At 63.3% G+C, this 57177-nt stretch carries 52 protein-coding genes (1 of these 52 cut by a window edge); 23 read left to right on the forward strand and 29 right to left on the reverse strand.

The window, feature by feature from the left end; all coding sequences use genetic code 11:
- The first annotated feature begins 136 nt into the window (after positions 1 to 136).
- Entirely contained in the window at positions 137 to 2284 is a 2148-nt protein-coding gene (gene pnp, locus NKH38_RS16480) for a polyribonucleotide nucleotidyltransferase (protein WP_023730929.1), read from the forward strand.
- An 85-nt stretch (positions 2285 to 2369) separates the two neighbouring features.
- Positions 2370 to 3383 carry a class I SAM-dependent methyltransferase gene (locus NKH38_RS16485; RefSeq protein ID WP_352761992.1) on the forward strand — a complete coding sequence of 338 codons (1014 nt, stop codon included), beginning with the start codon at positions 2370 to 2372 and terminating at the stop codon, positions 3381 to 3383.
- 16 nt (positions 3384 to 3399) lie between these two features.
- Here NKH38_RS16485 and NKH38_RS16490 read toward each other — a convergent pair whose 3' ends face one another.
- From NKH38_RS16490 to fabA, 4 genes are all read right to left on the reverse strand, one after another.
- Complete coding sequence (locus tag NKH38_RS16490; protein ID WP_023730931.1) at positions 3400 to 4953, reverse strand: putative bifunctional diguanylate cyclase/phosphodiesterase; 1554 nt, start codon at positions 4951 to 4953, stop codon at positions 3400 to 3402.
- A 184-nt stretch (positions 4954 to 5137) separates the two neighbouring features.
- Positions 5138 to 5950, reverse strand: coding sequence for an enoyl-ACP reductase FabI (fabI, locus tag NKH38_RS16495; protein ID WP_023669564.1), 813 nt, complete (start codon positions 5948 to 5950; stop codon positions 5138 to 5140).
- 33 nt (positions 5951 to 5983) lie between these two features.
- Positions 5984 to 7204: a beta-ketoacyl-ACP synthase I gene (gene fabB, locus NKH38_RS16500; protein WP_023688735.1), complete on the reverse strand. Its 1221-nt coding sequence runs from the start codon at positions 7202 to 7204 to the stop codon at positions 5984 to 5986.
- Positions 7205 to 7327: 123 nt separating this feature from the next.
- Entirely contained in the window at positions 7328 to 7840 is a 513-nt protein-coding gene (fabA, locus tag NKH38_RS16505; RefSeq protein ID WP_023730932.1) for a 3-hydroxyacyl-[acyl-carrier-protein] dehydratase FabA, read from the reverse strand.
- A 345-nt stretch (positions 7841 to 8185) separates the two neighbouring features.
- Here fabA and irrA point away from each other — a divergent pair, with 345 nt between their 5' ends.
- Positions 8186 to 8617 (forward strand): iron response transcriptional regulator IrrA, encoded by a 432-nt coding sequence (gene irrA / locus NKH38_RS16510; protein ID WP_031193300.1) that lies wholly within the window; start codon positions 8186 to 8188, stop codon positions 8615 to 8617.
- Positions 8618 to 8627: 10 nt separating this feature from the next.
- Complete coding sequence (locus tag NKH38_RS16515) at positions 8628 to 8987, forward strand: DUF4260 domain-containing protein (protein WP_023669568.1); 360 nt, start codon at positions 8628 to 8630, stop codon at positions 8985 to 8987.
- A 13-nt stretch (positions 8988 to 9000) separates the two neighbouring features.
- On the opposite strand, the gene NKH38_RS16520 is transcribed toward NKH38_RS16515, so the two are convergent.
- On the reverse strand, positions 9001 to 9558 hold the full coding sequence (locus tag NKH38_RS16520) for an SH3 domain-containing protein (protein ID WP_023703477.1): 558 nt from the start codon (positions 9556 to 9558) through the stop codon (positions 9001 to 9003).
- A 157-nt stretch (positions 9559 to 9715) separates the two neighbouring features.
- Between NKH38_RS16520 and NKH38_RS16525 the strand changes: the two genes are divergently transcribed.
- On the forward strand, positions 9716 to 10717 hold the full coding sequence (locus NKH38_RS16525; RefSeq protein WP_023669570.1) for a 2-hydroxyacid dehydrogenase: 1002 nt from the start codon (positions 9716 to 9718) through the stop codon (positions 10715 to 10717).
- Positions 10718 to 10729: 12 nt separating this feature from the next.
- Here NKH38_RS16525 and NKH38_RS16530 read toward each other — a convergent pair whose 3' ends face one another.
- From NKH38_RS16530 to dnaA, 7 genes are all read right to left on the reverse strand, one after another.
- Positions 10730 to 11143, reverse strand: a complete 414-nt coding sequence (locus NKH38_RS16530) for an aconitase X swivel domain-containing protein (protein ID WP_023730933.1) — start codon at positions 11141 to 11143, stop codon at positions 10730 to 10732.
- Positions 11140 to 12393, reverse strand: coding sequence for an aconitase X (locus tag NKH38_RS16535; RefSeq protein ID WP_023730934.1), 1254 nt, complete (start codon positions 12391 to 12393; stop codon positions 11140 to 11142). The genes NKH38_RS16530 and NKH38_RS16535 overlap by 4 nt, the downstream gene beginning before the upstream one ends.
- A complete protein-coding gene (locus tag NKH38_RS16540; protein ID WP_352761991.1) occupies positions 12390 to 12878 on the reverse strand; it encodes a GNAT family N-acetyltransferase in 489 nt (162 codons plus the stop codon). Before NKH38_RS16540 ends, NKH38_RS16535 begins: the two co-directional genes overlap by 4 nt.
- A 4-nt stretch (positions 12879 to 12882) precedes the next feature.
- The gene (locus tag NKH38_RS16545) at positions 12883 to 13638 is read right to left on the reverse strand and encodes a molybdopterin-synthase adenylyltransferase MoeB (RefSeq protein WP_352761990.1); all 756 of its coding nucleotides are present in this window, start codon (positions 13636 to 13638) and stop codon (positions 12883 to 12885) included.
- 31 nt (positions 13639 to 13669) lie between these two features.
- Entirely contained in the window at positions 13670 to 14815 is a 1146-nt protein-coding gene (recF, locus tag NKH38_RS16550) for a DNA replication/repair protein RecF (RefSeq protein WP_352761989.1), read from the reverse strand.
- Between the two features lie 58 nt (positions 14816 to 14873).
- Positions 14874 to 15992 (reverse strand): DNA polymerase III subunit beta, encoded by a 1119-nt coding sequence (gene dnaN, locus NKH38_RS16555; RefSeq protein WP_023669575.1) that lies wholly within the window; start codon positions 15990 to 15992, stop codon positions 14874 to 14876.
- A gap of 301 nt (positions 15993 to 16293) precedes the next feature.
- A complete protein-coding gene (dnaA, locus tag NKH38_RS16560) occupies positions 16294 to 17838 on the reverse strand; it encodes a chromosomal replication initiator protein DnaA (protein ID WP_031193297.1) in 1545 nt (514 codons plus the stop codon).
- 568 nt (positions 17839 to 18406) lie between these two features.
- Here dnaA and NKH38_RS16565 point away from each other — a divergent pair.
- Complete coding sequence (locus tag NKH38_RS16565; RefSeq protein WP_352904381.1) at positions 18407 to 18658, forward strand: hypothetical protein; 252 nt, start codon at positions 18407 to 18409, stop codon at positions 18656 to 18658.
- Positions 18659 to 18684: 26 nt separating this feature from the next.
- On the opposite strand, the gene rpsT is transcribed toward NKH38_RS16565, so the two are convergent.
- The 4 genes from rpsT to NKH38_RS16585 form a co-directional block, all read right to left on the reverse strand.
- Positions 18685 to 18951 carry a 30S ribosomal protein S20 gene (rpsT, locus tag NKH38_RS16570; RefSeq protein ID WP_023681995.1) on the reverse strand — a complete coding sequence of 89 codons (267 nt, stop codon included), beginning with the start codon at positions 18949 to 18951 and terminating at the stop codon, positions 18685 to 18687.
- 159 nt (positions 18952 to 19110) lie between these two features.
- Entirely contained in the window at positions 19111 to 19884 is a 774-nt protein-coding gene (locus tag NKH38_RS16575; RefSeq protein WP_023681994.1) for an enoyl-CoA hydratase, read from the reverse strand.
- A 40-nt stretch (positions 19885 to 19924) separates the two neighbouring features.
- On the reverse strand, positions 19925 to 20815 hold the full coding sequence (mutM, locus tag NKH38_RS16580; protein ID WP_352761987.1) for a bifunctional DNA-formamidopyrimidine glycosylase/DNA-(apurinic or apyrimidinic site) lyase: 891 nt from the start codon (positions 20813 to 20815) through the stop codon (positions 19925 to 19927).
- Complete coding sequence (locus NKH38_RS16585) at positions 20808 to 22046, reverse strand: phosphopentomutase (RefSeq protein WP_352761986.1); 1239 nt, start codon at positions 22044 to 22046, stop codon at positions 20808 to 20810. Before NKH38_RS16585 ends, mutM begins: the two co-directional genes overlap by 8 nt.
- A gap of 175 nt (positions 22047 to 22221) precedes the next feature.
- Between NKH38_RS16585 and NKH38_RS16590 the strand changes: the two genes are divergently transcribed.
- Positions 22222 to 23175, forward strand: a complete 954-nt coding sequence (locus NKH38_RS16590) for a PhnD/SsuA/transferrin family substrate-binding protein (RefSeq protein ID WP_352761985.1) — start codon at positions 22222 to 22224, stop codon at positions 23173 to 23175.
- A gap of 26 nt (positions 23176 to 23201) precedes the next feature.
- Here the strand turns inward: NKH38_RS16590 and NKH38_RS16595 are convergent, their stop codons facing one another.
- From NKH38_RS16595 to NKH38_RS16605, 3 genes are all read right to left on the reverse strand, one after another.
- Positions 23202 to 23837 carry a TadE/TadG family type IV pilus assembly protein gene (locus tag NKH38_RS16595; protein WP_352761984.1) on the reverse strand — a complete coding sequence of 212 codons (636 nt, stop codon included), beginning with the start codon at positions 23835 to 23837 and terminating at the stop codon, positions 23202 to 23204.
- Between the two features lie 30 nt (positions 23838 to 23867).
- On the reverse strand, positions 23868 to 24485 hold the full coding sequence (locus tag NKH38_RS16600; RefSeq protein WP_352761983.1) for a TadE/TadG family type IV pilus assembly protein: 618 nt from the start codon (positions 24483 to 24485) through the stop codon (positions 23868 to 23870).
- A 154-nt stretch (positions 24486 to 24639) separates the two neighbouring features.
- Positions 24640 to 25062, reverse strand: coding sequence for a pilus assembly protein N-terminal domain-containing protein (locus NKH38_RS16605; protein ID WP_023681988.1), 423 nt, complete (start codon positions 25060 to 25062; stop codon positions 24640 to 24642).
- Positions 25063 to 25408: 346 nt separating this feature from the next.
- Here NKH38_RS16605 and NKH38_RS16610 point away from each other — a divergent pair, with 346 nt between their 5' ends.
- The 9 genes from NKH38_RS16610 to NKH38_RS16650 all read left to right on the forward strand — a co-directional run bounded on the left by NKH38_RS16610 (position 25409) and on the right by NKH38_RS16650 (position 34758).
- Positions 25409 to 25588, forward strand: coding sequence for a Flp family type IVb pilin (locus NKH38_RS16610; protein ID WP_352761982.1), 180 nt, complete (start codon positions 25409 to 25411; stop codon positions 25586 to 25588).
- Positions 25589 to 25779: 191 nt separating this feature from the next.
- On the forward strand, positions 25780 to 26298 hold the full coding sequence (locus NKH38_RS16615) for an A24 family peptidase (protein ID WP_352761981.1): 519 nt from the start codon (positions 25780 to 25782) through the stop codon (positions 26296 to 26298).
- 204 nt (positions 26299 to 26502) lie between these two features.
- Positions 26503 to 27318, forward strand: coding sequence for a Flp pilus assembly protein CpaB (gene cpaB, locus NKH38_RS16620; protein WP_352761980.1), 816 nt, complete (start codon positions 26503 to 26505; stop codon positions 27316 to 27318).
- Complete coding sequence (locus tag NKH38_RS16625) at positions 27315 to 28847, forward strand: type II and III secretion system protein family protein (RefSeq protein WP_352761979.1); 1533 nt, start codon at positions 27315 to 27317, stop codon at positions 28845 to 28847. The genes cpaB and NKH38_RS16625 overlap by 4 nt, the downstream gene beginning before the upstream one ends.
- 14 nt (positions 28848 to 28861) lie before the next feature.
- The gene (locus NKH38_RS16630; protein ID WP_352761978.1) at positions 28862 to 29599 is read left to right on the forward strand and encodes a CpaD family pilus assembly protein; all 738 of its coding nucleotides are present in this window, start codon (positions 28862 to 28864) and stop codon (positions 29597 to 29599) included.
- Between the two features lie 54 nt (positions 29600 to 29653).
- Positions 29654 to 30937: a CpaE/TadZ family protein gene (locus NKH38_RS16635; protein ID WP_352761977.1), complete on the forward strand. Its 1284-nt coding sequence runs from the start codon at positions 29654 to 29656 to the stop codon at positions 30935 to 30937.
- 86 nt (positions 30938 to 31023) lie between these two features.
- Positions 31024 to 32532 (forward strand): TadA family conjugal transfer-associated ATPase, encoded by a 1509-nt coding sequence (locus NKH38_RS16640; RefSeq protein WP_023688717.1) that lies wholly within the window; start codon positions 31024 to 31026, stop codon positions 32530 to 32532.
- Between the two features lie 155 nt (positions 32533 to 32687).
- Positions 32688 to 33701 (forward strand): type II secretion system F family protein, encoded by a 1014-nt coding sequence (locus tag NKH38_RS16645; RefSeq protein WP_023669592.1) that lies wholly within the window; start codon positions 32688 to 32690, stop codon positions 33699 to 33701.
- A gap of 40 nt (positions 33702 to 33741) precedes the next feature.
- Positions 33742 to 34758, forward strand: a complete 1017-nt coding sequence (locus NKH38_RS16650; RefSeq protein WP_023826811.1) for a type II secretion system F family protein — start codon at positions 33742 to 33744, stop codon at positions 34756 to 34758.
- Positions 34759 to 34871: 113 nt separating this feature from the next.
- Here the strand turns inward: NKH38_RS16650 and NKH38_RS16655 are convergent, their stop codons facing one another.
- Positions 34872 to 35693, reverse strand: a complete 822-nt coding sequence (locus tag NKH38_RS16655; RefSeq protein WP_352762011.1) for a tetratricopeptide repeat protein — start codon at positions 35691 to 35693, stop codon at positions 34872 to 34874.
- A 239-nt stretch (positions 35694 to 35932) separates the two neighbouring features.
- Between NKH38_RS16655 and NKH38_RS16660 the strand changes: the two genes are divergently transcribed.
- The 3 genes from NKH38_RS16660 to NKH38_RS16670 all read left to right on the forward strand — a co-directional run bounded on the left by NKH38_RS16660 (position 35933) and on the right by NKH38_RS16670 (position 38604).
- The gene (locus tag NKH38_RS16660; protein ID WP_352761976.1) at positions 35933 to 37294 is read left to right on the forward strand and encodes a leucyl aminopeptidase family protein; all 1362 of its coding nucleotides are present in this window, start codon (positions 35933 to 35935) and stop codon (positions 37292 to 37294) included.
- 69 nt (positions 37295 to 37363) lie between these two features.
- Positions 37364 to 37714 carry a MarR family winged helix-turn-helix transcriptional regulator gene (locus NKH38_RS16665; protein WP_023669596.1) on the forward strand — a complete coding sequence of 117 codons (351 nt, stop codon included), beginning with the start codon at positions 37364 to 37366 and terminating at the stop codon, positions 37712 to 37714.
- Positions 37715 to 37743: 29 nt separating this feature from the next.
- Positions 37744 to 38604, forward strand: a complete 861-nt coding sequence (locus NKH38_RS16670; protein WP_352761975.1) for a C40 family peptidase — start codon at positions 37744 to 37746, stop codon at positions 38602 to 38604.
- Between the two features lie 141 nt (positions 38605 to 38745).
- Here the strand turns inward: NKH38_RS16670 and NKH38_RS16675 are convergent, their stop codons facing one another.
- Positions 38746 to 38940, reverse strand: a complete 195-nt coding sequence (locus NKH38_RS16675) for a hypothetical protein (RefSeq protein ID WP_245260071.1) — start codon at positions 38938 to 38940, stop codon at positions 38746 to 38748.
- On the opposite strand from NKH38_RS16675, the gene NKH38_RS16680 reads away from it, so the two are divergent.
- Positions 38848 to 41352, forward strand: a complete 2505-nt coding sequence (locus tag NKH38_RS16680; protein ID WP_352762010.1) for a ligase-associated DNA damage response DEXH box helicase — start codon at positions 38848 to 38850, stop codon at positions 41350 to 41352. The two genes, NKH38_RS16675 and NKH38_RS16680, sit on opposite strands and share 93 nt — an antisense overlap.
- Positions 41349 to 42065, forward strand: a complete 717-nt coding sequence (pdeM, locus tag NKH38_RS16685; protein ID WP_023703455.1) for a ligase-associated DNA damage response endonuclease PdeM — start codon at positions 41349 to 41351, stop codon at positions 42063 to 42065. Before NKH38_RS16680 ends, pdeM begins: the two co-directional genes overlap by 4 nt.
- A gap of 4 nt (positions 42066 to 42069) precedes the next feature.
- Here the strand turns inward: pdeM and NKH38_RS16690 are convergent, their stop codons facing one another.
- Positions 42070 to 43041 (reverse strand): quinone oxidoreductase family protein, encoded by a 972-nt coding sequence (locus tag NKH38_RS16690; RefSeq protein WP_352761974.1) that lies wholly within the window; start codon positions 43039 to 43041, stop codon positions 42070 to 42072.
- Between the two features lie 95 nt (positions 43042 to 43136).
- Between NKH38_RS16690 and NKH38_RS16695 the strand changes: the two genes are divergently transcribed.
- Entirely contained in the window at positions 43137 to 44015 is an 879-nt protein-coding gene (locus NKH38_RS16695; protein WP_352761973.1) for a LysR substrate-binding domain-containing protein, read from the forward strand.
- A 12-nt stretch (positions 44016 to 44027) separates the two neighbouring features.
- Here NKH38_RS16695 and NKH38_RS16700 read toward each other — a convergent pair whose 3' ends face one another.
- The 3 genes from NKH38_RS16700 to NKH38_RS16710 are packed head-to-tail and all read right to left on the reverse strand — an operon-like array spanning position 44028 to position 48625.
- Positions 44028 to 44966 carry a dimethyl sulfoxide reductase anchor subunit family protein gene (locus NKH38_RS16700; protein WP_352761972.1) on the reverse strand — a complete coding sequence of 313 codons (939 nt, stop codon included), beginning with the start codon at positions 44964 to 44966 and terminating at the stop codon, positions 44028 to 44030.
- Positions 44967 to 44969: 3 nt separating this feature from the next.
- Positions 44970 to 45698, reverse strand: coding sequence for a 4Fe-4S dicluster domain-containing protein (locus NKH38_RS16705; RefSeq protein WP_352761971.1), 729 nt, complete (start codon positions 45696 to 45698; stop codon positions 44970 to 44972).
- Positions 45695 to 48625 (reverse strand): molybdopterin oxidoreductase family protein, encoded by a 2931-nt coding sequence (locus tag NKH38_RS16710; protein WP_023730954.1) that lies wholly within the window; start codon positions 48623 to 48625, stop codon positions 45695 to 45697. Before NKH38_RS16710 ends, NKH38_RS16705 begins: the two co-directional genes overlap by 4 nt.
- 278 nt (positions 48626 to 48903) lie before the next feature.
- Between NKH38_RS16710 and NKH38_RS16715 the strand changes: the two genes are divergently transcribed.
- Positions 48904 to 49806, forward strand: a complete 903-nt coding sequence (locus NKH38_RS16715; RefSeq protein WP_023730955.1) for a LysR substrate-binding domain-containing protein — start codon at positions 48904 to 48906, stop codon at positions 49804 to 49806.
- Positions 49807 to 49905: 99 nt separating this feature from the next.
- Here NKH38_RS16715 and NKH38_RS16720 read toward each other — a convergent pair whose 3' ends face one another.
- The 4 genes from NKH38_RS16720 to NKH38_RS16735 all read right to left on the reverse strand — a co-directional run.
- A complete protein-coding gene (locus NKH38_RS16720; RefSeq protein WP_352761970.1) occupies positions 49906 to 51162 on the reverse strand; it encodes an Hsp70 family protein in 1257 nt (418 codons plus the stop codon).
- 175 nt (positions 51163 to 51337) lie between these two features.
- The gene (locus NKH38_RS16725; protein ID WP_023692548.1) at positions 51338 to 52129 is read right to left on the reverse strand and encodes a TIGR02186 family protein; all 792 of its coding nucleotides are present in this window, start codon (positions 52127 to 52129) and stop codon (positions 51338 to 51340) included.
- Positions 52129 to 53052: a sulfite exporter TauE/SafE family protein gene (locus NKH38_RS16730; RefSeq protein WP_023730957.1), complete on the reverse strand. Its 924-nt coding sequence runs from the start codon at positions 53050 to 53052 to the stop codon at positions 52129 to 52131. Before NKH38_RS16730 ends, NKH38_RS16725 begins: the two co-directional genes overlap by 1 nt.
- Positions 53053 to 53245: 193 nt before the next feature.
- Positions 53246 to 57177, reverse strand: partial view of an SEL1-like repeat protein gene (locus NKH38_RS16735; RefSeq protein WP_023730958.1) — the 3' portion only. 58 nt of this gene lie beyond the right edge of the window; only the last 3932 of its 3990 coding nucleotides appear in the window; its start codon lies off the right edge, out of view — the gene reads right to left on this strand; the stop codon is at positions 53246 to 53248.

Consider the following 57177-nt stretch of genomic DNA (forward strand, 5'->3'; position numbering starts at 1 on the left):
CTCGTGCGCTAACCAGCGCCGAATCTACCCGAGCTTCCCGTTGTCTTGCCCGTGGCTGCCCGAGAAAGGAAGCCAGGGAAAGGGCATCCGCGCACCGTGAAACGGCGCGGCCCTTTCCGCTTACTAAGGACAAGATATGTTCAACTACCACAAAGTGGAAATCGAATGGGGCGGCCGTCCGCTCATCCTGGAAACCGGCAAGATCGCACGTCAGGCTGACGGCGCGGTGCTTGCGACCTATGGCGAAACCAAGGTTCTCGCCACCGTCGTTTCGATGAAGGAGCCGAAGCCAGGCCTCGATTTCTTCCCGCTGACCGTCAACTACCAGGAAAAGACCTACGCCGCCGGCAAGATCCCCGGCGGCTACTTCAAGCGCGAGGGACGTCCGAGCGAAAAGGAAACGCTGGTTTCCCGCCTGATCGACCGCCCGATCCGCCCGCTCTTCGCCGACGGCTACAAGAACGACACCCAGATCGTCGTCACCGTCGTCCAGCATGACCTCGAGAACGATCCCGATATCCTGTCGATCGTCGCCACCTCGGCCGCTTTGACGCTGTCGGGCGTTCCCTTCATGGGCCCGGTCGGCGGCGCCCGAGTCGGCTACATCAACGGCGAATACGTGCTCAACCCGCATGTCGATGAGATGCAGGAATCCAGGCTCGACCTCATTGTCGCCGGCACCGCCGACGCCGTGCTGATGGTCGAGTCCGAAGCCAAGGAACTCGGCGAAGAGCTGATGCTCGGCGCCGTCATGTTCGGCCACAGGGGCTTCCAGCCGGTGATCGACGCCATTATCAAGCTGGCCGAAGTTGCCGCCAAGGAGCCGCGCGATTTCACGGCGCCGGACTACTCCGCGCTTGAAGCCGAAATGCTGAAGATCGTCGGCGACGAGCTCAGCAATGCCTACAAGAACGTCGACAAGCAGAAGCGTTACGCCGCCGTCGACGCCGTCAAGGCGAAGGTCAAGGCAGCGTTCGCTCCGGCCGAAGGCGAAGACGCCAAGTACACCTCCGAGCAGATCGGTTCGGTGTTCAAGGAACTCCAGGCCAAGGTCGTGCGCTGGAACATCCTCGACACCGGTTCGCGCATCGATGGCCGTGACCTCAAGACTGTCCGCAAGATCGTCTCGGAAGTCGGCGTCCTGCCGCGCACGCACGGTTCGGCGCTGTTCACCCGCGGCGAGACCCAGGCGCTGGTCGTTGCCACGCTGGGTACCGGCGAGGACGAGCAGTATGTCGATTCGCTGACCGGCATGTACAAGGAGAAGTTCCTCCTTCACTACAACTTCCCTCCCTACTCCGTCGGCGAGACCGGCCGCATGGGTTCGCCGGGCCGCCGCGAAATCGGCCACGGCAAGCTCGCCTGGCGCGCTATCCGTCCGATGCTGCCGAGCGCGGACCAGTTCCCCTACACGCTGCGCGTCGTCTCGGAGATCACCGAGTCCAACGGTTCGTCGTCGATGGCCACCGTCTGCGGCACATCGCTGGCGCTGATGGATGCCGGCGTTCCGCTGGCCAAGCCGGTTGCTGGTATCGCGATGGGCCTGATCAAGGAAGGCGAGCGCTTCGCGGTTCTGTCCGACATCCTGGGTGACGAAGATCACCTCGGCGACATGGACTTCAAGGTTGCCGGTACCGAAGGCGGCATCACCTCGCTGCAGATGGACATCAAGATTGAGGGCATCACCGAGGAGATCATGAAGATCGCGCTGGACCAGGCCAAGGACGGCCGCCAGCATATCCTCAGCGAGATGGCGCATGCTCTGACCGGCGCCCGCCCCGAACTCGGTGAGTTCGCACCGCGCATCGAGGTTATGCACATCCCGACCGACAAGATCCGCGACGTGATCGGTTCCGGCGGCAAGGTTATCCGTGAGATCGTCGAGAAGACCGGCGCAAAGATCAACATCGAGGACGACGGCACGGTCAAGATCGCTTCGTCGAACGCCAAGGAGATCGAGGCGGCCAAGAAGTGGATCCATACCATCGTCGCCGAGCCGGAAGTCGGCGAAATCTACGAAGGCACGGTCGTCAAGACCGCCGACTTCGGCGCTTTCGTCAACTTCTTCGGTCCGCGTGACGGCCTCGTCCACATCTCGCAGCTTGCCAACGACCGGGTCGCCAAGACCTCGGACGTCGTCAAGGAAGGCGACAAGGTCTGGGTCAAGCTGATGGGCTTCGACGAGCGCGGCAAGGTCCGCCTGTCGATGAAGGTCGTCGACCAGGCCACCGGCAAGGAAATCGCCCGCGACAAGAAGGCCGAAGGCGAAGAAAACGCCGCCTGAGTGGTCTGACAATAGAGTTGAACGGGCGCGGCTTATGTCGCGCCCGTTTTCGTTTAAGACCCGTCTACGACATGAGAATCGAAGAATGGCCGCTGAGCCGCTGAAGACACTGTTTCACCCCTTCGAGGCCGGGGCGCTCCCTCTGCCGCAAAAGGGTGAGCGTGTGCTGTTCCTGGGCGCCGAGCCTGGGTTTCGCCTGCCGGAAGGCTTCGAGGCAGAGCTCCATCTTGCACAGGGTTTCCGGCCGTATCTCCGAGCGCTGGAGCGTGCCGGCCACAAGGTAACGCCGCGCGCGGAAGGCGATGCATTCGATGCAGCGCTCGTGTTTGCCGGCCGCCATCGTGGGCTAAACGAGATGCGTATTGGCGAGGCGATCGAACGCGTCACGCCGGGCGGTCTGATCATTGTCGCCGGCGGCAAGGACGAAGGCATCGCCAGCCTGCGCAAGCGCATCGACGAGCTTGTTCCGATCGAAGGGCATCTGCCGAAATATCACGGCATCGCCTTCTGGCTTCGCCGTCCGGTCGATCTGGCGCCTGCGGAAAAACTGCGCGTCGCCAATCCCGCCTTGGTCGTAGAGGACCGCTTCCGCACCGCGCCCGGCATGTTCTCCTTCGACCGGATCGACGCCGGCTCGAAACTTCTGGTCGACAACCTGCCCAAAGACCTGCGCGGCAACATTGCGGATTTCTGCGCCGGCTGGGGTTATGTCGCCGCCGAGGTCGCGGCACGTTCACCCGGTATAACGGGGCTCGACCTTTACGAAGCGGATTTCGAAGCGCTTGAGGCGGCCAAGGGCAATATCGGCCAGACAGGCTTCGAGCCCGGCTTCTTCTGGACCGATCTGCTGAGCGAGCCGGTCGAGCGGCGCTATGATGCCATCGTCACGAACCCGCCCTTCCATCGCAGCCGGGCGGCCGAGCCGGAAATCGGCGCCGGCATGATCCAGGCGGCGGGCAAGGCGCTGAAGCCGGGCGGGCGGCTGTTCATGGTGGCGAACCGCCAGCTGCCCTATGAGCCGGTTCTGAGGGCCGTCTTCTCCAGCCATGCCGAGCTCGCCCGCGACGGCATGTTCAAGGTTTTCTCCGCGCGCCGATAGGACGGTGCCGGTCACCTCAATGCATGCTGACGATGCGCGCCGGCTCGTGGACGGGAATGGTCGGTCTGATGTCGCCAGGCTTGATCTTGAGCGGCGCCGGCCTGCCGAACAGATAGCCCTGCACCATCTCGCAACCAGCTGCTCGCAAAAGCGTCGCCTGGTTCTCGGTCTCGACGCCTTCGGCGATGATGCCGACGCCGAGCGCCCGCGACAGGCCGACGATGGTAGAGACGACGGCGCCCGAATTCGAATCGGTGTCGATGCGGCTGACGAAGGAGCGGTCGATCTTCAGCTTGCCGAAGGCGAAGTCGATCAGGTAGCTGAGATTGGAATAGCCGGTGCCGAAATCGTCGACGGCCACCGAAATGCCCATGTCGGCAAGCTGCTGCAGGATGGTGGCGGCGCGGTCGCGGTCCTGCATCATCGCCGTCTCGGTCACTTCGAGCTCCAGCCGCGACGGCTTGATGCCGGTGCTGGCCATCGTATCGCGCACGATGCCGACGAAATCCTTGGTCATGAACTGGACCGGCGAGATGTTGACGGCAACGAAGCAGTCCTCGGGCAAATGACGGGCATCGCTGCAGGCCTTGTTCAGCACCCAATTGCCGATCGGGTGGATCATGCCGGTCTCTTCGGCGATCGGAATGAATTCCATCGGCGGGATCATGCCGCGTTCCGGGTGCTTCCAGCGGATCAGCGCCTCGTAGCCGACGATACGGCCGGTCGGCAGATCGAGCTGCGGCTGGTAGTGAAGGTCGAAATCGCCACGGTCGAAGGCGATGTGCAGTTCGGATTCGATCCAGTGGCGGTAGTCGGCGACCTGGCCCATGTCGGAATGGAAGACCGACCAGTTGCCCACGCCGCCGGCGCGGGCATTCTGCAGCGCCAGGTTGGAGCGGCGCAGGATGAGGACCGGATCGACGCCGTCCTTTGGCATCGCCACGATGCCGACCGACAGGCCGACCGACTGCAGGTGGGAATCGAGCTGGTACGGCTTCAGCATCTCCTCGATCATGGTTTCGACGGTGCTTTCCATGGACCTTTGGAGTTGGTGTTCCCAGACAAGGATAGCGAACTCGCCGGCGCCGATGCGCCCCATCACCGCGCCTTCGGGCATGCAGGCCTTCAACCGCTTGGTGAAGCCGCGGATCAGTTCGTCGCCATGACTGTAGCCGATGGCGTCGTTGATCTGCTTGAAGCGGTCGATGTCGATGTCGATGAGGAACACCGGCTCACCGGTCCTGATCGTCGCGGACGCCGCGTCGGCAATTCTGCCGACCATCGCCGGCCGCGCAAAAAGCCCGGTCAGCTTGTCGAAATGGGTTTCGTTGAAAACGTAGTCCACCGATTCATCGACGCCGGCGAAGAAGGACAAGGCAGCACCGGCGGCGGCCAGCGCGCATAGCGCCGACGCGATGCCGATCATGGTTTCCGCCTGCATGCCGGCAAAGCCGTCCCCGAAACCATGCCGGAGGCCCCAAAGCCCAAGGATGAAACTGCCAAGGCCCGAACTGGCGACGGTGAGCAGCCGGAACACAGGTGTTCGCTTCGGGTTGCTGACAGCAGGCATTGCTCAGTCCCTGTCGCATGATCCCGAAATCAACTCGACTTTCGGGAAATATCAATCGCAAATTCATAAAGGCTAAAGCATCCTATGCGCCCAGCAAGAACGCGCAGAGCCCAAGCCCATAGGACTTCTAGCGGATATCTCCTTAAAATGAGTTTCCGCCGATGCATCTAATTTTACTGGTGAGTTAATCGCGTACGCTGTCGGTCTGCTTCAACTCATCCAGGGTTGGCATCGACACGATGTGATAGCCGGAATCCACATAATGGATTTCGCCGGTGACGCCTGACGAGAGGTCGGACAAAAGATAGAGCGCCGAGCCGCCGACCTCGTCGATGGTCACCGTGCGGCGCAGCGGCGAGTTGCGCTGCTGGTAGGAGTACATGTGGCGGGCGTCCGAGATTCCGGCGCCGGCCAAAGTACGCACCGGTCCCGCCGATATGCCGTTCACCCGGATGCCGCGCGGGCCATAATCGTTGGCGAGATAGCGCACGCTGGCTTCCAGCCCGGCCTTGGCGACGCCCATGACGTTGTAGTTCGGCATGACGCGGACAGAGCCGGCATAGGTCAGCGTGATCATCGCGCCGCCTTCGCTCATCAGCGGGGCGGCATGGCGGGCGACCTCGGTGAAGGAGTAGCAGGAAATGACCATGGTGCGGACGAAATTATCGCGGCTGGTGTCGGCGTAGAGCCCTTTGAGCTCGTTCTTGTCGGAAAAGCCGATGGCGTGGACGACGAAGTCGAGCCCGCCCCATTCCTTGCCGAGCGTCTCGAAAGTGGCGGCGACCGATGCGCTGTCCTCGACGTCACAGGGCACCACCAGTGACGCCCCAAGCTTCTCGGCAAGCGGCTTGACGCGGCGCCCGAAGGCGTCGCCCTGATACGTGAAGGCAAGCTCCGCCCCGTGTTCGGACAATTTCCTGGCGATGCCCCAGGCGATCGAATGATCGTTGGCGACGCCCATGACAAGCCCACGCTTGCCCTTCATCAGTCCGTCCATGGCCGGCAATCCCCCTACAATAAAACGCTGGCCTTATGCGGAATAGCGCTGGAAAATCAGCGTTGCGTTGGTACCACCGAAGCCGAACGAGTTGGACAAAACCGTGTCGATCCTGGCGTCGTCGATGCGCTTGCGCACGATCGGCATGCCCTCGAATTCGGGATCGAGGTTTTCGATGTGGGCGCTCTCGCCGATGAAGCCGCCTTGCATCATCAGGATCGAGTAGATCGATTCCTGGACGCCGGCGGCACCCAGCGAATGGCCGGTCAGCGACTTTGTCGAGGTGATGAACGGCATCTTGTCGCCGAACACCTCTCGGATGGCGCCCATTTCCCGGGAATCGCCGACCGGCGTCGAGGTGCCGTGGGTGTTGATGTAGTCGACCGGCGTGGACACCGTCGCCAGAGCCTGGCGCATGCAGCGCACCGCGCCTTCGCCCGACGGCGCCACCATGTCGTAACCGTCCGACGTCGCGCCATAGCCGACGATCTCAGCGTAGATCTTGGCGCCGCGCGCCTTGGCGTGTTCGAGCTCCTCCAGGATGAGGACGCCCGCGCCGCCCGCGATGACGAAGCCATCGCGATTGGCGTCATACGCGCGGGAAGCTGTCGGCGCACGATCGTTATACTTCGACGACATCGCGCCCATGGCATCGAACAGGTCCGACATCGTCCAGTCGAGGTCTTCATGGCCGCCGGCAAACATCACATCCTGCTTGCCCCACTGGATCAGTTCGTAGGCGTTGCCGATGCAATGCGCCGAGGTCGAGCAGGCCGACGAGATCGAATAGTTGACGCCGTGAATCTTGAACCAGGTGGCGAGCGTCGCCGACGCGGTCGACGACATCGCCTTCGGCACCGCGAACGGACCGATGCGCTTGGGGCTGTTGTTCTTGAGCGTGGTCTCGGCCGCCTCGACGATGGTGCGGGTCGAGGGGCCACCCGAGCCCATGACGATGCCGGTGCGCTCATTGGTGATGTCGCTTTCGCCAAGCCCGGCGTCGGCGATCGCCTGGTCCATCGCGACATGGTTCCAGGCCGCACCCTGGCTCAGGAAGCGCATGGCGCGCCGGTCGATCATAGGGGTCGGGTCGAGCGTCGGCGCGCCCCAGACCTGGCAGCGGAAGCCGTGTTCGGCGAAGGAATCTGAGAAGCTGATGCCTGATTTGGCATCATGGAGCGAGGATTGCACCTCGTTGGCGTTGTTGCCGATCGACGATACGATGCCGAGGCCTGTGACGACGACCCTTCTCATTCGCAACTCCTTCCAGCGGATGATCCCGAAACCCTAGTCGGTTTTCGCCGGCGATCATACGCAAAACCAAAATGCCGCAGCGGCGTTGCGTCTCGGAAGAACGCGCCGCTGCAGTGGCGCCGGTCAGGCGGCCGATTGCTTGGACAGCCCCACCTTGAGGTCCGTCGCAGCGTATATGGGTTCGCCGTCGGCCTTAAGCCAGCCATCGGCGATACCGAGCACCAGGCGTCCACGCATGACGCGCTTGAAATCGATGCCGTATTCCACCTTCTTGACCGAAGGCGTCACCATGCCCTTGAACTTGACCTCGCCGGTCGACAGCGCCATGCCCTTGCCCGGCTCGCCGAGCCAGCCGAGGTAAAAACCCGTCAATTGCCACATGGCGTCAAGGCCCAGGCACCCCGGCATGATCGGATTGCCGAGGAAATGGCAGGCGAAGAACCACAGGTCCGGCTTGATGTCGAATTCGGCACGGATGAAGCCCTTGTCGTGGGCGCCGCCGGTCTCGCTGATCTCGGTGATGCGGTCGAACATCAGCATGGGCGGGTAGGGCAGCTGGGCGTTGCCGGGCCCAAACAGCTCGCCGCGGGCGCAGGCGAGCAATTCCTCATAAACGTAGCTGGATTTACCCGCCATATGTCTCGTCCCCATAATCGTCCCGGGCGGTGGGGCGCCCTTGTCGTTGGTTTCCTAACACAATCCCTTTCGGGCCGGAAACCGGCGTTTGCGCTTAACCCGCCCGTCTGCCCGGGTCAATGCGCGCTCTCGCATCGGCCTGGAAATCGATTCCGATTTCCAGAAAGCACGATGCTATGCCAAAAGTGATAGAGCGCATTTGGTGCGTCCAACTGGCCGCACGTGGCTCTATTGATCGTATTCGGCCAACAGAATATATGTCGGGAGGTGTCCAGTTTCGGCCGATGACGTTTTTTCGCCACTCTGGGCGTGTCTTGAGGCAGAACTGTGGGCTTGGACGGATAGATGGATCTGGGCGGCCGGAAGGAAAATGTCGCTGTGGACAAGCGGGTTCGCGAAGCCGGCCTTAGGCCGACACGCCAACGCATTGCGCTGGCCGATCTGCTGTTTGCCAAGGGCGACCGCCACCTTTCGGCCGAGGAACTGCATGAAGAGGCGGTCGCCGCCGGCGTGCCGGTCTCGCTCGCCACCGTCTACAACGCGCTTCACCAGTTCACCCAGGCCGGCCTGCTGCGCATCCTGGCGGTCGAGGGGTCCAAGACCTATTTCGACACCAACACCTCCGATCACCATCATTTTTACATCGAAGGCGAAAACAGGATCTTCGATATAGAAAGCGGTCCGGTGACCGTCTCCAACCTGCCGGAGCCACCCGCAGGCATGGAGATCGCCAATGTCGACATCGTGGTGAGGCTGCGCCCGAAGCGCAGCGTTTAAGCCCCAACCCGTGAAACCTGTCGATTTTGCAATCCGGCTCGAATGGGTTGCGGTCGCGGTCGTGGCTATAGTCGCCTATGCCGCGTCAGGCGTTTCCTGGTGGCTGTTCGCCCTGCTTATCCTGGCGCCAGACCTGTCGATGCTGGGCTATCTCGCCGGGGCACGGATCGGCGCTGTCGCTTACAATGCCTTGCACATATTGATCGTCCCGCTGTTGCTGGCGCTCGCCGGATATGTTCTGGCCAATTCGACGGCGACCGCGATTGGTCTGATCTGGATCATCCACATCGCCGTCGACCGCGCGCTCGGCTACGGTCTCAAACTGTCGACCGGTTTTCAGGACACCCATCTCGGCCGTATCGGCCGTTAGGCCTCCAGCAATCTCAATTCTTGACGTGCTCGCCGGGATAGGCGCCCCACACCTGCGACTGGGCGATCCAGCCGGTGTGGCCGTCGAAGGTCATTTCGCACCACTGGCCATCGCAGGTTTTGATCGTGCCCGTAACGCCCGGCTCGATGATGGCGATGACGCTGGCGTCCTTGTCGGCATCGTCGAGCAGATTGATTCGGCCCCCCTTGGTGCGCTGCCAGGGGGCGACGATCGCGGTCCGGCGGCCCGACAGCAGCGACTGGTTGATCCAACCCTCCGAGCCATCGGCATCGCGCACGCGCCGCCAGGTATCGAATTCCTGGATGATCTCCATCGGCAGGCCGGCCTTTGTGTACATCCAGTCGACGGAATAGTTGGCGCCGGGCCCAACGCGCGAGTTGACGCGAGCCGATTTCAGGCTGACGAAACGCGGCAGCGGCAGGCCGCTCGGCCCGAGCGTGACCGTCTGCACAGGTGCGGCGGCACCTTGCGCCGCGGCTTGCGGGAAATGCAGGAGAGCGCCGAGAAGCGCTGCGCTGAGGATCAGGCGAAGCGACGCGAAACCAGACACTTTCATTCCTTTCGGCGCGTGCCCTTTGGTCCGGGCGCCCCTTTTTCTTTGTCTTCGGCGGCACCGCTTGTTACAGGAGTGGCAGGCACCGCGACCGGTATTCAGTTTCGCCTGTCTTGGTTAAAGAGGTCTCAACGAGATCGGGTTCGAGGAAACAATGGCAGGCAAAAAACGGCCTCTCGTCGTCATCACGCGCAAGCTGCCCGATCCGGTCGAGACCCGCATGCGCGAACTCTTCGACGCCAGGCTGAATGTCGAGGACCGCCCGATGACGCAGCCGGAGCTGGTCGCGGCGATCAAGGAAGCCGATGTGCTGGTGCCGACCATCACCGACCAGATCGATGCGGCGCTGATTGCCCAGGCCGGCGACAATCTCAAGCTGATCGCCAATTTCGGAAATGGCGTCGACAAGATCGATGTGGCGGCGGCGGCCAGGAAAGGCATCACCGTCACCAACACGCCGAACGTGCTGACCGAGGATACGGCCGACATGACCATGGCGCTGATGCTGGCCGGCCCGCGGCGGCTGGCCGAAGGCGCCAATGTGCTCACCAGCGACAAGAAATGGGCCGGTTGGTCGCCGACCTGGATGCTCGGCCGGCGCATCTGGGGCAAGCGCCTCGGCATTGTCGGCATGGGCCGCATCGGCACCGCTGTTGCCAGGCGCGCAAAGGCTTTCGGCCTGTCCATCCACTACCATAACCGCCATCGCGTGCTGCCGGCGGTCGAGGAAGGGCTGGAGGCGACCTATTGGGAAAGCCTCGACCAGATGCTTGCCCGGATGGACATCATCTCGGTCAATTGCCCGTCGACGCCGGCGACCTTTCATCTGCTTTCGGCGCGGCGCCTGGCTCTGCTTCAGCCCACCGCCTATGTGGTCAACACCGCGCGCGGCGACATCATCGACGAGGAAGCGCTGGTCAAGCTTATCCAGGACGGCAAGATCGCCGGGGCCGGGCTCGACGTCTACGAGCACGAACCGGCGCTGAACTCGAAACTGCTGAAGCTTGCCGCCAAGAACAAAGTCGTGCTTTTGCCGCATATGGGTTCGGCGACGATCGAGGGCCGCATCGACATGGGCGAGAAGGTGATCATCAACATCCGCGCCTTCTTCGACGGCCACCGGCCGCCGGACCGCGTGCTGCCGCTACGGACTTGAAGCGGGCCGCGTTCAGGATGCGGTTGTGAGGGCGCCATCCGCCGCGACACTCACACGCTTGCCGCAATAGGCCTCAAAAGCGTCGCGCCTGAGCCTGAGCGCTACCGGCGTCGGCCAGCCCATTTCCCTGGCCACAATCAAGCCAAGCAGCAGGATCGCGTCCGGCTCGTGCAGCACGAGTGCCGTCGGCGCATGGCCATTGTGGACGAGTTCCATCAGCACGGCTGACGCTGAGGACGAGCCGATCGTGCCGGGCAGGAACAGCACACGCCCGGAAATGGTCTCGCCATGCTGCGGGTGACGGACATCGGCGATGCGGCCACTCTTCGGGTCGACGCCGCCCCAGAAGCTGATCGGCGCCGTCAGCACCAAGGCCAGCCCTTCGCCTCCGCTGCCCGGCACCAGGATTTCAGCGACGGCGCTCATGCGGCGATATCCGTAAACCTGGGCTTACCGGCAACCGCGCTTTCCACGCAGTCGGCCAGCGAGCCGTAAAGCACGGCATAACCGGTATTGCCCGGGGCGTAGTGCGCGAATTTTCCCGAATTGGTCATCAGCACGCCGCCGGCCAGATCCGGCAGGATCGGCGTCACCACCACGCAGGTGTCGGCGACGATGATGACGCCGTTGGCTTCGAGCATCTTGCGCTTGCCGTTCTGCTCCAGCCTGGTGAGCACGTGGCGGCCGGTGCAGGCGTAAATCGGCACGCTGAGCCGCCGCCCGCCAATCAGCCGCTCAAGTGCATCGAATTCGGCCAAAGACAGATGCGGACTGCCGATCGCCACGGCATCGACGGCGGTCTGCGTGGCTGCGGTGGACAGGCCGGCGCGGGCCTTCATGGCCATCTCCGGCGTTACGCGGATCATCGTTTCCGGCCTGCCGCCCACCAGGATGGTCTCGGCGTCGGGCGCTTCTGGCGTTACCCCAGCGATATGGAACAGACCGACGGCGCCCGACGATGCCGCCGCCGCGCCGAAGGCCTTCAGCGCATCCTCGCCGGGATGGCTGGATATGCCGGTGACGACGCCGACCGCATTGCCGACCTCACGGCCGTAGAGGTTGCCCAGCACCGGCCAGGCGATCTCCGAACCAAGGAACGAGGCGGAGAGGCCGGACACATCGAACACCAGCCGTGCCTGCCGGTTCTCGGGGCGATGCAGGCCGTAATCCGGCGCGCGGCCCGATATGGCGCAGGCGATGTCGAGGAAGTCGCCATACCGGTTGGTGCGTGCCCCCAGAACCGAATTGCAGAACACCACCGCGTTGGATTCACCCCAGGCGACATCGCTGCCAAGCGCCGGCCTGTGGCCGGCCTGATAGGGCGCGCAGGTCCAGCTCTGCTCGCAGCCCAGTTTGCGGTAGGCCTCCATCATTCGTCGCGCCATGCCGCGCGCCGGCTCTTCGAGGCGCACGCGCGAGCAGCCCATCAGGTCGAGCGCGCCGACATTGAGCGTCGAGCGCACCGCGACCCTGGCGCCGCCATCGACCAGCCTTTCGGCAAACAGCGTGCCGGAATCGCCGTGATAGAGCGCGCCGTCTATATGCGCCGAGGCGATCGGGATAAGCCGCGGCGCGCCGAGCAGCGCAGCGCTTTCGGCAACGATGCGCATCGCCATCGCCGCCCCGTCATGGCCGGAGGCGACTGTCTGCTCCTGTGAGCTGAGTGCAAGGCTCACGCCAACTCCTTGCGCAAGGTGATCGAGGTCGGCCGGTCATAGCCGTCATGCGCGGTGCGTTCAGTCTCGCGAAAGCCGAGACCGGCAAAGGTTGCATGATTTACGGTCAGTTCGATTCGCGTCTGCAGTTCGATGGCCGGTTTGTTCCGGCTGCGGGCGAGAAATTCGACAGCCTGCGTCAGCCGCCTGCCGATGCCTTGCCCTTGAAGCTCAGGTTCGACGGCGAGCTTGCCGATGTAGAAATCATCGGCTCTCTCCAGCGCGAAAACGCAGCCGGCGATCCTGTCATCCTGCAGGGCCAGCAACACGGTCTCGCGGCCAGCCTTGTCCCTGAGGTTTCCGGCGTTCAGCAGATGTGCCGAGGAGGGCGGGTCGATGACGCCGTCCATCGGTGCAAAGGCGCGCATGATCAGGCTGAGCAGTTCGTCCCAGCGCTCGAAATCGGAGGCGAGCTGCGTAACAAGAACGCTGGTGGACTGATCCATAAGCTCAGTTTCTCTTGTAGCGGATCGTGTCGAAGCGCGCCGACAGCGCATCGTAGAGCAGCAGCCGGCCGACCAGTGGTTCGCCGATACCGGTGATCAGCTTGATGGCTTCCATTGCCTGCAAGGTGCCGATGACGCCGGTCAGCGCACCGACGACCCCGGCCACCGCGCAGGATGGCACTAGTCCTTCCGGCGGCGCTTCGGGAAAGAGGTCGCGATATCCAGGGTTCGGCTTGCCGTCGGCGCCGGTCCCGAACGGCATCAACACCGTCACCGAGCCGTCGAAGCGGCCGACGGCGGCATGCACGAGCGGGCGCTTTTCCGAGGCGCAGGCATCCGCCACCACATAGCGCGTCTCGAAATTGTCGGAGCCGTCCACGACCACGTCGTAGCGCGTGACGAGGACGGCAGCATTGTCGGCCGACAGCCTGAAATCGTGCAATTCCACCGCGACATGGGGATTGATCCGGGCGATCGCTGCTTTGGCGCTCTCGGTCTTCGCAATGCCGACCGTATCGGTGGCGTGGATCACTTGCCGTTGCAGATTGGACAGCGAGACAATGTCGTCGTCGACGATGCCAAGCGTGCCGACGCCGGCGGCAGCGAGATATTCCAGCACCGGCGCGCCGAGGCCGCCGGCGCCGATCACCAGTACCCGCGCCCGCTTCAGCCTCTGCTGGCCGGCGCCGCCGATCTCGGGCAGCACGATGTGGCGGGCATAGCGTTCGAGCTCTTCGTCGGTGAGGGCGGCAGGGGTCATTGCCGGACCATATAGCGGCGCAAAAAGCTTGTCAGGTCTCTTCGGTTGGCCCAACCGTGCCGTGGTCGACGGTGAGGAACTGCGCGCGTCCCCTCAGGCTGGAAAACAGCGCGGCGTCGGTTCCGGTCATGAAGGCCTGGCAGTTCAGCTCCTCCAGGATCGAGAACAGCGCGGCGCGCCGGCCGGCATCGAGATGCGCGGCAATCTCATCGAGCAACAGGATCGGCGTCATCCCCGACATCTCGCCGGTCAGCCTTGCGTGCGACAACACGATGCCGACCAGCAGCGCCTTCTGCTCTCCGGTCGAGCAGAGTTCGGCCGGCATCGCCTTGGGGCGGTGGCGCACCAGCAGATCCGAACGGTGCGGGCCGTCGAGCGTGCGTCCGGCGGCGCGGTCACGCTCGCGGCCGTCGGCAAGGGCGGCGCGATAGCGCTCCTCCACATCCACGGCGGGTGCTGAGGCGACATCGCTTTCAAGGTCGCCGAAGAGACTTATGTCGGCTTGCGGAAACGGCCCGCTGGACGGCAACCTGTCGATCATGGCGGTAAGCAGGCGCACCAGCTCGGCGCGCGCAGCCGCGATCGCCACGCCGGTTTCGGCCATCTGCATCTCGATGGCGTCGAACCAGGCGCCGTCGCGCGAGCCTTCCGTCAGCAAGCGGTTACGTCCGCGCATCGCCTTCTCGTAATCGAGCGCACGCTGGCCGTGGCCAGGATCGACAGCCAAAACCAGCCGGTCGAGAAAGCGCCGCCGGTCGGCGGCAGGTCCGGGGAACAGGCCGTCCATGGCCGGCGTCAGCCAGACCACGCGCAGCCATTCCAGCATGGCGTCGGCCGACCGTGCCGGCGCGCCATTGATGCGCACCTTGCGACCGCCCTCGCCGGCCGCTTCACCCCCGGTGATGCCGGTGCCGATCTCGACTTGCCCCTCCGGCCCGTCGAGCCTTGCGTGCAGCGCAAAGCCGCCATCGCCGCCTTCGCGGGCCACGTCGACATAGGGCGCACGGCGCAGGCCGCGGCCAGGCGTCAGCAGCGAGATGGCTTCCAGGAGATTGGTCTTGCCGGCGCCATTGTCGCCGGAAAACACCACCGCGCCGGGTGAAAAGCCGATCGACAACGCCGCATAATTGCGGAAATTCGTAAGTGTGAGCTTACTTATGTGATTTTGTTCCGGCAACCGCTATCCGCCTATAGAAGTCGCCGCAATCACTATGCTGCAGTGTGCCGCAGTGCGGCTACACCCGCATCGGCATCAGCACGTAGAGCGCGGTCTCATCGGCCATGTCGTGGATCAGCGTCGGCGAGCCGGCATCGGCCAGCATGAACTTGGCTTCCGTGCCGGTGAGTTGAGCAGCGACGTCGAGCAGATATTTGGCGTTGAAGCCAATCTCGATCGGGTCGGACGAATAGTCGGCCGCCAGTTCCTCGGTGGCGCTGCCCGAATCCGGATTGTTGACGGCAAGCGTCACCTGGCCTTCGGTGATCGAAAGCTTCACCGCGCGGCCGCGCTCGGAGGAAATGGTCGAGACGCGATCGACGGCGGCGGCGAAGCTCTGGCGGTCGATGATCAGCTTCTTGTCGTTGCCGGTCGGAATGACGCGCTGGTAGTCCGGGAAAGTGCCGTCGATCAGCTTCGAGGTCAGAACCACGCTGCCGATGGTGAAGCGGATCTTGGTGTCGGACAATTCGGTGGTCACCGCGACATCGGGATCGTCGACCAGCTTCTGCAACTCGCTGACCGTCTTGCGCGGAATGATGATGCCCGGCATGCCTTCGGACCCGGCCGGAGCGTCGATCTCGGCGCGCGCCAGGCGGTGGCCGTCGGTCGCCACCGAACGCAGCTTCAGCTTGCCGCCAGTTTCATGCGTGTGCAGGTAGATGCCGTTGAGATAGTAGCGCGTCTCTTCGGTGGAGATGGCGAACTGGGTCTTTTCGATCAGGCCTCTCAGGGCGACGGAATCGAGCCGGAAGATGTGTGAGAAGGACCCCGCCGAAAGCTCCGGGAAATCGGACTGCGGCAGGCACTGCAGGCGAAAGCTCGAGCGGCCCGACGTCACCGTCATGGCGTTGCCGTCCTCATCGGTCTTCAGCATCACTTCGGCGCCGTCGGCCAGCTTGCGCACGATGTCGTAGAGCAGGTGCGCCGGAACCGTCGTCGCCCCGCCGCGCTCGACCTTTGCCGGCGTCGCTTCGGTCACTTCGAGGTCGAGGTCGGTGGCTTTCATTTCAAGGCTGGCGCCCTCGGCGCTGAGCAGCACGTTCGACAGGATCGGTATGGTATTGCGCCGCTCGACCACGCGATGAACGTGGTTGAGCGACTTCAGGAGATTGGACCGTTCCAGAATAACACGCATGACGAAACAGGCTCGCTTGAATGAATGGACGGGTCACCAGTGGGCGGCGCCCCGCGAAAGGTCTGAACAGGCTCAGAATCTATGCAAACTGACAGGAAAAAGCCAGCAAACGCAAGTCCGGGCCACCGGTTCGCGCCGGTTAAGCGGGCTTTCTGGGGATAAAGCGGACGTTGGCCGGCAACCGATGCATGTCGCCGAAAACTGCGCAGCGGTTTTGGGACAACGACATGCATCAAAACAAGAAAATTTAAAGCGCGACGACCGAATACTCTAACCCGGCGCGCTCCGTTTGCCGCGCCGATCAGGCTTGGTCGTTGATCAGCCTGCGCAACAGTTCCAGTTCCTGCGCCAGCGTGTTGTCGACGCCGGAAAGGTCCTCGATCTTGCGCACCGCATGCAGCACCGTGGTGTGGTCGCGCCCGCCGAACCGCCGGCCGATCTCCGGCAGCGAGCGCGGCGTCAATACCTTCGACAGGTACATGGCGACCTGCCTGGGCTTGACGATGGTGCGCGTGCGCCGGTTGGACAGCAACTCGGTCTTCGACACATTGTAGTGGCGCGCCACGATGCGCTGGATGTCCTCGATGCGCACCCGCTTCGGCTCGCCAGAGCGATAGATGTGGCCGAGGATTTCGTCGATGCGGTCGATGGTGATCGCCGGCTCGAACGACTGACGAAACAGCAGCTGGTTGAACGCGCCCTCCAACTCACGACCGCTGCCGGTTACCGTGCGGGCGACATGGTTGAGGATCTCCTCCGAAATATTGAGCGATGCATCGTCGACCTTGGCGGTGGCAAGCCGAAGTTTGAGCATGCCGATGCGCATGGCGAAGTCCGGCGCCGACATTTCCAGCGCGACACCGCCATTGAGGCGCGAGCGCACCCGCGGTTCCAGCGATTCCAGTTCCGACGGCGGCCTGTCGGCGGCAACCACCACTTGCTTGGCGCTGTCGAGCAGCATGTTGATGAGATGGCAGAATTCGTGCTGGATCGACTTGCCCTGCAGGAACTGCATGTCGTCGATGATCAAGAGGTCGATGTCGCGCAGCTGTTCCTTCAGCGTCAGCGCATTGTTGTCGCGGATCGCGGTGGCGAAGCGCCACATGAAATATTCGGCCGTCAGATAGACGACGCGCGATTTCGGGTTCTGTTTCAGGGATTCGGCCGCAATCGCCTGCAAAAGGTGCGTCTTGCCGAGCCCGACGGTTGCATGAAGGAACAGCGGGTTGAAGCGCACCGCGCTCGACTGCGATTCCGCCACGGCTTTGGCTGCGGCGAAAGCCACCCGGTTCGACGGGCCTTCGATGAAGGAGCCGAACGTGTAGCGCGGGTCGAGCGGCGACCCCAGCACATTGTGCCGGAATTCGCTCTCGATCGGCGTGCCGGGACGAGGGGCGGGCGCCCGCTCCACCCTGCCGGGGCCGACCGTGCCGGCCGCCAATGCGGTCTGCGTATGCTTGGTCATCTTGCGCGCCGGCACGACCTCGGGTTCGACGCCATTGCGGGCAGGACGGGTCGCGGTGCGCACGACCATCTCGATCTTGAGGATTTCGGGATCCTCGTGCTTCCACAGATCGGCGATGAGATCGAGATAATGGCCATTGATCCACGAGCGCAGGAAGGCCGTGGGCACCGAGATGCGTACAATGCCCCGGGAAGCCTCAGCCACCTTCATACGGCCGAACCAGCTCGAATAGACCTCGGTTCCCAGGCGCGCCTTCAACTGGGCCTTGACCCGGTCGAACTTCTGTTCCGCGTCGCTGGAAGCCGCCATATCGTGCGCTCCGACCAATGTTCCGGGAAATGGCAGGTCGCCCGTAAGCTCCCGCTCGATGCCGCTCTGCATGATTGTGCGTCCCTTTTCCTTTGTACCTTTTTCCGCCGGGAGTGCGCCTCCTGCACCCATGTTTCCGGCGACCGTATCTTCGCTACAACACCACCGCCGCCGCCGGCGGATGACGTTGCCTCGTCAAAAAGGGATCGGTCCCGGCTGCTTAAAGCCAGTCCGTCTGACATGTTCGGGCAAAGCGGTGCTGCCCGGCGAAAACGCCGGTGCGCCATCAAGCTGCCATGTACAATTACGCCAGTCCCCTATCGTATCGAAAAGGCAAGCCATACCCGTTCGCGGAATTGATCCACGTCATGAATTCTGCCACTGTTAGCTGGCCGATTCAGGCTGGGTTAAGGGCTAATGGCCCGTCCCTTTCGATAGATCGACATTACCGAAATCGCTGTGGATAGGGCAAGGCCACCTCTAACGGATTTTTAAGGAATCTGGTTAGTCAACAACGGTTCGGGCTCCGTGCTGGAAGCGCATATTTTGACAAAGCCATTGGGATTCAAACCCTTTTGCCGCGAATATGAAAATGGCTGTGCGGTTTGAAATTTTCTGAAATAATTCGCTTGACACCAACTTGCTGCCTGTCGCCCACAGGCGATGTGAACAAGCTGTGGATCACTTCCAGCAAGCCACCGAAAAATATCAGCAATTTGTGACAGCCAAATTTATTGGCGTGGGCCGTTTCGGCGGATTGGAATATCAGTCGGAGTGTATGTGCCGGCAAAGCATTCCGGACTCTGGAATGCGGCTCGGGCATGCTTTGCGGCCGTTCTTTTTAAGTGCTTGCCGGCAAACGAAAAAACCCGGCGCGATTGGCCGGGTTTGAAAGAACGACAGTTCAGGAACGGTCAATCAGGCCGACAGCACCTTGAGGCGGTGTGCCAGACGCGACACCTTGCGCGATGCCGTATTCTTATGGATCACGCCCTTGGTCGCGGCGCGCATCAATTCCGGCTCTGCGGTCTTGAAGGCTTCCAGCGCGGCTGCCTTGTCGCCGGCAGCCAGTGCCTCTTCGACCTGGCGGACATATGTACGCACGCGCGAGCGGCGGTTCTTGTTGATCGCTGCGCGGCGGGCGATCTTGCGCGTTGCCTTTTTGGCCGAGGAGGTATTGGCCATGATGCCTCTCTTCTGATCTGGTGGGCGCATGCGGGATGCCGCAGGGCGCAAAAAACAAACGGGCAGCCAACGGCCGCCTCGGGTGGAGCGGCTTATAGTTCAGCTTTTCCGGCGCGTCAACGCCGCTTTGGCTTCTTTTTGGTCCTCGCCGCCGCCACTCTAGCGATTGGTGAAATTCGGCTTCCGCTTCTCGGCAAAGGCGGCCATCCCTTCCTTCTGGTCGTCGAGCGCAAACAGCGAGTGGAACAGCCGGCGTTCGAAGCGCAGTCCCTCCGCCAGCGTCGTCTCGTAGGCGCGGTTGACTGCCTCCTTGGCCATCATCACCGATGGCAGTGAAAACTCTGATATCCTGGCCGCGGCCTTCATCGCCTCCTCGATCAACTCGCCGGCCGGCACGACGCGCGAGGCCAGGCCGCTGCGCTCGGCTTCGGCGGCATCCATCATCCGACCGGTCAGGCACATGTCCATGGCCTTCGACTTGCCGACAAAGCGGGTCAGCCGTTGCGACCCGCCCATGCCGGGAATGACGCCGAGCGTGATTTCGGGCTGGCCGAATTTCGCCGTGTCGGCGGCAATGATGAAATCGCACATCATCGCCAGTTCGCAGCCGCCGCCCAGTGCATAGCCGGCGACCGCCGCGATCATCGGCTTGCGCGCACGGGTAAACTCTTCCCAGCCGACGAAGAAATCCTGCACATAGGCCTCCGCGTAGGTGACGGCCTGCATTTCCTTGATGTCGGCGCCCGCCGCAAAAGCCTTCTCGGAACCGGTGATGACCATGGCGCCGATGCCGGGATCGGCGTCGAACCCCTTTGCCGCCGTCAGCAAATCCGCCAGCACCTGCGCGTTCAGCGCGTTGAGCGCCTTGGGCCGGTTCAGCGTGATCAGGCCGACCTTGCCGCGCGTCTCGACGATGATGGTTTCATAGCTCATGGGCTGGCCTCCTGGTTGCGGCACTGAAGGACCGTCTAGCTTACCGCTGGCAGGTCCGGCAATAAAAGGTCGAGCGGCCGCTTTGCACGATGCGCTCGATGTGGCCGCGACAGCCGGGCGTCGGACAGGGCTCGCCTTCGCGATCGTAGACCGCGAAGGAATGCTGGAAATAGCCCAGCGACCCGTCTGTGTGCACATAGTCGCGCAGCGAAGACCCGCCGGCGGCGATCGCATCGGCGATCACCGAACGGATTGCCTCGGCCAGTCGTTCGCTCTGTTCCTTGGCCTTCTTGCTGGTCCCGGCGATGGTGCCTGCCTCGCGCAATGGCGAAAGGCCGGCGCGCCACAGCGCTTCCGACACATAGATATTGCCGAGCCCGGCAATCAGCTTCTGGTCGAGCAGCGCCGCCTTCAACGGCGATCTGCGGCCCTTCAGCAGAGAGGCGAGCAGGGCGCCTTCCAGCGCATTGCCGGTCGGCTCGACGCCCAGTCCCGCGAGCATCGGATGCGCGTCGGCCAGGCCTTCCGCAAACAGCATGAAGCCGAAGCGACGCGGGTCGTTGAAGACCACGCGAGACTGGACGCCGACAGGCGACACGACATGGAACACCACATGGTCGTGCTTGGCATCCTTCGAGCGCTCTTGATGGAACGTGCCGGGCGTCTCTTTGTCATCAGCGGCCTCGATGCGGAACGAGCCCGACATGCCGAGATGGCAGATCAGCACCGGGCCACCGTCCAGGTGTATGGTGAGATATTTGGCGCGGCGGCCAAGCGCGATGACCGTCTTGCCGGTCAGCCGCTGCGCAAATTTCGCCGGAAACGGAAATCTGAGATCGGGCCGGCGCGCCTCGACGCGCACGATGCGCGCGCTTTCCAGAACCGGCTGCAGCCCGCGCCGGACCGTTTCGACCTCGGGCAGTTCAGGCATGGCCGCCTATCGCCGCATGGAAGGAAGCGCCGTGGCGGCCGCGCGCCAGCTTGAGGTGTTCGGCGACCGTCTCGCCGATATCGGCGAAGGTGGTCCTGAGCCCGATGTCGCCGCCCGTGAGACCTGGTGCGGTGCCGATGACCGGGATGCGTTCGCGCGTGTGGTCGGTGCCACGCCATGTCGGATCGTTGCCATGGTCGGCGGTGAGGATGAGCAGATCGCCCGGCTTCAGCTTTGCCAGTGCCTCGGGCAGCCGGCGGTCGAAGGCTTCGAGCGCCGCAGCATAGCCGGCGACGTCGCGGCGATGGCCGAACTCGGTGTCGAAGTCGACGAAATTGGCGAACACCAGGTCGCCGTCGCCGGCATCGTCCATCGCGCCCAGCGCCTTGTCGAACATTGCCATGTTGCCGGGCGCCTTGCGTACTTCAGAGATACCGCGGTGGGCGAAGATGTCGCCGATCTTGCCGACCGCGATCACCCGGCTGCCGCGCCCGGTCAAGCGGTCGAGCAGCGTCGGCTCAGGCGGCGGCACGGCGTAGTCATGGCGGTTATAGGTGCGCTCGAAGGTGGCTGATGTTTCGCCCAGAAAAGGCCGTGCGATCACCCGTCCGATCTTCAGCGGGTCGACCAGCCGGCGTACCGTATTGCAGAACTCGTAGAGCCGCTCCAGGCCGAAATGAACTTCGTGCGCTGCTATCTGCAGGACGGAATCGACCGAGGTGTAGCAGATCGGCTGGCCGGTGCGGATATGCTCCTCGCCAAAGCGCTCGATGATCTCGGTGCCGGGTGCATGGCAGTTGCCGAGAATGCCCGGCACCTTGCCCTCGCGGATCATCGCTTCGGTCAGTTCGGCAGGGAAGGCGGGCACCTTATCGGGGAAATAGCCCCAGTCGAACCGCACGGGCAGCCCGGCGATTTCCCAGTGACCCGACGGCGTATCCTTGCCGCTCGAAATCTCCTGCGCGGCGCCGTGGAAAGCGGAGGCTGAAACAGCGGCTTTGCTGTCGAAGTGGAAGCCAGTTGCGGTTTCTGCTGCGCGGCCGAGACCGAGCGAAACCATGGTGGGCACCTTCAGCGGTCCCTCGCGCAGGCCCTCGCGATCGGCGCGGGCTTCCGCGCAGGCCAGCGCGATATGTCCGAATGTGTTCGAGCCGGCGTCGCCATAGCGTTCGGCATCGGCGGCGCCGCCAATGCCGAAAGAATCGAGAACGAAGAGGAAAGCGCGTGCCATCGGTGCCGTCATTGCCAGTCTGGTTGACCAGACATAAGGTCCCGTCGCGGCATTGGCAAATCGTAAACCAGGCGGCAACGGCCTGGCGCGATAGTCGCGAAGTCGGGCAGGCGTGGTGTACGCATTCTTGAGACATGCGATGCGCTTCAAGGAACGGCGTGCGGGGCATGGATCGATGAGACGGGCTGACCTCGGTTGGAGTGCACTGGCGACCACTGTAGCGCTCCTGGCCTCGCAGCTCGCCGCGCACGCCGACTGGCGCGACCAGATCGGCACGTTTCGGATCGGCATCGTTGCCGAGCCGGGCGCCGGGAACACGGTTCCGGGTCTGGCGTTGCTGACTGACGCCTACGGCAAGGCGCTCGGCATGAAGGTGGAATTCGTCGTCGCGCATGACTATGCGGCGCTGATAGAGGCACAGGCCAATGGCCGGATTCAGTACGCGGTCTATTCGGCGACCGCCTACGCCACCGCCTCGGAGCGCTGCGGCTGCGTCGAACCTCTTGTGGCGCCGGTCGACGCCGACGGTGCCACGGGCATCCGCTCCGTGCTTTTGACGCGCGACGGCAGGCTTTCCGATCTCGCGGCCCTGGAAAAGCACCGCATCGCCATGGCGCCTTCCGACAATGTCGGCGGTTCGCTTCTACCGCTCGCCGGGCTGGCGGCCGACGGCATCAAGATCAGCCAGGATGCGCCATTCCTCGCTCATGCCGGCTCGGCTGCCGCCGCAGAAGCGATGCTGGTCGATGGCCAGGCCGATGCCGTGTTCGGCTGGGAGCGGGCCACGGCGGAAAACCGGACGGGGATTGCTGGCGATCAGCCGGCTGATCCGGACGGCACGGCGGCGCGACTGGAGGCGGCGGGCATTCCAGAAGCCGCGCTCCAGATCATCTGGACCTCCGGCGTGCTCAGATACGGCCCTCACGCCGTCCGCAGCGATCTCGACCCCGAAGCCAAACGCCGACTGACCGTCTTCCTCACCAATCTCAGATCGCAGTCGCCGGAAGTCTACGATTTCGTGGAATCGAAACATTCGGGAGGGTTCACGCTCGCCGCTGCGAGTGACTATGTGATGGCCGCTTCCATCGTGCGCCTGGTGTCAGCCAGCACCGACAGCAGCGCGCAATGAACCCGGGTTGAATGGGTAGAACTGCTTCAGCAATCGCTGCACGGGATCGACGTGGCCCGGCGCGGCCTGAGATAGTAGGTTTCGCTCATCGTTATCTTGCCTTCGTTGAAGGCCGAGATAAATCCGAGCGGCTTTTCGGAGCCTTCCGACCAGGAGATGATCGGTTGGTATGCTAGAGTGGTTTTGACACGAATGAGGAAAGTCCCCGCAACATTGAGCGTCGCCGGGACGGTGGTGGAAGTTGTCGGGTTGGAGTCGCGGCCAGTCTTCCCATTCAGCACGCTCCAGGACCACGCCACCTTTGCTTGCGGTGTCGGATTGTTCGGTTCGGTTCTGATGTCGATTGCCGTAATGGAGATATTGGCGACCGAGCGGTTGTAAGGCTGAAGGCTGGAGTTTCCGATCTTCATGATGTTGGTGAGATCTGCGTTGACCACCGACGTTTGCTGCGTGACGAGGTCGGCAACCATGGAGCTGATGCGGCTGACCTTCTTGCTGGCCTCGATGGCTTGCGAGGCCTCCATGGTAATGAAATACATGATCAGCAAGGCAGGCACGATGAGGGCAAACTCGACGGCCGCTATGCCGCGCCGATCGGAAAAAAACCGCGCCGCTCTTTTCCAGCTAACCGACATCCCCGGATGTGCCCCCGCACGAAACATGCACTTTTCCTTTTGCTTACACGTGCAATTTCAGTTGTCGAATGGCTCGTTTTGCCACGTTGTCGTCGCGTAATGCAGAGTCTTGCCGCCATCCATATTCGACATGTATTGAGCCATGAAATCGGTCATGACCGGCCAAGGGTAAAAGACCCGCAGCATGTTCTTTGATTCTGCCGGACCTATTGTAGGGGTCCCGAAAGCCGGGTCCTTGCCTGTATCCGGATCCTTGCCCGTCAGCGTGATGGTCGAGCCGGAAATCGTGAAACCCGCACTGGCTGCCCCGGCAAAGGTCTTGAACGGGCGCAGATCCACCAGCAAACCGGGGCAACCCTTCGCGACAATGATCTCGAGTCTGGCGCAGACCAAGCCCTTCAGCTTCTCTTCCGTCACATCGGCTTGCCTCAACTGGCCAGTACGCAACTGACGGGCGATATCATCGGTGATGTTGGCCATCACCTCCTGTCCGGCAAATGAAACGCAGCTCTCGAGGATGGCGAAGACGAGAGCCGCAAACGGTAACGCAAGCATGGCGAATTCTATCGCCGTGCTGCCGCGCCGATCACCAAGGAAAAGACGGGCAAACGTCACGCGCCCTGCCTTGACCTTGCAGATCTCGCGTTCTGAATCCTCGTCCAAAACGTCGCCCATATCCCGTTCCTACCGATCCTGATGCGGTACCGTCAGCACCACTATCAAGAACCCATTTAGCTCCGGTTTGAATGACCGTTAAATTCGACCAGGCGACATTAACCGGCCGCTAACCGACGCGGCTTTCCCGAGACAATCAAGCCAACTGAGGCGCTTACTGCCCAGCGCTCATCTCGGCTTCGGACGACTTTTCCGAGTCGCTCTTGTACGAGCTTTCGCAATAGGGCGTGCAGGACATGGTCTGTACCGAGGCGCGCCTGTAGATACGCACGGACGACGCGTCCTGGCGCACCACGGTCACCTGCTCGTCGACGATCGGGCTGCCATCGTGGTCGAGGACAACCAGATTGGTGACGCCGAACCCCTTGCCCGTCAGCACGATCGTCGATGCATCCTGGACGGAGGCGTCGGCAATCGCCGGATTGCCGACGACGATGGTGTCGGCGGGGCGTGTCAGTTTGACGATCTTGGCCTGATTCATCGTCACTTCGATGCCGGCTCCGGCCTTGGCCGGCAGCACAAAAGCCGGGACGGCGAGAAGCGCGACAAGCAGGAATGACGATTTCATGGCAGTCATCAAGGCGCTCCACAGCGGCAAAACTTGTTCAAAGAAACATGAAGGAGATTGGTGAACCAACGGTTAAACCTTGACCGGCGCCGGGGTATTCGCACCAATCTTGCTGCCAGCTAATATAACAATGCATCCTGCCGATAGCCGTGAGATTACAGCTTTTCACGGGCAGGCGAGCTACTTTCCAGCGTTTAGTTTACGGTTAACCACGCAAGCTGTTCGAAGCGGGAAAGGAATCGGTAAGGCTGTTTATTAAGCCGATTGAAAGAGCTTCTCCGTAGATTGGCAGCATCCGATCAACCACCACAGAAGTTGACGGAAGTGCTGTAACACGTGGAGTAGGAGCTCTCGAATGTCTAATCTCATCGCACGTTTCGCGAAGGACGAATCCGGCGCGACCGCTATCGAATACGGTCTGATCGCAGCTCTCATCGCGCTTGCCATCATGGTTGGCGCTGGTCAGCTCGGCAATGCCCTGAACAACAAGTTCAAGGACATCGCCACTGCCGTCTCGACCGGCAAGGCTCCGTAATACATTACGGATCTGCGATCGTTTTCAGAACAAGGGCCGCCTTGGCGGCCCTTGTTTCATTTGTGCGGTGCGCAGGATCTCGATCCGCAATTTGCCGGCGACACCAGGCAAATTGAGATCGTTGCCTCATCAATCGTTAATCGAACCGGCCTAGGCTCAAGCCTGATGCATCTGACCAAGGCGCCGCACCGATGCTTGAAGCCCTGATCTTCGTCGTCTTTCCCTTCTGCATGCTCTTTGCCGCGATCTCCGACATGCTGTCGATGACGATCGCCAACCGCGTACCGGTGTTGCTGCTGGCGGTGTTTGCCTTGGTTGCGCCGCTTACGGGCATGGACTTGGCAACCTATGGCTGGCATTTCGCCGCCGGCGCCATGGTGCTGGCCGTGACATTCGGTCTGTTTGCACTCGGCGGCATGGGTGGCGGCGACGCCAAGCTGCTCGCGGGCACCGCCGTGTGGATGGGGTTCAACACTCATCTTGTCAATTACCTCGTGGCTTCGACGTTCATCGGTGGCCTGCTGACGCTCGCCATTCTTCTCTATCGGAAATCGCCGCTGGCGATTTACACCAGCCACAATACATTCCTGCGCCATTTCGCCGACGACACGACTGGCATTCCTTATGGCATTGCACTCGGCATTGGCGGGCTGCTGACCTATCCGGATTCACCCCTCATGGTTTGGGCACTGGCAAAGCTGGCGAACTGAAACAGCAAGGCTCCTTTGCCGCTTCGGCATCGATATGAAAAGAGGCGGCTTGGCCGCCTTTTTGTTGTCGGAGCACCGGTCCGTCCAATTTATGTAAACCTTAAATTAATCACGATCGTAAGCATTGCATTAACCTTGTTTTGACGATTGCCGCTGCAAAGTCCGGCCTGGCTAGGTGGTTGCCTAAGGCGAGGGTTCGGACAGATGCCAGCATCCCGACTGATAATTCTGGGCGTGGCGGTGGCTGCGGCGGGTGGTGCAGGTTATGTTGCCAAGAATATGGTGGCGGTCTCGCCGCCCCAGCAGGTCGTCGTCGGTGCGCCACAGGCGCCGGCCATCGCCTTGCAGGAGGTGCTCGTGCTTTCCGGCGACGTCGCCATGGGCAGTCCGCTTGAGAACAACATCAGCTGGGAGTCCTGGCCGGCCGAAGGGATCAACGCGAATTTCATCACCCGTGCCGTCGAACCCGACGCGTTGGACAAGCTGAAAGGCTCTGTCGCCCGCGTGGCGATGTACACCGGTGAGCCGCTGCGGCGCTCCAAGCTGATCGGCGAGGGGCAAAGCTTCATGTCTTCGATCCTGCCCACCGGCATGCGTGCCGTCGCCACCGCGATCTCGGCTGACACGTCGGCAGGCGGGTTCATCCTGCCCAACGATTTTGTAGACGTCATCATGACCCGCAGATCCGACGCCGGCAACGGCGGCAGCGGATTCACCACCGAGACCATCCTCAAGAACATCCGCGTCCTGGCGATCGATCAGACCATCCAGGAGGACGAGGAAGGCAAGAAGACCAGGGTCGGACAGACGGCGACACTGGAGCTGACGCCGCAGCAGGCCGAGATCATCACCGTCGCCCAGCAGATGGCCGATCGCCTGACGCTGGCTCTGCGCTCAATCACCGACAACAAGGAAAAGGGTACCGATGAAGCCGACTACCTCGTTTCCGGCAATGGGCGGCGCGGAACGGTGCGGTTGATCAAATCGGGCGAAGTTTCCGAAGTAGGGGCAAGGAAATGAGGTTAGTCGCTAGACTGCCGGTCACCATGGCTGCGGCCATCGGCCTGCTTTTTCTCGGAGCCCATGCAAGTGGCCTTGTCGACGCCAAGGCCGCCGGAAAGAGCGTCGGGGTCACGGCCTCGTCGGCCACGCAACGTGTCAAGCTTGGCCTCAACAAATCGGTGGTCATCGATCTGCCGAGCGACGCCTACGACATCCTGGTCGCCAACCCCGCGGTCGCCGATGCGGTGACCCGCACCGCAAGGCGGATCTATCTGTTCGGCAAGTCGGTGGGCGAAACCAACATCTTCGTCTTCGGTCCCAATGGCGAGCAGATCGCCAGCCTGGATCTGGCCGTCGAACGCGACGTCGCCGGATTGGAAGATTATCTCAAGCGCTTCCTTCCGAATGCCGAGATCAAGGTCGAGTTGCTGAACGACAACGTCGTCCTGACCGGGACGGTGGACACGCCGCTCGATGCCAAGCGCGCCGTCGATCTGGCAACCATCTTCGTGTCCGGCGGTGAAGCGACGACCGGTCAGTATTCGCAGACCGCGGCAGGCGGCAATGCCAATGGCGGCGTCGACATCAACAACCCGGATGCCGAACGCCGGGTCTCGAAGATCGTCAACCTGCTACAGATCATCGGCGACGACCAGGTGACGCTGAAGGTGACCGTGGCCGAAGTCAGCCGCTCGGTGATGAAGCAGCTCGGCGTCAACATGGTTGGCAGCGGCAGCATGGACGGCATCGCCTACGGTGCGCTGAGTTCGCCCAACTACGGTTTGGGAAAGCCGCTTTCGCAGAATTCAGGCTTTAACTTGGGCGGCAGTGGCCTCAAAGCCTACATCAATGCCATGGAGCAAAGCGGCGTCATGAAGACGCTTGCAGAACCGACCCTCACGGCGGTTTCGGGCGAGAAGGCAACGTTCAGGGTCGGCGGCGAATTCAATCTCATCACGGCACGTACAAACAACGTTTCGACCGACAACCAGACCGGGCAGGTCACCTACACCAACGAAAAGCTGGAATACGGCATAGGCCTCGAGTTCCAGCCCGTTGTGCTGTCGGCGGGTCGGATCAGCCTCAAGGTCAGAACATCGGTTTCGGAGCCGACCTCGGAAGGTGCTACCACCCTGGAAGGAGGCGGCACCTTGCCCGGCCTGACGCTTCTGTCGATCCGCAAGAGACTTGCCGACACCACCGTCGAATTGCCGTCGGGCGGTTCGATGATGATTGCCGGCCTCGTCCGCGACGACGTCCGCCAGGCTGTATCGGGCTTGCCCGGCCTGACCAAGATCCCGGTGCTCGGCACGTTATTCCGCAGCCGCGATTTCGTCCGCAATGAAACTGAACTGGTCATCATCATCACGCCTTATCTGGCTCGGCCGGTGGCGCGCAACGACCTGGCTAAGCCGGACGACAATTTCAATGCCGCCGGCGATGGTCCGGCCATGTTCCTTGGCCGCGTCAACCGCGTCTACGGCACCATGCAGACCGACAAGCCCAACGGCCGCTACCACGGCGTTGTCGGCTTCATCTACAAGTAAGCGGGGAAGCGGACATGTCTCAGTCAGCATCAAAGGTACTGGCGATTGCCGCAACGGCATGGTCTGGCCGTGGCCGGATCCGCCGATCGGCAATGCCGATCCTGGCGATCGCGATCGCCGCCTCGCTTGCCGGTTGCGCTAAGCGCGACAGCATCACGGTTGGGGCGATTCCCGACGATTATCGCACCGCGCATCCGATCGTAATTGCTGAGAAGAACCAGAAGCTGGACCTCCCGGTCGGCGCCGGCGATCGCGGCATGACCGGCTCGCAGCGCGACACGCTTCTGGGCTTCCTTGTCGGCTACGACAGGAGCGCTGCCCCGGCGCTGACGATCGCAACCCCGATCGGCTCGGCCAATGAGGTGGCGGCGACTGCCGCGGCGCGCGATTTCGCCAGGCTGGCGGTTGCCAGCGGCATCAAGCGAAACCGGATCGTGGTGACCTCCTACCAGTCGGTTTCCCCGGAAGCCTCGGCGCCTATCCGCGTTTCCTATATTTCGGTGAGAGCCCAGACCGACAAATGCGGGCGCTGGCCCGAAGACATCCTCGCAACCTCCGAAAACAAGCACTACGCCGATTACGGCTGCTCCTCTCAAAACAACCTCGCCGCGCAACTCGCCAATCCGGCCGATCTGCTCGGGCCAAGAAAGTCGTCCGATATCGACGCCGAGAACCGCGGCGCGGTGATCGACGTCTATCGCGGCAGAGGTATTTCGGACGAGTTCCTCGGCAATTCGGAAGTGACGTACTAGGAGCGCCGGTCCCGCGTAGAGACCGGAAGAGAAGTCACGGAAAAGAGCATGACAATGAGCAATCTTGCCTACGATACGCCCGTAGACGGCGGCGACAGCTCGCAATCGGATATTGCCGCGATGCAGGCGCTGCGGCCGGTGCCGCGTATTTCGATCCAGGCATTTTGCGAGACGGAAGGTGTCGCGCATCCGGTGGAGCGGGCCGGCGAGGATCGCCGCATGGCCAAGGCGCATCTGAAAGTGCATATGGGCGGCATCGCCACGGCGATCGAATTCTACCAGTCGGCGCCGACGCCGAACCTGATCCTGCTGGAATCGCGCAGCGAACCGAAGCAGTTGCTGGAGCAGCTTGCCCAGCTTTCCGAATATTGCGATCCCTCCTCGAAAGTCGTGGTGATCGGCCACTACAACGATGTCGGTCTTTACCGCGAACTCATCCGCTTCGGTATTTCCGAATATGTCATCGCGCCGGTGTCGATGGCCGATATCGTCTCCGTGGTTTCATCGATCTTCGTCGATCCGGAAGCCGAGCCGATCGGCCGCTCGATCGCCTTCATCGGCGCCAAGGGCGGCGTCGGCTCCTCGACCATCGCCCACAATGTAGCGTGGGCGATGTCATCGCTGTTCAAGTCGGAAGTGGTCGTCGCCGATCTCGACCTGGCTTTCGGGACGGCCAACATAAATTTCGACCAGGACCCTGCGCAAGGCATCGCCGAAGCCGTGTTTTCGCCCGAACGAGTTGACGAGGTCTATCTCGACCGGCTGCTTGCCCAGTGCGCCGAACATCTGTCGCTGCTCGCCGCGCCCTCCACCCTCGAACGTGTCTATGATTTCGATCCCGATGCCTTCACGCAACTCATCGACACCGCGCAGCGCAGTGTGCCGCTGCTGGTGCTCGACGTTCCTCATGTCTGGACTGGCTGGACCAAGAACACACTGATCAAGGCTGACGAGATCGTCATCACGGCGACGCCGGAACTGGCCAATCTGCGCAACACCAAGAATCTGGTCGATATGCTGACGCGGCTTCGCCCGAACGATCCGCCGCCGAAACTGATCATCAACCAGGCCGGCGTACCGAAGCGACCCGAGATATCCGCTTCCGACTTCGCCGAACCGCTCAGCCTCACGCCGATGTCGGTCATCGCCTTCGACCCGTTGTTGTTTGGAAATGCCGCCAACAACGGCCGCATGCTGGGCGAGATGGATGCCAGGAGCCCGGTCGTCGGCATGATCAACGAAATCGCGCATGTCCTGACCGGTCGCAGCGAAATCAAGGCCAGGAAGAAGGCAGGCCTTGGCGGCCTGCTCGGCAAGCTCTCGCGTAACAAGAAATGACGCTCCCCTCCAAATCAAGAAGTAGAGCATGATGTCGTTCGAAAACCGCTTCGGCATCATGTTCTGGACGGAATTGGTAGTCGATCATGTTTGGTAAAAGAGGCTCCGACGACGGCGGCCGGTTCACCCCGGAGTTCCGTCAGCCAGCACCGGCGCCAGCGGCGCCGGCCACTGCAACGCCTGCGGACATGGCGGTACTTGCCCGGCCCGCGGCAGCGCCGCCTGGAGCGCCGGGAACCCCGCCAACTCGCCGTGCCGTTGAGGCGCCATCGATGGCGCCGGAGCCGCCAAAAAAGATCCAGCGCGAAAAAAGTGAAACCTACTACGACACCAAGAGCCAGGTCTTCTCCGCGCTCATCGACACCATTGACCTGTCGCAACTCGCCAAGCTCGATCCCGAGAGCGCGCGCGAGGAAATCCGCGACATCGTCAACGACATCATCGCCATCAAAAATTTCGCAATGTCGATCGCCGAGCAGGAAGAGTTGCTCGAGGACATCTGCAACGATGTGCTGGGCTACGGCCCGCTGGAGCCGCTGCTCGCCCGCGACGATATCGCCGACATCATGGTCAACGGCTCCAAGAACGTCTACATCGAAGTCAATGGCAAGGTCGAACAGACCGGCATCCGCTTCCGCGACAATCAGCAGCTGCTCAACATCTGCCAGCGCATCGTCAGCCAGGTTGGCCGCCGCGTCGACGAATCGAGTCCGATCTGCGACGCCCGCCTACCCGACGGCTCCCGCGTCAACGTCATCGCCCCGCCGCTCTCCATCGACGGCACCGCGCTCACCATCCGCAAGTTCAAGAAGGACAAGCTGACGCTCGATCAGCTGGTCAAGTTCGGCGCCATCTCGCCGCAGGGCGCCGAGATCCTCAAGATCATCGGCCGCGTCCGCTGCAACATCGTCATCTCCGGCGGTACCGGCTCTGGCAAGACGACGCTGCTCAACTGCCTGACCAACTATATCGACCGCGAGGAACGCGTCATCACCTGCGAGGACTCGGCCGAACTGCAACTGCAGCAGCCGCACGTGGTGCGTCTCGAAACCCGCCCGCCCAATCTCGAGGGCGAAGGCGAGGTGACCATGCGCGACCTGGTCAAGAACTGCCTGCGCATGCGGCCCGAACGCATCATCGTCGGCGAAGTGCGCGGACCGGAGGTTTTCGACCTGCTGCAGGCGATGAACACCGGCCATGACGGGTCGATGGGAACGATCCACTCCAACAGCCCGCGCGAATGCCTGAACCGTATCGAATCCATGATCGCCATGGGCGGCTATTCGCTGCCGCAGAAGACCGTGCGTGAAATCGTCGTCGGCTCCATCGATGTCATCATCCAGGCAGCACGCCTTCGCGACGGCTCGCGCCGCATCACCCACATCACCGAGGTGATCGGCATGGAAGGCGACGTCATCATCACGCAGGATATCGTGCTCTACAACATCAAGGGCGAGGACTCGAATGGAAGGCTGCTTGGCGAGCACGTGTCGACCGGCATCGGCCGCCCGCATTTCTGGGATCGCGCCCGCTACTATGGCGAGGAACAGCGCCTCGCCAATGCGCTGGAATCGATGGAGAAACGCGCTGACTGACGCATATCGAGGTTGGAAGCAATTCCAGGAAAAGTGTGAAGCGGTTTTCCCGGGAAAAGCGCGTAGCGCTTTCCCTTGGGAATTGCGTCAAAACAAAGCGATAGCGCATATCGCCGTTTCCTTGAAACGGCGATATGCGCTGGGGACCGAGGTCGATGTTCGGAATTGACACCACCGTACTGGCGTTCATCGTGCTCGCCGGCTTCAGCGCCGGTGCGGTCGCCTATGCCTTCCTGTTCACCAAGATGAGCAACGAGAAGCAGGCCGGCAAGCGGCTCGAGACGATCAAGGCGGCCGAGACCGATCGTTCGGTCGTCAAGGCTTCGCGCGACCGTGTCGCGGAGGCGGTCAAGCGGCGTAAATCTGTCCAGGACACGCTGAAACAGCTCGACGAAAAGCAGAAAACCAACGAACTCGCCGTCAAGAAGCCGCCGTTGAAGGCCCAGATTCGTCAGGCCGGCATGCAGGTCTCGATCGAACGTTTCTATATCTACTCCGTCATTTGCGGCATCGCGCTGACGGTGCTTGCCTATCTCGCCGGCGCGCCGCTTCTGGTCCTGCCGGGCGCGCTGCTGGCGGGGGCGCTCGGCCTGCCGCGCTGGTTCGTCTCGTTTCGCCGCGCGCGCCGGGTCAAGGCGTTCCTCAACGAATTTCCCAACGCCCTCGACATCATCGTGCGCGCCGTCAAATCCGGCCTGCCGCTCAACGACGCCATTCGCCTGATCGCCAGTGAATCGCCGGAGCCGGTCAAGACCGAGTTCCGCCGGATCGTCGATTCACAGCAGATTGGCATGTCCATCCCCGATGCCACCTTGCGCATGGCTGAAACCATGCCGTGCAGCGAGGCAAGCTTCTTCGGCATCGTTATCCAGATCCAGTCACAGGCCGGCGGTAATCTCTCCGAGGCGCTTGGCAACCTGTCGCGCGTGCTTCGCGATCGCAAGAAGATGAAGGCCAAGGTCCAGGCGCTTTCCATGGAAGCCAAGGCGTCGGCCGTCATCATCGGCGCGCTGCCTTTTGTCGTCGCCCTTCTCGTCTATCTGTCGAGCCCGAACTACATCATGCCGCTGTTCACCACCAGCACCGGCAATCTGATCCTCGGCTGTTCCGGCGTCTGGATGTCGATCGGCATTCTGGTGATGCGCAAGATGATGAACTTTGAAGTTTAGGCCGACCTTGGAAAGCTCGAAACGAAAAGACTGAAAACGAATGACCGACCAAGTCGTAAAATCGCTGACCGATCCTGCCTTCCTGATAGCGTTGCTGGTTGGCATTGCGGTGTTCGCGACCGTCTTCACGGTGCTGCCGGCCCTTGGTGGCAATCAGCTCAAGACGCGCATGAGATCGGTGGCGCTGGAGCGTGACGAATTGCGCGCTAAGCAGCGCGCGCGGCTTGCCAATGAAGCCGATCGTCGCCGCAAGGGGCTGCGCGAAGAGCAGTCGATCGGCATGCGCAACATCGTCGACAGGCTGGACCTGCGGCGTGCGTTGGCCGATGAAGGCACGTTGCAGAAGCTCAAGGTGGCGGGCTTTCGTGGCCAGAACCCGCTGACGCGCTTCCTGTTCTTCCGCCTGATCCTGCCTTTTGTCGGTTTCGCGCTGGCAGGGATCTATCTGTTCGTGCTCGGCGGACTGCCGGACCGGCCGGCCTTCGTGAAACTGTTCGTCTGCATCCTTGTCGCCTACGCGGGTTTCTACGCGCCGATCCTTTACGTCAACAATCGTGCCGCCAAGCGCAAGCAGTCGATCCAGGCGGCGTGGCCGGATGCGCTGGACCTGATGCTGATCTGCGTCGAATCGGGCATGTCGGTCGAGGCTGCCTTGCGCAAGGTCTCCGAGGAGATCGGTTCGCAGTCGGTGGCGCTGGCGGAGGAATTCGTGCTGACCAACGCCGAACTCTCTTATCTGCAGGAGCGCAGGCAGGCTTATGAAAACCTCTCGGCTCGTACCGGCCTGGAATCGGTGAAGTCAGTGTCCCAGGCGCTGGTCCAGGCCGAACGCTACGGCACCCCCGTGGCGCACGCATTGCGCGTTCTGGCCTCGGAAAGCCGCGACATGCGCATGAATGCCGCCGAGAAGAAGGCCGCCGCCCTGCCGCCGAAGCTTACCGTGCCGATGATCCTGTTCTTCCTGCCGGTTTTGTTCGCCATCATTCTGGGCCCAGCCGGCATTCAGGTCAGTCAGCGCGGCATCTTCGGCGACCAGCACAATTCCTCAAGCCAGTAGGCCTCGTTGCAGCCGTACAAAAGAGCCGCACTGCCAATGCAGTGCGGCTCTTGGTTTTCAGCGTTGATGCGTGGACGGATTTGCGCTGTGCGGAGCCGGCGCCCATGCGGCGCTCAGTTGGTCGCCGGCTTTGCCTTGTCCTGATCCTTGAGTTGGCTCCAGGCGTTCTGCTGGGCAAGCATCTGGCGAAGATAGGCTACATTGGCTTGCGCCTGTTCGGGCGAAAGCTCCTGCGAGGCGATCTTCTCGGCCTCGTCGAAGCGGCCCTGCAGTCCCACGACCAGCGCAAGGTTCTGGCGCACCCGGCTGTCGGCATTCGGTTGCCGGGCTGCCGAGCGCATATAGGTCTCGGCGGTGCGCAGATCGCCTTCCAGCACATAGGACATGCCGAGATTGGAAAGGATCGAGGGTTCGTTCGGCTTGAGGTCCAGCGCCTTGCGGTAGTTCTGGCGCGCTTCATCCTTCTGGCCAAGCTGGTCGAGAATGGCGGCCTCGGCCGACATCAGCCGCCAGTCCGGATATTCCGGTGTCTGCGCCCGGCGCACGGCGTCGAGCGCCGGCTCGAACTGGCCGTTGGCGGCCAGCGCCTTGCCGTAGGCGGCAAGCACGTCGCGATCCTTGGGGTAGGCGATCGCCAGCTTGCGCATAACGGCAAGCGACTGGTCGGCATCGCCGTCCATCTGGAGCGCCGCCGCAAAATTTGTCGCCAGTCGCTTGTCGTTGGGGTTCTTTGCGTAGGATTCGCCGAGCCGCGTGGTCGCGCCGTGCAACTCGCCGGCCGACATGGTTTCCAGCGGTTTGCCGCTGGTGCGCCCGATCGAGCCGGTCGTGAGCTTGCTGGTTCCGCACCCGGCAACACCGGCCGCCAGCGCCATCAGCAGTGCCGTGGTGACCAACCGTTTGCCCGTGACGTTCATCCTGCGGTTGGTGGGCATCGGCACGGGGCTCTCCATTCCTGCGCGTGGCCATTCACGTGGCCATCTTCATCCCCGCAGAAATATTCTGTTAACCCTAACGGACAGTTAAAAAGCGAGCCGTCGGATCGGTGAACGGCCCGCCGGAAGCCTTTGGCCTGGCATGTCCAATGTCCGGCCTCTGTGCATAGATGTTGAAATCATCCGACGTCCCTGTCACTTGACTGAGGACGGCCTGCAAGCCTCCCGGAGACCATCGAATGCCTGTCGAACTCATCGAGACACTAAGCACTGCCTTGCCGGTCCATCTGGTCGCGAGGGATGGACTGGAGGCTTTGGCGCTTTCGCCTTCCACGACCGCATGGGCGGCCGCCAACGGCTTTTCCGGCGAAGCCGGCAGGACGCTGGCCCTGCCCGGCGACAACGGTTCCCTTGCCGGCGCTTTGTTCGGCGTCGGTGATGGCGAGGGGGCGCTGGCCGTCGGCATGCTGGCGAGAGCCTTGCCGGAAGGCGACTGGCATTTTGCCGCCGCTCCAGCCGAGCCGGAACTCGCGGCCATAGCCTTGGTGCTTGGCGGTTACGTCTTCACTCGCTACGGCAAGAAATCAGGCAAGGCGTTGCGTTTCGCGCTGCCGCCCGGCGCGGATGCGGGTCATGTCCGGCGAATCGCCGACGGCGTCTTCCTGGCGCGCGACCTCGTCAACACGCCGACCAGCGACATGGGACCGGACGAGTTGGAGAAGGCCGTGCGGACCCTGGCGGCCACTCACAAGGCCGAGGTGTCGGTGATCAAGGGGGATGATCTCCTGAAGCAGAATTTCCCGATGATCCATGCGGTCGGCCGGGCCTCGGTCGGAGCGCCGCGACTGATCGACATGGTTTGGGGACCGGAAGGCGCGCCGAAGGTGACGCTGGTCGGCAAGGGTGTCTGTTTCGACACTGGCGGCCTCGACATCAAACCGTCGTCGGGCATGCTCTTGATGAAGAAGGATATGGGCGGCGCCGCCAATGTGCTGGGCCTGGCCTCGATGATCATGGCTGCCGGGCTGAAGAGCCGGCTGCGCGTCCTGATCCCGGCGGTCGAGAATTCGATTGCCGGCAACGCCTTCCGGCCTGGAGATGTACTGACCAGCCGCAAGGGCCTCACCGTCGAGATCGGCAACACCGACGCCGAAGGGCGGCTGGTGCTGGCCGATGCGCTGGCGCTGGCCGATGACGAGGAGCCGGAACTGCTGATCGACATGGCGACGCTGACCGGGGCAGCGCGTGTCGCGCTCGGTCCCGATCTGCCGCCTTTCTACACTGGCGACGAAGCGCTGGCGTCCGAACTGGCTGCGGCCTCGGTGGCCGTCGAGGATCCGTTGTGGCGCATGCCGTTGTGGCGGCCCTATGACGGCAGGCTGGCGTCGAAGATCGCCGACATCAACAACGTCACCACGGACGGTTTCGCCGGCTCGGTCACCGCGGCGCTGTTCCTCAAGCGCTTTGTCGAACGGACAACGGGCTGGGCGCATTTCGACATCTTCGCCTGGAACCCGTCCGATCGCCCCTACGGACCCGCCGGCGGCGAGGCGCAAGGCATCCGTGCACTGGAGCGGGTCATTTCGAGGCGCTATGCCTAGGGTCGTGAGCAAAGCACACTGCCTCTAAACTGAAACGGAACCGAAACAATTTGCCGTCATGCTCGCGCGATGTCGATTTCGATGCGTCCGAGCCAGGCGATGCGACTATGGCAGCAGGTGATGCTGTCGCAGGTGCGCGCCGGCGCGCCAGATCTCACCATGCGCCAGACGGCGATCCTGTTCACCATCTATCTCGACCCGCCGCCGCACACGGTGCGCGGCCTGGCAGCCCGCCTCAATGTCACCAAGCCGGTTATCACCCGCGCGCTCGACACGATGGGTGCGCTGAAACTGGTGTCACGCCATCGCGACGAGCTCGACAAGCGCAATGTGCTGATCCGGCGCACGGTCGAAGGCGCGCTCTTTGTCGAGCGCTTCGGGGATGGTATCGTTGCCAGGGCTCATGAACTGCCCATCTGATCAATCCATGAATTAGAACGAGTACCGATTTGACTGCCAGGGATGCCCGCCTCCACGCCTTCCGTTCCGACCTCGCCGATGCAAGGCTGAAAGGGGAGGTTTCGGCCGATCGCTTCGTCACCGGCCGTCGGGCTCGGATCACGGCCTCCGTGGCTGACGTGCGCAAGGCACCGCGCCCGGATGCCGGCGTCAACACGCAGGTACTGTTCGGCGACGATGTGCTTGTCTTCGAGGAAGCCGAAGGCTGGGCCTGGGTCCAGGCCGAACGCGACGGCTATGTCGGCTACGTCGGCGCCACCATGCTGGGCGCACGCGAGCATGCGCCAACCCACATCGTCACGGCGCCGCGCACTTTTCTCTATCCAGGCCCGGATCTGCGCTTTCCGATCAGCGGGCAATTGTCGATGGGCTCGACGGTGACGGTGAGGGGCGCTGCCGAAACGCGCGGCACGCACTATGCGCTGTTGCCTTCCGGCGAGGCGCTGATCGCCGGCCATGTGCGCCCGGTCAGCGATATCGCCGCCGACTATGTCTCGGTCGCCGAGATGTTTATCGGCACGCCCTATCTCTGGGGCGGCACCTCCGGCTTCGGCATCGACTGTTCTGGCCTCGTGCAACTGGCCATGCGCATGGCCGGCCTCAATGTGCTTCGAGATTCCGACATGCAGGCGGCAGGCCTGGGCGAGCCGCTCGATCCGGGATCCGATTATGCCGGGCTAAAACGCGGTGACCTCGTGTTCTGGAAGGGGCATGTCGCCGTTATGACCGACGCCGAGACCATGATCCACGCCAACGGCCACACCATGCTGGTCTCGCGCGAAGGGCTGAAGGATGCGGTTGATCGGATTGGGTATCTCTATGGCGGGCCGACTGGGTTTCGGCGGCCTTAGCGCCTCTTCCTTCGCCCCGTTCACGGGGAGAAGGTGCCCGAAGGGCGGATGAGGGGCGGCGCCAGCGATTGAAAGCTCGCGCTGTCCCTCACGTGCCTGCCGGCATCCTCTCCCCGTACGGGGTGAGGGCAACTCACGCGATCACCTTTTGTTCCGATTTTCCTTGGCGATCGCGCGCCGTCGCGCTACCTCTTTCGCGTGACCGAGCAGCCGCGCCTTGCCAAACAAAATGCCGCCGTCCTTCTGCCCGAGCCATTCATCAGATGGTTTGGCGAAAAAGGCTGGTCGCCGCGCGCTCACCAGATCGAGCTGCTGGCGAAGGCTCAAGCCGGGCAATCGGTGCTCTTGATCGCACCGACCGGCGCCGGCAAGACACTGGCCGGCTTCTTGCCATCGTTGACCGAACTGGCCAACCGCCCCAGACGCAAAGCCGGTATGGCACGGCGCGGCATCCATACGCTCTACATCTCGCCGCTGAAGGCGCTGGCCGTCGACATCGAGCGCAATCTCGGCAAGCCGGTGGAGGAGATCGGCCTGCCCGTCACCATCGAGACGCGCACCGGCGACACCCCTTCGCACAAGCGGCAGCGCCAGAAACTGGCGCCGCCCGACATCCTTTTGACCACGCCCGAGCAATTGGCGCTGCTGATTGCGGCCGGCGATGCCGGGCGCTTCTTCGAGGATCTGCGCTATGTCGTGCTCGACGAGTTGCATTCGCTGGTGGCATCGAAACGCGGCCATCTGCTGGCGCTCGGGCTGGCGCGGCTGCGCAGCATCGTGCCCGGCCTGCAGACGATCGGTCTGTCGGCAACGGTGGCCGAGCCCGACGAGTTGCGGCGCTGGCTGGTGAGCCAGAATCCGCCCAAAGGCCTGGCAAGTCCCGATATGTCTGAGCTCATCGTCGTAACCGGCGGCGCGAAGCCCGAAATCTCGATCCTCGATTCGGAAGAGCGCGTGCCATGGGCCGGCCATTCGGCGCGCTATGCGACGCCGGAAATCTACCGCGAGATCAAGCGCCACAAGACCACCCTGCTGTTCGTCAACACCCGCAGCCAGGCCGAGCTGCTGTTTCAGGAATTGTGGCGGGTCAACGAGGATACCTTGCCGATCGCGCTGCATCACGGCTCGCTCGATGTCACCCAGCGCCGCCGCGTCGAGAAGGCGATGGGAGACAATGCCTTACGTGCCATCGTTGCCACCTCGACGCTCGATCTCGGCATCGATTGGGGCGACGTCGATCTGGTCGTGCATGTCGGGGCGCCCAAGGGCGCCAGCCGGCTGGCGCAGCGCATCGGCCGTGCCAACCACCGCATGGACGAGCCGTCGAAGGCGATCCTCATCCCGGCCAATCGTTTCGAGGTGCTGGAGTGCCGGGCAGCGCTGGACGCCAACTATCTGGGCGCCCAGGATACGCCGCCGCTGGTCAATGGCGGGCTCGATGTGCTGGCCCAGCATGTGCTGGGCTGCGCCTGCGGAGCGCCGTTTCGCGCCGACGATCTCTACGAGGAAGTGCTGACAGCAGCGCCCTATGCCAGCCTCGACCGGCCGACATTCGACCGCGTCATCGATTTCGTCGCCACCGGCGGCTACGCACTGAAGAACTACGAGCGCTACGCCCGCATCCGCCTCAACAAGGACGGCATGTGGCGGGTCTCCAATCCCCGCGTCGCGCAGCAATATCGGCTGAACGTCGGCACCATCATCGAGGTGCCGGCGCTCAATGTGCGTTACGTCAAGGCCGGCAGCAAAGGCTCGGCTTCGCACGGCGGCCGGGCTCTGGGCAAGATCGAGGAGGCCTTCCTCGAAACGCTGACGCATGGCGACACCTTCATGTTTGCCGGCAAAGTGCTGCGCTTCGAAGGCATCCGCGAGAACGAATGCTTCGTCTCGAATGCGCCGGGAAGCGACGCCAAGGTTCCTTATTATGGCGGCGGCAAATTTCCGCTTTCGACTTACCTCGCCGAGCAGGTGCGCGCCATGCTGGACGACCCGCAGCGCTGGAAGAAGCTGCCCGAGCAGGTGTCGGATTGGCTGCGGTTCCAGGCCAACAAATCGGTATTGCCCAAACGCGACGACCTCTTGATCGAGACCTTTCCGCGCGGCAACCGTCACTATCTCGTCGCTTATCCTTTCGAGGGCAGGCTGGCGCACCAGACGCTCGGCATGCTGCTCACCCGCCGGCTGGACAGGGCCGGCGCCAGGCCGCTTGGCTTCGTCGCCACCGACTACGCATTGGCCATCTGGTCGCTGGGCGATATGGGCGCGATGTTCAAATCGCGGAAACCTTCGCTTGGCGCTCTGTTCGACCAGGACATGCTGGGCGACGACCTCGAGGCTTGGCTGGCCGACAGCTGGCTGCTCAAGCGCACCTTCCGCAACTGCGCGCTGATTTCAGGCCTGATCGAGAAACGTCACCCCGGCCAGGAGAAAAGCGGCCGCCAGGTCACCGTCTCGACCGATCTGATCTATGACGTGCTGCGCAGCCATGAGCCCGACCACATCCTGCTGCAGGCGACGCGCGCCGACGCGGCGACCGGTCTGCTCGATGTCAGCAGACTTGCCGACATGCTCTCGCGTATCCAGGGTCGAATCGTGCATAAGGCACTCGAACAGATATCGCCGCTGGCCGTGCCGATCATGCTCGAAATCGGCAAGATGCCGGTGAACGGCGAGGCCGACGAAACGCTGCTGATGGATGCCGCGACTTTGGTCGAGGAAGCCATGGGTCCTGGGATGGTTGAGGAATGAATTTTTCGCTGGCGCGGGCATCGCTGATCGCCGAGGCCGACTTTGTCGGCATCGCGGGCGAGCGCGCGATCTGTGATTCGCGCGGCGTGCTCTATTTCCCCGATCTGAGGCTGCTCGCGGTCTCCGACCTGCATCTGGAAAAGGGCTCGTCCTTCGCCAGGCGCGGCGCACTGATCCCGCCCTACGATACCGGCGCCACTCTGCTCCGGCTGCAGGCGGTAATCGCGGACTACCAGCCGGCCATCGTCATCAGCCTGGGCGACTCCTTCCACGACGGCGGCGGCGCTGAGCGCATGCATCAAACCTTCCGCGATCGGCTGGAAGCATTGATGGCCGGCCGCGACTGGTTCTGGGTCGCCGGCAACCATGACCCGGAAGCGCCGGCGGATTTGCCCGGCGAGACGGTGCGCGAACTCGCCATCGGCTCGCTGCTGTTCCGCCACGAGCCGTCGAAGATAAGAACCGAGGGCGAAGTTGCCGGCCATCTTCACCCTTGCGCCCGCATCGTCCAGCAGGGCCGCTCGGTGCGGCGGCGCTGCTTTGCCGGCGATGGCGGCCGCATGATCATGCCGGCCTTCGGCGCTTATACCGGCTCGCTCAACGTGCTCGACCGCGCCTATGCCGGCCTGTTCCGCCGCGAGACGTTGATAGCTTATATGATGGGCGCCGCGCGCATCTTCGCCATTTCCGGTTCGATGCTGCGGCCGGGCTGAGTTTCTACGGTATAAGCACGGTTGCGCCTGTCGTCTGCCGTGCTTCGAGCCGGCGATGCGCCTCCGCCACTTCGGCAAGCGGCATGCTTGTGTGCACCGGGATTTTCACTGCGCCGCTGAGGACGACGCTGAACAGATCCTCGCTCATGGCGACGACGTCCTCACGCCTGGCGAGATGATGGAACAGCAACTGCCAGGTGGCGAACAGCGAACCCTTCTGCATCAAAAGCATGATGTCGAATGGCGGGATCGACCCCGACGCCGTGCCGTAGCTGACGAAGGTGCCGAACGGCCGCAGGCAGTCGAGCGAGGCGGGGAAGGTCGCGTTGCCGACGCCGTCATAGACGACGTGGCAGCCTTCGCCGTTGGTGACCTCTTTCACCCGTGCGGCGAAATTCTCTTTGCTGTAGTCGATGACATGGTCGCAGCTATTGGCGCGCGCAAGTTCGGCCTTTTCGGGTGAACCGACCGTGCCGATGACGGTCGCGCCGAGATGTTTGGCCCATTGCGTCAGGATGAGGCCGACGCCGCCCGCCGCGGCATGCACCAGGATAGTATGGCCCGCCTCGACGCGAAACGTGCGGCGCAGCAGATATTGCGCCGTCAGCCCCTTCAGCATCATCGCCGCACCTGTCTCGAAATCGATGGCGTCGGGCAGATGCACGACGAAATGCGCCGGCACGATGCGTTCTTCGGCATAGGCGCCGAGCGTCTCCACATAGGCGACTCGGTCGCCAGGCGCGAAGCCGCTGACGCCTTCACCGACGGCGACGATTTCGCCGGCGCCTTCATTGCCGGGAATGAATGGCAGAGCGGGCGGCGCGTATTCGCCGGTGCGAAAATAGATGTCGACGAAGTTGAGGCCGACCGCCCGGTTGCGCACGCGCACCTCGCCCGGTCCGGGCTGGCCGATGTCGACATCTTCGTAGGCGAGCATATCTGGCCCGCCATGGCGGTGAACACGGATCGCTTTCATGGTTTTCTTCCCTGCGCTGTTTCTCTTGAGTGTGAGATAGCGCGTGGCGGGATATCATTGTAGACTGATACCGATGACATCAGAGTTCAAACAAAATGATATCTGAACAGATCGGCCTCGACCTTCTCCGCACCTATGTCGCGGTCTGCCGGCAAGGTAGCCTGAGCAGGGTCGCCGCGCAGACCGGCAAGACCCAATCGGCGCTAAGCATGCAGATGCGCCGGCTGGAGGGCCTGCTCCAACGGCACTTGTTCCAGCGCACCGGCCGCGGTGTCGTACCGACTGCGGCGGGAGAGCTCTTTCTGGGATACGCGACCCGCATCCTCGCTCTCGGCGATGAAGCAGTGGCGCGTCTGCAGCAGGCTAGCATTGGCGGCGGCGTGCGTATTGGTCTTGCCGAAGAGGTCACCACGGCCGCGCTCTCGGCCGCGCTTGGGCGGCTGCATCGCACCTATCCCGACATCAGCCTCGACGCGATGGTCGAGCACAGCGTCGCGCTGGGACGGCTGTGGAGCGAGGATGCGTTGGATGTCATGGTTGCCCCGACATCCGTCGTCGCGGCCGATGCCGTGACGACATGGAACGTCGAACTGCAGTGGGTCTGCGCCCAGGACTATGTGCTGGACCATGACCGGCCACTCGATCTCGCCGCCTTCGGCGCAACCTGCCCTTGGCGCAGGCGGATGATCGAGGCGCTGGTCGCCGCCGGCCGGGAGCACCGGATCGCCTTGTCATGCCAGAGCGTCACCGGCCTTCAGGCCGCGATCGAGAACGGACTGGGCGTTGGACTGCTTCCGCCCGAATCCGTGCGCACCGCTTCGATGCGGGTGCTGAAGACGTCAGCCGGCCTGCCCGAGCCGCTCACGGTCCAATACGGCCTTTACGCGCACGACCGCAGGACAGCTGTAATCGATGCCGCGATCGAAATCCTGCTTAAGGATTTGCCGGCGGCGCCACGAGCACCGGCCGCCTGACGGCGGGACGCTCTACCGGCCGTAATAGAGGGTGACGGTGTGCTTGGCCTCGGCGAAGAACAGCCAGCGCTCGACCAGCATGCCGGCGAACTGGACGATTGCCGCAAGCACCGACAGCACCGCTGCGAATGGCCAGGGCAAAGCGAATAAGACAGAAAGCAGCAGCAGGGCAGGCAAGGCGAAAGCCAGCAACTGCGTGATCAGCCGCAGCTTTGCGCCATGCTTGCGCGCGATCCGAAAACCCATTTCCTTGAGCAGGTAGTTCTCCTCGGTGTGCGGCCATTCCAGCGAGCGCACCGTCCCTCCGGCGAGGCCTGTCGCCGTGTTGGCGGTGGTCGCGATCTTCAGCGCGTCATTGTATCGCCACGTCGCCAGCTTCCAGCCCCAGCCGAGCAAGGTCAGCAGCAGGGCGGCTACGGCAACGGCGGTCGGGCTGATAGCGAAAGCCTGCAGCAGCGCGTTCAACAGCACGCTGCCGGTCATCGCCGAAAAGATGAGATAGCCCGGCAGCGTATACGGGCTATGCCACTGCGCGATCGGCTTCAGCGAGGCATAGATCATGCCGGTGGTGCAGACGGTGACGATTGCGCCGATAGTTGCGAGAAACCCGGCGATGGCCATCCAGCCTCCGGTGCGGCCAAAAAACACCCAGCCGATGCCGAACAGCCCGGCGGGAATGAAGGTCGCGACCGAGGCCACGCCTTCGCGCGACAGCCAGGAACTGCGCCATTGCGAGAAGGCGCGCCATGCACGTTCGGGGCGGCCGAGATGGCCGGTCGAGGACAATAGGCCGGCGGCGATCAGGCCGAGCGACAGCCCCATGCCGATAAGGCCGAGCCAGAAATGGGCCGGGATAAAACCCAGTCCGCCAAGCACGCCAAGCAGCGCCAGCAGGCCGTAGCCCGCTCCTGTGGCAGTTGTGAAGAAGACGACGGAAAAGGCTGGATGCATTGGTCAGTTCGAAAGCATGCGGTCGATCCAGCCAAGAAAACCGCCTTCGGCCGTGACCGGCTCGAGCCTTGGCGCCGGCACCGATGCGGCGCGCTGGGCGCGCGGCGGCAGATATTTGTTGGTCGGCTTGTAACCCATCTCCGGCATCAGGTCGACGCCGCCACGCTCCGCCACCAGTTGCGACACCGCCGAGGTGGGATCGCCGAGGTCGCCGAAATGCCGGGCGCTGGTCGGGCAGGCGGCAACGCAGGCCGGCACGCGGTCTTCCTCGGCCAGATTGGCGTTGTAGATGCGGTCGACGCACAGCGTGCATTTCTTCATCACGCCGACGTCGGTATCGAATTCGCGCGCGCCATAGGGACAGGCCCAGCTGCACAGTTTGCAGCCGATGCATTTGCTTTCGTCGATCAGCACGATGCCGTCCGACGCCCGCTTGTAGGAGGCGCCGGTGGGGCAGACGGTGACGCAGGCCGGCGTTTCACAGTGCAGGCAGGAGCGGGGGAAGTTGACCGTGCGACCGCCCGCTTCGGTCGTAAGCTCGTAGCTGTGCACGCGGTTGAACCAGACGCCGTCGACATCGCCACCATAGGGGTCGATGTCGGTTAGCGGCGCCATGTGGCCGCCGGTGTTCCACTCCTTGCAGGCGGTGACGCAGGCCTGGCAGCCGACGCAGGTGTCGAGGTCGATGACCAGGCCAAGCTTCTTGTCTGTATGGGCGGGAAGGCAGGTCATTCCACGGCTTCCCTATGGACGCGGAACTCGGCGCCGAAGCGAAGGATGTCGGGCGAAGGCTCGACATTTGGCGGCTGGCTGAAGCGCTCGAATTGCGGCTCGGTGAAGCCGGCTTCTTCGGAGGCGCATTTGACGATGCGAACCCTGAGATCGAACCACGCCGCCTGGCCGGTGACCGGATCGGAATTCGAATAGCGTTTACCGTTCGCATCGGCCGAGGTCTGGTCGCCGATGATGTGGTTGAGCAGGAAGCCGCGATTGCTCTCGGCGGCGTTGTCCTTCAGCCCCCAGGCGCCGCGCCTTTTGCCGATGGCGTTCCATGTCCAGACCGTATCCGCATTGACCCCGTCGACCAGCTTGATCTGTCCCTTCACCCGGCCGTTGATGCTTTCGATCCACACCCAGTCGTCGTCGGCCAGGTCGAGAACTGCCGCGGTCTGGTGGTGCACGAACAGGCGGTTCTGGCTGGTGATTTGCCGCAGCCACGCATTCTGCGAGCCCCAGGAATGATACATGTGCATAGGCCGCTGCGTCAGCGCATGCAGCGGGTATTTCTGCGGATCGACCGCGGCCTCTTCGAACGGCGTAAACCAGAACGGCAGCGGATCCATATAGGTCTCGATGCGCTGGCGTTCGCTCTCGGGCGGCTGGACGCGACCATGACCGCGCGCGGCGAGGCGAAAGCGCTGCATCGGTTCGCAATAGAGCTGGAACACGATCGGCTCGGCCTTGGGGATGAACCCCATCTGCTCTGCGAAGTCGAGATAGGAGCGGTTGGCCATCTTGTAATAGCGCTGGTCCTCAGCAAAATCCTGGTGCCAGAAGCCGCCATTGCCGATGTAGCGCTGCAACTGGTCGGGATTGACTTCGCCCTTGCCGACGGAAGTGCCGTCCTTGCCGCGCCAGCCGGCCAGCGGGCCGATGCCCGGCGTGCGTTCGTGATTGACGATGTAGTCGGCATAGTCGGCATATCTGGCCGAGCCATCGTCCTCGACGAAGCCGGGCAGGCCAAGCCGAGCGCCAAGTTCGATCAGCACCGATTGGAACGGCCTGACATCTCGGTCCGGTTCGACCACCGGATGGCGGATCGCGTCGCCCGGCCCGTCGGCATGGCTGATCGGCCGGTCGAGCAGGCTGATGCAGTCGTGACGTTCGAGATAGGTGGTGTCGGGCAGCACCAGGTCGGCGAACGGCACCGTCTCGGAATAATAGGCGTCGGAATAGATGATGAAGGGGATCTTGTAGTTACCCGCTTCGTCATGGTCGGTGAGCATGGCAATGGTCTCGACGGTGTTCATCGAGGAATTCCACGCCATGTTCGACATGTACATCATCAGCGTGTCGATTGGGTACGGGTCACCGGCCCACGCATTGCGGATGACCGTATGCATCAGCCCATGCGCGGCGAGCGGCGCATCCCAGGAATAAGCCTTGTCGATGCGCAAAGGCGTGCCGGCCTCGTCGACCAGGAGATCGTCCGGCCCGCAGACGAAGCCGAGCGGCATGCCGTCGAGCGGCGTCATCGGCCTGACCACCTTGCCGGCCGGCTTCGGTCCCGGGGGCGCCGAGCGCGGGTAGGGGGGCTTGAAACGGAAGCCGCCGGGCACGTCCACCGTGCCGAGCAGCACCTGCAGCAGGTGGATGGCACGGCAGGAGTGAAAGCCGTTGGAGTGGGCCGAGATGCCGCGCATGGCATGCATCGACACCGGCCGTCCCTTGATCGTCTCGTGCCGCCGTCCGGCCCAGTCGGTCCACGCAACCGGCAGTTCGATCGTCTGTTCGAAGGCGACGTGGGCGAGTTCGGCAGCGATCCGGCGGATGGTGTCGGCCGGAATGCCGCATCGTGCCGCGACCGCATCGGGTGCGTAGCTGTCGTCCATGTAGCGGTCGGCGATAAGCCGAAACACCGGCACGCAGCGGCGGCCGGCGAACGTGAAGCTGCCGGTCAACGCCGGCTTCGCATCCGCATCGGCTGCGTTGACGGTTGTCTTCGCCACTCTGTCCCACGCGAGAAGATTGTCGTCGCTGTCGCGCAGGAACAGCCCGTCGTCCGCCGCACCCGGCTCCTGGATGACCAGCACATGGGCGTTGGTGTAGCGGAGCAGATAATCGAGATCGACGCGGCCCGCCTTGAGCAGTTCGTGGATGAGGGCGAAGACGAAGAGGCCGTCGGTGCCGGGCCGGATCCCGATCCAGTCGTCGGCAATCGCGTTGTAGCCCGTGCGGCACGGGTTGATCGACACCACCTTGGCGCCGCGCGCCTTGAGTTTACCCAAGCCGATCTTGATCGGGTTGGAATCATGGTCCTCGGCGACGCCGAACAGCATGAAGTATTTCGTATTGTCCCAGTCCGGCTCGCCGAACTCCCAGAACGAGCCGCCGATCGTGTAGAGCCCGCCGGCCGCCATGTTGACCGAGCAGAAGCCGCCATGGGCGGCGAAGTTCGGCGTGCCGAACTGGCTCGCCCACCAGCCGGTCAGCGACTGCGACTGGTCGCGCCCGGTGAAGAAGGCGAGCTTTTTCGGATCGGTTCGGCGGATATTCGATAGCCGCTCGGTCGCAATCGAAAACGCTTCCTCCCACTCGATCTCGCGGAATTCACCCGAGCCCCGCAGGCCGCTGCGCAACAGCGGCTTCTTCAGCCGCGCCGGGCTGTAATGCTGCATGATGCCGGAGCTGCCCTTGCCGCAGATTACGCCGCGGTTGACCGGATGGTCCTTGTTGCCGTTGATGTAGCGCACCTTGCCGTCCTTGATGTGGACGTCGATGCCGCAGCGGCAGGCGCACATATAGCAGGTGGTCTTGGCGATGCTGTCGGAAACGGTTGGCGAGGTGTCGACACCGTCGCCTTCATCAGGCGCGCGTGTATTGGGAAGCGGCCGTTGCGACGGTGCGGAATTGGCCCCGCGCGGCGCAGCTGGGTTCATGATGCCGGCGTGCTTTTGCTACCTGCGAATTTGGCCCGCGTCTTCGGTCCGGGGCCACGCATATAGTGTTCTTCAGGATGATATCGATCGCCGGCCAGCCGCCGCCTGAGGCCACGGGTCCAATGCGCAAAAAGGGATCTGAACCGCCCGATCATTTTGTTGGCCGCGATTTGTTGGCGAATTTTTTCTAACTTCGACTGAAAAAGTAGAATAAAGCTATCGATCCGTCTAATCAGTTGTTCTTGTAAATTCGATCGGAATTGGTTCTTAATGCACACATGACGCTGGACCAGTTGCGCATTTTCGTTGCCGTTGCCGAACGCGGCCATATGACCAAGGCGGCGGAGCTTTTGGGCATCTCCCAGTCGGCGGCGTCGGCGGCCATCCGCGCTTTGGAAGAGCAGCATGGCGTTCATCTGTTCAACCGTGTCGGCCGCAACATCGAGCTGGCTCAGACCGGCCACCGTTTCCTGCCCGAGGCCAAGGCGGTGCTGGAACGCGCCGCCGCCGCCCGAAATGTGCTGGAGCATGTCTCGCAGACGGTCGCCGGCAGCCTGTCGATCGCCGCCAGCCTGACCATCGCCAGCTACTGGCTGCCGCGCAGGCTGGCCTCTTTCCATGAAGCCTACCCGGCGGTGCGCTTAAGCGTCAGCATCGGCAACACTAGGCAGGTCGAGGCCAATGTGCTCGACGGCACCGCCGATCTCGGTCTGGTCGAGGGGCGCACCGAGTCAGACATCCTCCGCCGCACCAAGGTCGACGTCGACAGGTTGATGCTGGTCGTCGCCGCCTCGCATCCCGAAATCGCCGAGATCGCGCCGGGCCGCCCGGATATCAGAGGGCTGCGCTGGATCATCCGTGAGGGTGGTTCGGGCACGCGCGAGGTGCTGGAGGACCTGGCCCGCCGCGAGGGGATATCGCTTGGCGACCTGCAGATATTTCTGGTGCTGCCGAGCAACGAGGCGGTTCGCCAGGCGGTCGAGGCCGGCGCCGGCGCCACCATCATCTCGGACCTCGTCGTCGGACGCGCCGTCGCCGAGGGCAGTCTCCGGTCGGTGCCGCTCGAACTGCCGAAGCGCGACTTCGCCATGATCACCCATCGTGACCGCCAGGCAAGCCTGGCCCAGATGGCGCTCAAGGCGCATCTCGGCGCTGAAGCGGGGAACGGCATCCCGGCATAGCCGTCCTCAGGGCATCTGATATCGGTCTAGGGTCGGGGTGAAATGGTGCGGCCTCGTTTGGGTATTTATGGTCATTATGGGGTAGCCGCAGGTATGTGTTCAGGAGAACTTCCGCTGTGCATCCAGCGCCAGGCCAAGGCCGACCGAACCGAACATGTCGCCCTCGATAACGGCGGCTTGCGGCACCAGCGACAGGATTTCGCGCCGTGCCAGCGGGATGGCGGTCGAGCCGCCGGTGAGGAACACGGCGGTGATGTCGGACGCTTTCACGCCAGCATCGGCAATCGTCTGCCGCACCGTCGCGGACACCCGCTCGATCTCGGCGGCAATCGTCTCTTCCAGGCCGTCTCGCGTGATCTCGGCGGCAAAACCCGCGCCGGGCAGTGCCACCGTCACATCAGCCGAAGCCTGATCTGTCAGCGCGATCTTGGCTCGTTCGACCAGGCCGGCCAGCGCATGGCCGTAACGGTGCTCGACAATATGGATGAAGCGGTCGACAAGGTCGGCGCGGACGGCCTCGAAGCGGATCTGCCTCAGATGCGTCATCGCCTTGGCGGTGTAAACGAGGTTGATGCGTTGCCACGTCGCGAGATCAATGAAATAGCTCGCCGGCAGGTTGCGCTTGCCGTCTTTTGTCGACGTCAGATAGCCGAGCTTGGGCATGACATGGGCAATGCTGAGCAGCCGGTCGAAATCGGTGCCGCCGATATGGATGCCGCGGTTGGCCAGGATATCGTCCTTGCGGTCGCGTGAGCGGGCGCGTTGCGGCGAAACGCGCACGATCGAGAAGTCGGACGTGCCGCCGCCCATGTCGACGATCAACGCCAGTTCCTCGCGCTTCACGTCCTGCTCATAGTCGAGCGCTGCCGCGATCGGTTCGAACTGGAAGGCGATGTGCTTGAAGCCTTGCGCGCGCGCCGCCTTTTCAAGCTCGCTTTGCGCCTTGGCATCGGCTTCCACATCGTCGTCGACAAATTGCACCGGCCGGCCGAGCACAACGTTCTCCACCGGAGCGCCGGCATCTTCCTCAAGCCGCTTCTTCAAATGGCCGACGAACATGCCGACAATGTCGATGAAACCGATCTGCCGGGCCTTGATCCGCGTCTTCTCATGCGCCAGCGAACTGCCGAGCACGCTCTTCAGCGACCGCATCAGCCGGCCTTCGATGGCATCGGTGTAGTCGGCAATGGCGCGGCGGCCGAAATAGGTGTGACCGTCCTCGAAGTTGAAGAAAACCGCGCTTGGCAATGTCGGCTGTTCACCTTCCAGCGCCACCAGCCGTGCCTGGCCGTTGCGGATCACGCCCACCGTAGAATTGGACGTGCCGAAATCGATGCCGCCAAATGCCTGGTGCATTGCAGCCTCCTGTCATTGGGTCGTCGCTGTGGCAGGGGTCCGCAAGACGCGCGCCGTCCAGAGGCCTGACCGTTCTGCCGAATGATTGTGCGTGTTACCCGAGGTTGGGAGGCGGCGGTCTATCGCAAGACTGAGAAAAGGGGAACCCCTTTTCCCCGGAAATGGGTCCTGCGCGTCAATCCCTGCGGAAAATCAGCCTGCCGAGCCATCCCGTGATCATGGCCAGCGACACGGAGAAGACGCCGTAGAGAAAGGAGTAATCATGCGCGACGCGGAAGATCGACTGTTCGAAACCCGATTTGCGGATTTCGAGCTGGGCCGAGCTTTCCTTGAGGAACAGGCCGCTCTTGAACAGGAACGCGCGGGCTTTATGCGTTCCAACCGGGACGTTGGGCGCCAGCCGCACCGTGGCGCGAAACAGGTTCTGCGACAGGAACTGCACGCCGCCGACATTCTCGCTGTAGAGGCCGGTCGCCGCCTTGCGCTCGCGCAGCGCCACGGTGAATTCCTCGATCGTCGCCGGACTGTCGGTTACGTCGGCCGGTTGCATGTAAAGGTTGGAGGCGCCGAGCGACAGCTGCTTGTAGCTGTTGGGTTCGGTGATGTCCTGCAGCGGCCGTGTCGTGGCGACGGAGTAGGAGACCGGCACGTTCTCGAAGGTCTCCGATTCCAGGTTGACCCAGACGCCGAGCACCCGGTCCTTGCGGCGCACCACAACCGGCCGCGGCGGCCCTTCGAGCACGACGATGACGTCATAGCGCCCCTGCCGCGCGACCAGCGGGTCGGGGTTTTCCAGCGAACCGAAAATGGTCAGGTCGGCGCCGGAAAAGCCGGCGGTGATCGACACCGCGTCGGTGGAGAGACCGATCTGGATGCCTTCCGGCAAGGGGTTCGGCGATTGCGCTGCCGCCGGCAGAGCGAGGGCGAAAAGCAAAACGGCGGCCGAAAAAATCCCCCACCGCAGCATTAGTTCAGGCCCGCGGCGGTCAGCGAATAGAGGTTTGGCGGCGTGACGAAGAGATCGATGGCAAGCCGGATCGCGACCGCCAGCACCAGCAGCGCCAGCAGTGCCCTGAGCTGTTCGCCGCGCAGCTTCTGTCCTGCCTTGGCGCCATATTGCGCGCCGGCAACGCCGCCCGCCATCAGCAGGAAGGCAAGCATGACGTCGACCGTCTGGTTGGTGGAAGCATGAACCAGCGTGGTGTAGGCCGAGGTGAAAATAATCTGGAACAGCGAGGTGCCGATAACGACGTTGGTCGGCACTTTCAGGAGGTAGATCAGCGCCGGCACCATGATGAAGCCACCGCCGACACCCATGATCGACGACAGGAAGCCGATGCCGGCGCCGAGCCCGAGCACCGGAATGACGCTGACGAACAGCTTCGAGGCCCTGAAGCGCATCTTCAGCGGCAGCCGGTGGATCCAGTTGTGCTGGCCGGATTTCTTCAAGACCGGCGCCGCACCGCTGCGCGTCGCGCGCAGCGCATTGACGCTCTCGACCAGCATCAGCCCGCCGACGGTGCCAAGCAGCACGACGTAGAGCAGCGAAATGAACAAATCGAGCTGGCCGAGCCGACGCAGGAAGGCAAAGACAAAGATACCGCCGGTCGAGCCGACGATGCCGCCGGCCAGCAGCACCCCGCCGAGCTTGAAGTCGAGCGTGCCGCGCTTCATGTGCGACAGCGCGCCGGAGAAGGAGGAGGCGATAACCTGGTTGGCGCCGGTAGCAACGGCGATTGCCGGCGGGATGTTGTAGAAGATCAAGAGCGGCGTGATCAGAAAGCCGCCACCGACCCCGAACATGCCCGACAGGAAACCCACCGCCGCGCCCATTGCCAGCAGCACGAAGACGTTGACGGAAATTTCCGCGATCGGGAGATAGATGCCCACCCGTCAGTCTCGATCAGTTTGCCTGTCGGCGATTGCAGCCATTCCAGGGCATTGTCGCACCGAAAAGCCAATTCTTTCTTGCACCGCCGGGGCAGTGGGATCAAACCCCGCCGCCCTACCGAAACAAAAAACATCTCAAGCAGTTAACAGGCAAATGTATGGCAAGGGCGTCGCGTTAGCGACGCATCTGCCGTTATTTGTGCGCCAGCAGCGCCTTCACCAGCTTTTCGTCGATTTCGCCGGTCGCCTGCATCTTGTTGTCGGTCTGGAAAGCCATGATTGCGGTCTTGGTCTTGCCGCCCATCACGCCATCGGCGCCGCCGGCATCGTAGCCGTTCTTGTTGAGGATGAGCTGGATGTTCTTGACCGCCTTCTTCATGTCGACGCTGGCGGTGGTCTGCGGCGTGCCTTCCTGCCAGGACTCAGGAATGTCGGCCGAGTTGGACGCCGGGTCGAGCGGCTTCGGCTTCCACAGTTCCGTGGCGGCGCGCGCCCGCTCCAGCTGTTCGGGGCGCAGCGCAGTGGCGACTTCGTCGCGCTTTGCAGCCGCATCCTTGTCGCCGGTCTTGGCGACGAGCGCGAACCATTTGTAGGATTCCTCCAGGCTCTGCTTCATGCCGACGCCCTTTGCCGCCAGGATGCCGAGATTGAACTGGCTGTCCTTGACGCCGACATCGGCCGCCGCCTGAAACCAGTGCGCGGCCGATTCATTGTCGGTCACGCCGTCGGCGGCCATGGCAAACAGAACGGCCAGATTGTGCATGGCGCTGGCATTACCCTGCGCGGCGGCGAGCTGGTAGAAGGTCTTTGCCTTCTTGACGTCGCGCCTGACGCCGATGCCCTTTTCGTAGAAATTGCCGATGCGGTATTCCGCCGGTGCGAAGCCGAGCTCGGCCGACTTTTCGTACCATTTGGCCGCTGCCGCCATGTCTTCCTTGACGCCGCGCGATTCAGCATAGCGCGAACCGAGCTCGAACAGCGCCTTGGCGTCACCGCCGGCAGCCGCGTCGCGCAAGGCTTGCGGGCCGGCATCGGCCGGAACGTCTATCTTGGCCACGACAGGTGCTACCGCGGCATCAGCCGGCGGAACGGCGCCGGTAGTATCCGAGGCCGTCGTATCCGAGGCCGAGGGCGCCATGACGGCGGCCGCAGGCTGCGCGTCGGCAGCCGCCGGTTCCGCAGTGGCGGTGGTCGGCAGCATTGCATTTGGCGCGGGGGCCGGATCGGCCAAAGCCATCGGCGCTGGCGCGGGCTCCACCGCCGGCACTTCGGGCCCAGCGACCGAGGCCGCATTCATTGGCGCATCGTTGCCAGCTGCCGGTTCCGTGGGCTCCGCCTGCCTGACGATCCGGGCCGGCACGTCCTGAACGGCCACCTGCTGTTCTGCCTTGGGTTGGCTGGCAGCGTTGACCGAGGCAGTCTCGACCGGCTGCGAGGCGACGATCGGCGCTGTATCGTTGCTTGCGACCTCGACCGGGTCGGCGAAGAAGGCCTTGCCCAACTGGAGGCCGGCAAGCGCCAGCATGATCGCGACCGCTCCCATCAGGATCGGCTTGCGCCGCGCCTTGAGCAGGTCGCCGATACGAAGCGCCTTGACCGGGCCCTTCATGGTAGACTGGCGTTTCAACGCGTCGGCCTCGGCGGCCGCGGCCTGCGCCGCGCGCCTGGCCGCGGCAATGAAGTCGGATTTCGACGCATCGCCGGAGTTTTGGCGCACCGGCGGGCCGCGCTCGTCGCGCACGCGCTTCATGATGGCGTTGAGGTCGGGCGCGCCGGAGCCCGGCTCCAACGGTCGGTTGGCGAGCTTCGGATCGAGCGGCTCGTCGAGATCGACGCTCGGCATGTCGACATTAGGCCCCGAGCCGGCAAGCGGCGGCATGTCAGCCGGCTTCTTGCCCCTGAAGGCGCGCGCAAATCCACCGAACAGCGACTTCTTGGCCGTGGCTTCGCCTTTCTCGGCAATCCTGTCGGAACCGAGCGCTGCCTGGGCAGCGGCCGCGGCAGCCTCGGCTGGCGAGCGCCGCACGGGTTCGCTGCCCATGACCGGGTCGCTACGCGTACCCGGGTCGGCGCGCATATCCGGCTCGCTGCGCATGATGGCGGCGGCGCGGCCGTCGAGATCGGCCATGTCTCCGGTCAGCGGCAGCGGCTGGTCGATATCCATCGACGGCGCGTCCTGCACCGAAATCTTGGAGGCGCGTGCAGCGCGGGCCCGCCGCGCCGGCTCGGCCTGGGCATCCAGAAGCTCGCTCACCGCCTCGGCCGGTTCGCTGGTCTCCAGCGAGCCCAGACGATCGACGATCTTGAGCAACGTGTCGTGGATAGCCTCGAATGTCCGTGAATTGCGCTCGTCCGAACGGCGCGTCAGCGCTTCCAGCGTCTTCAGATCCTGAGCAAGGCCGGTAACGGCCGCGGTGTTGGCGTTGGAATCTGCCAGCGAGCGCACGGCGCTCTCGGCTGCTTCGCGTGCCGCGCCCATGATGGATTCGCGGGTTCCGGCCAGCGACTTCTCGATTTCGTTGAGGCGCGGGCTGATGTCCTCGAATTCCGGCAGCGGCGTGCCGGGCTTCGACAGATGCGCCGATAGGCTGGAGACCTGCGCCTCGAGGCTGCGGATCAGTGCCGGATCGATGCCGGCGACCTGCGCGGCCGACGATTCCAGCCGGCTTGAAATGTCTTCGAGCCGGCTTTCCAGGCCGCGGATCGCCGCCTCGTTGGCAGGATCGGGAATGCGCGTCTCCATGCGTTGGGCGAGCGCGGTGAAGCGTGCGTCGATGGCGTCCATGATGCCGGCGCTGTCAGCCTGCGGCTGGCGCTGGTCCAGCCGGTCGGCAACCTCGTCCAGCCGCCGCTCCAGATCGCGAAACAGCATGTTGCCCTGTTCGATGGCGTCGCCCTGCCGGCGTTCCATCATGCCCGACAGCACGTCGAAGCGCTGTTCCAGACCCTGGAAGATATAGTCGGCGTCGGGCATGGCCGGGGCGCGGTCGATCTTGTCGGCGATCATCGCGATCTGCTTGCCGAGGCGCTCCATCGCCTGTTCCGGCAGATTGGCGCGGCCGGCAAGCTCGTCGACCCTGTTCGACAGCGTGCTGAGACGGTCGAGAACCTCGCCGCTCGGACGAATCTGCACGACTTCCTCGATCTGCTGCGCCAGCGAGGCGATCCGCTTCTCGATGCGTTCAAAGGGTTCGGGGTCGAAGGAATTGGCCTGTGCGGCGACGGTCGAGGCGACGATGGCGCGCGAAATCTCGTCGAGCCGTTCGTCGATCAGGCCAAGCGTGTCGCCGCCGCGGTTGCTCTGCTGGCTGACGAAATGATCGACGGCGCCGGCAAGCGTGCGGACCTTTTCTTCCATCGAGCGCAGCGACAGCGATTCCGGCAGATTGTGGACCGCATTGCTGATCTGTTCGAGCCGGTCGGTCAGGGCCGAAAATCCGGGGCCGTCGGCGCGGTTGCGCTGGTCGGCGTCGACACGGTCCTCGAACGCGCTCCAGCGGCGGTCGAAATCGTCCCAGCGGCGGTCGACCTTCAGCACGCTTTCCTCGCGCGCCAATGTGTCGAGCGCCGTCTTTACCTGCTCGAGCTCGAGCCGCAGCATGTTGACGCTTCGGTCGTCGCTCTTCTCGGCCAGCGTCTGGATGGCGCCGGACAGCCGCTCGAATTCGACGCCGAGTTCGGCGCTGCCCTTGCCGGGCAAGCCGCCTGCCTGACCACCCGATTGGTTGCTCGCCTGGAAGGCCCGTTCGATGTCCTTGCGCAACGCGGCGAATTCGCGCTGCAGGCCGGCCGTCATCTGATGGCGCAGTTCCTCGCGCAGGCCACGCAATTCGCCGGCGATCTTGCCGACCACGGCGACGCTGTCTTCCTGGCCGCGCACGCGGTCGATGTCGCGCGCGATCGCCTGATAGTTCTGGTCGAAGCCGGCCGGCCCGGCGCCTTTCGGCCGCGGCGTGGGCTGCGGGTCCTCGTACCAGCGCGGCGGGGCGTAGGGCTGGGCGCTTGCGTAGCGCGGCTCCGGAGCGGGCCGGCGCGGATCGAAGCGCTCGGCGGCGTCCTCGCGCTTGCGCTCCAGCCGCTGCTCCAGCGTTTCCAGCGAGCGGTTCAATTCATCAAGTGTGGTGT

Origin of the sequence: Mesorhizobium sp. M1078 (assembly GCF_040318615.1) — a bacterium.
GTDB lineage: Bacteria > Pseudomonadota > Alphaproteobacteria > Rhizobiales > Rhizobiaceae > Mesorhizobium.

Coding starts and splice junctions, on each gene's coding strand:
- pnp (WP_023730929.1), top strand. CDS start 137: ATGTTCAACTACCACAAAGTGGAAATCGAATGGGGCGGCCGTCCGCTC.
- NKH38_RS16485 (WP_352761992.1), top strand. CDS start 2,370: ATGGCCGCTGAGCCGCTGAAGACACTGTTTCACCCCTTCGAGGCCGGG.
- NKH38_RS16490 (WP_023730931.1), bottom strand. CDS start 4,953: ATGCCTGCTGTCAGCAACCCGAAGCGAACACCTGTGTTCCGGCTGCTC.
- fabI (WP_023669564.1), bottom strand. CDS start 5,950: ATGGACGGACTGATGAAGGGCAAGCGTGGGCTTGTCATGGGCGTCGCC.
- fabB (WP_023688735.1), bottom strand. CDS start 7,204: ATGAGAAGGGTCGTCGTCACAGGCCTCGGCATCGTATCGTCGATCGGC.
- fabA (WP_023730932.1), bottom strand. CDS start 7,840: ATGGCGGGTAAATCCAGCTACGTTTATGAGGAATTGCTCGCCTGCGCC.
- irrA (WP_031193300.1), top strand. CDS start 8,186: ATGGATCTGGGCGGCCGGAAGGAAAATGTCGCTGTGGACAAGCGGGTT.
- NKH38_RS16525 (WP_023669570.1), top strand. CDS start 9,716: ATGGCAGGCAAAAAACGGCCTCTCGTCGTCATCACGCGCAAGCTGCCC.
- NKH38_RS16530 (WP_023730933.1), bottom strand. CDS start 11,143: ATGAGCGCCGTCGCTGAAATCCTGGTGCCGGGCAGCGGAGGCGAAGGG.
- NKH38_RS16540 (WP_352761991.1), bottom strand. CDS start 12,878: ATGGATCAGTCCACCAGCGTTCTTGTTACGCAGCTCGCCTCCGATTTC.
- NKH38_RS16545 (WP_352761990.1), bottom strand. CDS start 13,638: ATGACCCCTGCCGCCCTCACCGACGAAGAGCTCGAACGCTATGCCCGC.
- dnaN (WP_023669575.1), bottom strand. CDS start 15,992: ATGCGTGTTATTCTGGAACGGTCCAATCTCCTGAAGTCGCTCAACCAC.
- dnaA (WP_031193297.1), bottom strand. CDS start 17,838: ATGCAGAGCGGCATCGAGCGGGAGCTTACGGGCGACCTGCCATTTCCC.
- rpsT (WP_023681995.1), bottom strand. CDS start 18,951: ATGGCCAATACCTCCTCGGCCAAAAAGGCAACGCGCAAGATCGCCCGC.
- NKH38_RS16575 (WP_023681994.1), bottom strand. CDS start 19,884: ATGAGCTATGAAACCATCATCGTCGAGACGCGCGGCAAGGTCGGCCTG.
- mutM (WP_352761987.1), bottom strand. CDS start 20,815: ATGCCTGAACTGCCCGAGGTCGAAACGGTCCGGCGCGGGCTGCAGCCG.
- NKH38_RS16585 (WP_352761986.1), bottom strand. CDS start 22,046: ATGGCACGCGCTTTCCTCTTCGTTCTCGATTCTTTCGGCATTGGCGGC.
- NKH38_RS16590 (WP_352761985.1), top strand. CDS start 22,222: ATGAGACGGGCTGACCTCGGTTGGAGTGCACTGGCGACCACTGTAGCG.
- NKH38_RS16595 (WP_352761984.1), bottom strand. CDS start 23,837: ATGTTTCGTGCGGGGGCACATCCGGGGATGTCGGTTAGCTGGAAAAGA.
- NKH38_RS16600 (WP_352761983.1), bottom strand. CDS start 24,485: ATGGGCGACGTTTTGGACGAGGATTCAGAACGCGAGATCTGCAAGGTC.
- NKH38_RS16605 (WP_023681988.1), bottom strand. CDS start 25,062: ATGACTGCCATGAAATCGTCATTCCTGCTTGTCGCGCTTCTCGCCGTC.
- NKH38_RS16610 (WP_352761982.1), top strand. CDS start 25,409: ATGTCTAATCTCATCGCACGTTTCGCGAAGGACGAATCCGGCGCGACC.
- NKH38_RS16615 (WP_352761981.1), top strand. CDS start 25,780: ATGCTTGAAGCCCTGATCTTCGTCGTCTTTCCCTTCTGCATGCTCTTT.
- cpaB (WP_352761980.1), top strand. CDS start 26,503: ATGCCAGCATCCCGACTGATAATTCTGGGCGTGGCGGTGGCTGCGGCG.
- NKH38_RS16625 (WP_352761979.1), top strand. CDS start 27,315: ATGAGGTTAGTCGCTAGACTGCCGGTCACCATGGCTGCGGCCATCGGC.
- NKH38_RS16630 (WP_352761978.1), top strand. CDS start 28,862: ATGTCTCAGTCAGCATCAAAGGTACTGGCGATTGCCGCAACGGCATGG.
- NKH38_RS16635 (WP_352761977.1), top strand. CDS start 29,654: ATGAGCAATCTTGCCTACGATACGCCCGTAGACGGCGGCGACAGCTCG.
- NKH38_RS16640 (WP_023688717.1), top strand. CDS start 31,024: ATGTTTGGTAAAAGAGGCTCCGACGACGGCGGCCGGTTCACCCCGGAG.
- NKH38_RS16645 (WP_023669592.1), top strand. CDS start 32,688: ATGTTCGGAATTGACACCACCGTACTGGCGTTCATCGTGCTCGCCGGC.
- NKH38_RS16650 (WP_023826811.1), top strand. CDS start 33,742: ATGACCGACCAAGTCGTAAAATCGCTGACCGATCCTGCCTTCCTGATA.
- NKH38_RS16655 (WP_352762011.1), bottom strand. CDS start 35,693: ATGCCCACCAACCGCAGGATGAACGTCACGGGCAAACGGTTGGTCACC.
- NKH38_RS16660 (WP_352761976.1), top strand. CDS start 35,933: ATGCCTGTCGAACTCATCGAGACACTAAGCACTGCCTTGCCGGTCCAT.
- NKH38_RS16665 (WP_023669596.1), top strand. CDS start 37,364: ATGTCGATTTCGATGCGTCCGAGCCAGGCGATGCGACTATGGCAGCAG.
- pdeM (WP_023703455.1), top strand. CDS start 41,349: ATGAATTTTTCGCTGGCGCGGGCATCGCTGATCGCCGAGGCCGACTTT.
- NKH38_RS16690 (WP_352761974.1), bottom strand. CDS start 43,041: ATGAAAGCGATCCGTGTTCACCGCCATGGCGGGCCAGATATGCTCGCC.
- NKH38_RS16695 (WP_352761973.1), top strand. CDS start 43,137: ATGATATCTGAACAGATCGGCCTCGACCTTCTCCGCACCTATGTCGCG.
- NKH38_RS16700 (WP_352761972.1), bottom strand. CDS start 44,966: ATGCATCCAGCCTTTTCCGTCGTCTTCTTCACAACTGCCACAGGAGCG.
- NKH38_RS16705 (WP_352761971.1), bottom strand. CDS start 45,698: ATGACCTGCCTTCCCGCCCATACAGACAAGAAGCTTGGCCTGGTCATC.
- NKH38_RS16710 (WP_023730954.1), bottom strand. CDS start 48,625: ATGAACCCAGCTGCGCCGCGCGGGGCCAATTCCGCACCGTCGCAACGG.
- NKH38_RS16715 (WP_023730955.1), top strand. CDS start 48,904: ATGACGCTGGACCAGTTGCGCATTTTCGTTGCCGTTGCCGAACGCGGC.
- NKH38_RS16720 (WP_352761970.1), bottom strand. CDS start 51,162: ATGCACCAGGCATTTGGCGGCATCGATTTCGGCACGTCCAATTCTACG.
- NKH38_RS16725 (WP_023692548.1), bottom strand. CDS start 52,129: ATGCTGCGGTGGGGGATTTTTTCGGCCGCCGTTTTGCTTTTCGCCCTC.